This window comes from Caulobacter sp. S45, from assembly GCF_009765965.1.
Classification (GTDB): Bacteria; Pseudomonadota; Alphaproteobacteria; order Caulobacterales; family Caulobacteraceae; genus CAHJWH01.
Genome location: NZ_LMUL01000014.1, coordinates 1,785,599 through 1,843,269, shown reverse-complemented (window position 1 = coordinate 1,843,269; position 57,671 = coordinate 1,785,599). Strand labels below are relative to the sequence as shown.

The 57,671-nt window shown below is 69.1% G+C and carries 46 protein-coding genes and 2 tRNA genes (2 of these 48 running past the window's edge); 29 read left to right on the top strand and 19 right to left on the bottom strand.

Annotated elements, in window-relative coordinates:
* Both GSQ87_RS15620 and cysS read left to right on the top strand, forming a co-directional pair.
* Positions 1-93 carry the final stretch of an HPr family phosphocarrier protein gene (locus tag GSQ87_RS15620; RefSeq protein ID WP_158916271.1) on the top strand. Its footprint begins 186 nt before the window's first position, so 93 of the gene's 279 nt are visible here — the last part of the coding sequence; the start codon falls outside the window, past its left edge; the stop codon is at positions 91-93.
* Between the two features lie 34 nt (positions 94-127).
* On the top strand, positions 128-1,555 hold the full coding sequence (gene cysS, locus GSQ87_RS15615) for a cysteine--tRNA ligase (RefSeq protein WP_158916270.1): 1,428 nt from the start codon (positions 128-130) through the stop codon (positions 1,553-1,555).
* Between the two features lie 138 nt (positions 1,556-1,693).
* On the opposite strand, the gene GSQ87_RS15610 is transcribed toward cysS, so the two are convergent.
* Positions 1,694-4,042 (bottom strand): tetratricopeptide repeat protein, encoded by a 2,349-nt coding sequence (locus GSQ87_RS15610; protein ID WP_158916269.1) that lies wholly within the window; start codon positions 4,040-4,042, stop codon positions 1,694-1,696.
* Positions 4,043-4,100: 58 nt separating this feature from the next.
* Entirely contained in the window at positions 4,101-4,976 is an 876-nt protein-coding gene (locus GSQ87_RS15605; protein WP_158916268.1) for an aldo/keto reductase, read from the bottom strand.
* A gap of 204 nt (positions 4,977-5,180) precedes the next feature.
* Between GSQ87_RS15605 and bioB the strand changes: the two genes are divergently transcribed.
* The 9 genes from bioB to ettA all read left to right on the top strand — a co-directional run bounded on the left by bioB (position 5,181) and on the right by ettA (position 13,722).
* Positions 5,181-6,209 (top strand): biotin synthase BioB, encoded by a 1,029-nt coding sequence (gene bioB, locus GSQ87_RS15600; RefSeq protein ID WP_158916267.1) that lies wholly within the window; start codon positions 5,181-5,183, stop codon positions 6,207-6,209.
* Positions 6,206-6,598, top strand: coding sequence for a phosphoribosyl-AMP cyclohydrolase (gene hisI / locus GSQ87_RS15595; RefSeq protein WP_158916266.1), 393 nt, complete (start codon positions 6,206-6,208; stop codon positions 6,596-6,598). Before bioB ends, hisI begins: the two co-directional genes overlap by 4 nt.
* The gene (locus tag GSQ87_RS15590; protein ID WP_371416678.1) at positions 6,595-7,635 is read left to right on the top strand and encodes an RluA family pseudouridine synthase; all 1,041 of its coding nucleotides are present in this window, start codon (positions 6,595-6,597) and stop codon (positions 7,633-7,635) included. Before hisI ends, GSQ87_RS15590 begins: the two co-directional genes overlap by 4 nt.
* A gap of 141 nt (positions 7,636-7,776) precedes the next feature.
* Positions 7,777-8,664 (top strand): RNA polymerase sigma factor RpoH, encoded by an 888-nt coding sequence (rpoH, locus tag GSQ87_RS15585; protein WP_158916265.1) that lies wholly within the window; start codon positions 7,777-7,779, stop codon positions 8,662-8,664.
* Between the two features lie 96 nt (positions 8,665-8,760).
* Positions 8,761-9,417, top strand: coding sequence for a fructose-6-phosphate aldolase (gene fsa / locus GSQ87_RS15580; protein ID WP_158916264.1), 657 nt, complete (start codon positions 8,761-8,763; stop codon positions 9,415-9,417).
* Between the two features lie 70 nt (positions 9,418-9,487).
* A tRNA-Val gene (locus GSQ87_RS15575) sits at positions 9,488-9,562 on the top strand.
* A 69-nt stretch (positions 9,563-9,631) separates the two neighbouring features.
* Positions 9,632-9,994 (top strand): group III truncated hemoglobin, encoded by a 363-nt coding sequence (locus GSQ87_RS15570; protein ID WP_158916263.1) that lies wholly within the window; start codon positions 9,632-9,634, stop codon positions 9,992-9,994.
* Between the two features lie 98 nt (positions 9,995-10,092).
* Positions 10,093-11,931, top strand: a complete 1,839-nt coding sequence (gene recQ / locus GSQ87_RS15565; RefSeq protein WP_158916262.1) for a DNA helicase RecQ — start codon at positions 10,093-10,095, stop codon at positions 11,929-11,931.
* A 123-nt stretch (positions 11,932-12,054) separates the two neighbouring features.
* Entirely contained in the window at positions 12,055-13,722 is a 1,668-nt protein-coding gene (ettA, locus tag GSQ87_RS15560; protein ID WP_158916261.1) for an energy-dependent translational throttle protein EttA, read from the top strand.
* Positions 13,723-13,770: 48 nt separating this feature from the next.
* Here ettA and GSQ87_RS15555 read toward each other — a convergent pair whose 3' ends face one another.
* The gene (locus GSQ87_RS15555) at positions 13,771-15,672 is read right to left on the bottom strand and encodes an ATP-binding protein (RefSeq protein ID WP_254063017.1); all 1,902 of its coding nucleotides are present in this window, start codon (positions 15,670-15,672) and stop codon (positions 13,771-13,773) included.
* Positions 15,673-15,936: 264 nt separating this feature from the next.
* Between GSQ87_RS15555 and GSQ87_RS15550 the strand changes: the two genes are divergently transcribed.
* Entirely contained in the window at positions 15,937-16,269 is a 333-nt protein-coding gene (locus tag GSQ87_RS15550; protein WP_158916260.1) for a hypothetical protein, read from the top strand.
* A 64-nt stretch (positions 16,270-16,333) separates the two neighbouring features.
* Positions 16,334-16,804 (top strand): hypothetical protein, encoded by a 471-nt coding sequence (locus tag GSQ87_RS15545; RefSeq protein ID WP_158916259.1) that lies wholly within the window; start codon positions 16,334-16,336, stop codon positions 16,802-16,804.
* Between the two features lie 187 nt (positions 16,805-16,991).
* Here GSQ87_RS15545 and ahcY read toward each other — a convergent pair whose 3' ends face one another.
* Positions 16,992-18,383 (bottom strand): adenosylhomocysteinase, encoded by a 1,392-nt coding sequence (gene ahcY, locus GSQ87_RS15540; protein ID WP_158916258.1) that lies wholly within the window; start codon positions 18,381-18,383, stop codon positions 16,992-16,994.
* 245 nt (positions 18,384-18,628) lie between these two features.
* On the opposite strand from ahcY, the gene GSQ87_RS15535 reads away from it, so the two are divergent.
* The 5 genes from GSQ87_RS15535 (at position 18,629) to lptB (ending at position 21,691) form a co-directional block, all read left to right on the top strand.
* A tRNA-Leu gene (locus tag GSQ87_RS15535) sits at positions 18,629-18,715 on the top strand.
* A gap of 119 nt (positions 18,716-18,834) precedes the next feature.
* Positions 18,835-19,449, top strand: a complete 615-nt coding sequence (locus tag GSQ87_RS15530) for a ribonuclease D (protein ID WP_158916257.1) — start codon at positions 18,835-18,837, stop codon at positions 19,447-19,449.
* Positions 19,442-20,209 carry an LPS export ABC transporter periplasmic protein LptC gene (gene lptC, locus GSQ87_RS15525; RefSeq protein ID WP_158916256.1) on the top strand — a complete coding sequence of 256 codons (768 nt, stop codon included), beginning with the start codon at positions 19,442-19,444 and terminating at the stop codon, positions 20,207-20,209. The genes GSQ87_RS15530 and lptC overlap by 8 nt, the downstream gene beginning before the upstream one ends.
* A 16-nt stretch (positions 20,210-20,225) precedes the next feature.
* Positions 20,226-20,930, top strand: a complete 705-nt coding sequence (locus GSQ87_RS15520) for an LptA/OstA family protein (RefSeq protein WP_158916255.1) — start codon at positions 20,226-20,228, stop codon at positions 20,928-20,930.
* A complete protein-coding gene (gene lptB / locus GSQ87_RS15515) occupies positions 20,930-21,691 on the top strand; it encodes an LPS export ABC transporter ATP-binding protein (RefSeq protein ID WP_158916254.1) in 762 nt (253 codons plus the stop codon). Before GSQ87_RS15520 ends, lptB begins: the two co-directional genes overlap by 1 nt.
* Positions 21,692-21,820: 129 nt before the next feature.
* On the opposite strand, the gene GSQ87_RS15510 is transcribed toward lptB, so the two are convergent.
* The 6 genes from GSQ87_RS15510 to GSQ87_RS15485 all read right to left on the bottom strand — a co-directional run bounded on the left by GSQ87_RS15510 (position 21,821) and on the right by GSQ87_RS15485 (position 30,546).
* Positions 21,821-23,083, bottom strand: a complete 1,263-nt coding sequence (locus GSQ87_RS15510) for a 3-phosphoshikimate 1-carboxyvinyltransferase (RefSeq protein WP_254063015.1) — start codon at positions 23,081-23,083, stop codon at positions 21,821-21,823.
* Positions 23,080-24,051, bottom strand: coding sequence for an alpha/beta fold hydrolase (locus GSQ87_RS15505; protein ID WP_158916252.1), 972 nt, complete (start codon positions 24,049-24,051; stop codon positions 23,080-23,082). The genes GSQ87_RS15510 and GSQ87_RS15505 overlap by 4 nt, the downstream gene beginning before the upstream one ends.
* A 53-nt stretch (positions 24,052-24,104) precedes the next feature.
* Positions 24,105-27,209 (bottom strand): efflux RND transporter permease subunit, encoded by a 3,105-nt coding sequence (locus GSQ87_RS15500; protein ID WP_158916251.1) that lies wholly within the window; start codon positions 27,207-27,209, stop codon positions 24,105-24,107.
* 43 nt (positions 27,210-27,252) lie between these two features.
* Positions 27,253-28,299, bottom strand: coding sequence for an efflux RND transporter periplasmic adaptor subunit (locus GSQ87_RS15495; protein WP_254063013.1), 1,047 nt, complete (start codon positions 28,297-28,299; stop codon positions 27,253-27,255).
* A 182-nt stretch (positions 28,300-28,481) separates the two neighbouring features.
* Positions 28,482-29,975 (bottom strand): TolC family protein, encoded by a 1,494-nt coding sequence (locus tag GSQ87_RS15490; RefSeq protein WP_158916250.1) that lies wholly within the window; start codon positions 29,973-29,975, stop codon positions 28,482-28,484.
* 172 nt (positions 29,976-30,147) lie between these two features.
* On the bottom strand, positions 30,148-30,546 hold the full coding sequence (locus GSQ87_RS15485) for a hypothetical protein (protein ID WP_158916249.1): 399 nt from the start codon (positions 30,544-30,546) through the stop codon (positions 30,148-30,150).
* 88 nt (positions 30,547-30,634) lie between these two features.
* On the opposite strand from GSQ87_RS15485, the gene GSQ87_RS15480 reads away from it, so the two are divergent.
* Together GSQ87_RS15480 and GSQ87_RS15475 are read left to right on the top strand one after the other, a co-directional pair.
* The gene (locus GSQ87_RS15480) at positions 30,635-31,627 is read left to right on the top strand and encodes a YafY family protein (RefSeq protein ID WP_158916248.1); all 993 of its coding nucleotides are present in this window, start codon (positions 30,635-30,637) and stop codon (positions 31,625-31,627) included.
* 99 nt (positions 31,628-31,726) lie between these two features.
* The gene (locus GSQ87_RS15475; protein WP_216839347.1) at positions 31,727-33,388 is read left to right on the top strand and encodes a M28 family metallopeptidase; all 1,662 of its coding nucleotides are present in this window, start codon (positions 31,727-31,729) and stop codon (positions 33,386-33,388) included.
* Positions 33,389-33,529: 141 nt separating this feature from the next.
* Here GSQ87_RS15475 and infB read toward each other — a convergent pair whose 3' ends face one another.
* The 4 genes from infB to rimP all read right to left on the bottom strand — a co-directional run bounded on the left by infB (position 33,530) and on the right by rimP (position 40,051).
* Positions 33,530-36,856 carry a translation initiation factor IF-2 gene (gene infB, locus GSQ87_RS15470; protein ID WP_158916246.1) on the bottom strand — a complete coding sequence of 1,109 codons (3,327 nt, stop codon included), beginning with the start codon at positions 36,854-36,856 and terminating at the stop codon, positions 33,530-33,532.
* A gap of 73 nt (positions 36,857-36,929) precedes the next feature.
* Positions 36,930-37,601: an RNA-binding protein gene (locus tag GSQ87_RS15465; RefSeq protein ID WP_158916245.1), complete on the bottom strand. Its 672-nt coding sequence runs from the start codon at positions 37,599-37,601 to the stop codon at positions 36,930-36,932.
* A gap of 216 nt (positions 37,602-37,817) precedes the next feature.
* Complete coding sequence (gene nusA / locus GSQ87_RS15460; RefSeq protein ID WP_158916244.1) at positions 37,818-39,461, bottom strand: transcription termination factor NusA; 1,644 nt, start codon at positions 39,459-39,461, stop codon at positions 37,818-37,820.
* Positions 39,461-40,051 carry a ribosome maturation factor RimP gene (gene rimP / locus GSQ87_RS15455; RefSeq protein ID WP_158916243.1) on the bottom strand — a complete coding sequence of 197 codons (591 nt, stop codon included), beginning with the start codon at positions 40,049-40,051 and terminating at the stop codon, positions 39,461-39,463. Before rimP ends, nusA begins: the two co-directional genes overlap by 1 nt.
* A 191-nt stretch (positions 40,052-40,242) precedes the next feature.
* On the opposite strand from rimP, the gene GSQ87_RS15450 reads away from it, so the two are divergent.
* The 8 genes from GSQ87_RS15450 to ispG all read left to right on the top strand — a co-directional run bounded on the left by GSQ87_RS15450 (position 40,243) and on the right by ispG (position 51,586).
* On the top strand, positions 40,243-41,208 hold the full coding sequence (locus GSQ87_RS15450) for a complex I NDUFA9 subunit family protein (RefSeq protein WP_158916242.1): 966 nt from the start codon (positions 40,243-40,245) through the stop codon (positions 41,206-41,208).
* 237 nt (positions 41,209-41,445) lie between these two features.
* Positions 41,446-42,582 (top strand): HlyD family secretion protein, encoded by a 1,137-nt coding sequence (locus GSQ87_RS15445; RefSeq protein ID WP_158916241.1) that lies wholly within the window; start codon positions 41,446-41,448, stop codon positions 42,580-42,582.
* A gap of 19 nt (positions 42,583-42,601) precedes the next feature.
* Positions 42,602-44,143 carry an MDR family MFS transporter gene (locus GSQ87_RS15440; RefSeq protein WP_254063012.1) on the top strand — a complete coding sequence of 514 codons (1,542 nt, stop codon included), beginning with the start codon at positions 42,602-42,604 and terminating at the stop codon, positions 44,141-44,143.
* A 34-nt stretch (positions 44,144-44,177) separates the two neighbouring features.
* Positions 44,178-45,614 (top strand): efflux transporter outer membrane subunit, encoded by a 1,437-nt coding sequence (locus GSQ87_RS15435; RefSeq protein WP_254063010.1) that lies wholly within the window; start codon positions 44,178-44,180, stop codon positions 45,612-45,614.
* Positions 45,615-45,679: 65 nt separating this feature from the next.
* A complete protein-coding gene (gene ccmI, locus GSQ87_RS15430) occupies positions 45,680-46,801 on the top strand; it encodes a c-type cytochrome biogenesis protein CcmI (RefSeq protein WP_158916239.1) in 1,122 nt (373 codons plus the stop codon).
* 134 nt (positions 46,802-46,935) lie between these two features.
* On the top strand, positions 46,936-49,200 hold the full coding sequence (ptsP, locus tag GSQ87_RS15425) for a phosphoenolpyruvate--protein phosphotransferase (protein WP_158916238.1): 2,265 nt from the start codon (positions 46,936-46,938) through the stop codon (positions 49,198-49,200).
* Positions 49,201-49,339: 139 nt separating this feature from the next.
* The gene (locus tag GSQ87_RS15420; RefSeq protein ID WP_158916237.1) at positions 49,340-50,326 is read left to right on the top strand and encodes a RodZ family helix-turn-helix domain-containing protein; all 987 of its coding nucleotides are present in this window, start codon (positions 49,340-49,342) and stop codon (positions 50,324-50,326) included.
* A gap of 99 nt (positions 50,327-50,425) precedes the next feature.
* On the top strand, positions 50,426-51,586 hold the full coding sequence (gene ispG / locus GSQ87_RS15415) for a flavodoxin-dependent (E)-4-hydroxy-3-methylbut-2-enyl-diphosphate synthase (protein ID WP_158916236.1): 1,161 nt from the start codon (positions 50,426-50,428) through the stop codon (positions 51,584-51,586).
* 169 nt (positions 51,587-51,755) lie between these two features.
* Here the strand turns inward: ispG and GSQ87_RS15410 are convergent, their stop codons facing one another.
* From GSQ87_RS15410 to hslV, 4 genes are all read right to left on the bottom strand, one after another.
* Positions 51,756-53,687 carry an autotransporter domain-containing protein gene (locus tag GSQ87_RS15410; RefSeq protein WP_158916235.1) on the bottom strand — a complete coding sequence of 644 codons (1,932 nt, stop codon included), beginning with the start codon at positions 53,685-53,687 and terminating at the stop codon, positions 51,756-51,758.
* 189 nt (positions 53,688-53,876) lie between these two features.
* A complete protein-coding gene (locus GSQ87_RS22955) occupies positions 53,877-54,005 on the bottom strand; it encodes a hypothetical protein (RefSeq protein WP_256375890.1) in 129 nt (42 codons plus the stop codon).
* A 149-nt stretch (positions 54,006-54,154) separates the two neighbouring features.
* Positions 54,155-55,468, bottom strand: coding sequence for an ATP-dependent protease ATPase subunit HslU (gene hslU / locus GSQ87_RS15405; RefSeq protein WP_158916234.1), 1,314 nt, complete (start codon positions 55,466-55,468; stop codon positions 54,155-54,157).
* Positions 55,469-55,632: 164 nt separating this feature from the next.
* The gene (gene hslV, locus GSQ87_RS15400; protein ID WP_158916233.1) at positions 55,633-56,184 is read right to left on the bottom strand and encodes an ATP-dependent protease subunit HslV; all 552 of its coding nucleotides are present in this window, start codon (positions 56,182-56,184) and stop codon (positions 55,633-55,635) included.
* A gap of 60 nt (positions 56,185-56,244) precedes the next feature.
* Here hslV and GSQ87_RS15395 point away from each other — a divergent pair, with 60 nt between their 5' ends.
* Entirely contained in the window at positions 56,245-57,018 is a 774-nt protein-coding gene (locus GSQ87_RS15395) for a molybdopterin-synthase adenylyltransferase MoeB (protein WP_158916232.1), read from the top strand.
* Between the two features lie 13 nt (positions 57,019-57,031).
* On the opposite strand, the gene GSQ87_RS15390 is transcribed toward GSQ87_RS15395, so the two are convergent.
* Positions 57,032-57,671, bottom strand: partial view of an SGNH/GDSL hydrolase family protein gene (locus tag GSQ87_RS15390; RefSeq protein ID WP_158916231.1) — the 3' portion only. The gene runs 92 nt beyond the window's last position; only the last 640 of its 732 coding nucleotides appear in the window; the start codon falls outside the window, past its right edge; its stop codon occupies positions 57,032-57,034.

The following is a 57,671-nucleotide window of genomic DNA, read 5'->3' as shown; positions in this document are numbered from 1 at the left end:
CAGATCGAGATCGCCGCCGAGGGTCCCGACGCCGAAGCCGCGGTGGACGGGCTGGTCCAGCTCGTCGCCGACCGTTTCGACGAGGAGCGCTAGAGCAAAATCCCGCTCGAGGCGCTATAGGCGGCGCATGACCTTGAAGATCCACGACACCCTGCGCCGCGAGAAGCTGGCGTTCGAGCCCCTCGATCCCGCGCGGGTGACGCTCTACGTCTGCGGCCCCACCGTCTACAACTACGCCCACATCGGCAATGCGCGGCCGGTGGTGGCGTTCGACGTGCTGTTCCGCCTGCTGCGCCGCCTCTATGGCGATGACGCGGTGATCTATGCCCGCAACGTCACCGACGTGGACGACAAGATAAACCAGGCCGCCATCGACCAGGGCGTGGCCATCTCGGTGATCACCGACCGGTTCACCGCGATCTACGAGGCCGACATGGCCGCTCTGGGCGCGCTGGCGCCGACGATGCAGCCCCGCGCCACCGCCCACGTGCCCCAGATGCTGGCCATGATCGCCCGGCTGGTCGAGGCCGGCCACGCCTATGCGGCGGAAGGCCACGTGCTGTTCGACGTGTCCTCGTTCCCGGCTTATGGCGCGCTGTCGGGCCGGTCGCTGGACGAGATGGTCGCCGGCGCGCGGGTCGAGGTCGCCGCCTACAAGCGCAATCCGGCCGACTTCGTGCTATGGAAGCCCTCCAAGCCCGGCGAGCCGGTGTGGGAGAGCGCCTTCGGCCCCGGCCGTCCCGGCTGGCATATCGAGTGCTCGGCCATGATCGAGGCCGAGCTCGGCTTTCCGGTGGATATCCACGGCGGCGGCCACGACCTGATCTTCCCCCACCACGAGAACGAGCTGGCCCAGGGCGTCTGCGCCCAGCACGGCGGCGCGCAGGGCGACGGCGAGTATTCCCGCTACTGGATGCACAACGGCTTCCTGACGCTGGACGCCGAGAAGATGTCCAAGAGCGTGGGCAACGTGCTGCTGGTGCACGAGCTGGTGAAGTCGGTTCCGGGCGAGGTCGTCCGCTGGGCCCTGCTGTCGGCCCACTACCGCGCGCCGCTGGACTGGACCGCCGACCTGCTGGATCAGTCCCGGCGCTCGCTGGACCGGCTCTACCGGGTGATCCACGATGCGCGCCGCCAGGAGGTCGAGGGCCTGACCCCCGATCCGGTGCGGGTGCTCGAACTGGCCGCCCCGGTGGTGGAGGCGGTGGAAGACGACCTCAACACGCCCCAGGCGATGAGCGAGCTGTTCAAGCTGGCCGACCAGGTTCGCGCCGCCCTGTCCGGTTCGGTCCTGGAGGCGACCACCAGCCTGCACGCCCTGCTCGACGCCGGAGCGCTGCTGGGCTTCCTACAGGCCGACCCGGACGCCTGGTTCCAGGGCGGCGCCGACGCAGGGCTTAAGACGCGAGTGGAGGACCTGATCGCGCGCCGCGCCCAGGCCCGCCTGGCCAAGGACTGGCCCGCCGCCGACCTGATCCGCGCCGAGCTGACCGAGCTGAAGGTCGAGGTGCTGGACGGCCCCGGCGGCACGGCCACCTGGCGGCTGAAGGATTGAATCGCCCTAAATCCACCCCCCTCCCCCTCGAAGGGGGAGGGCCAGGGCGGGGGTGTGGCCGCAAGGTTGACGGACTGGCCTAAGAGGTGGCGACGCCTCTATCGCCCCACGTCACACAGCCTGCACTCACCCCCAACCCTACCCTTCCCCCTTCGAGGGGGAAGGGCGCCATTCCCGCAACGCCGCCGCCATCCGCTCGAACACCGGACCCCAGTCGCCGAGCGTCTGCTGGCGGAAGATGCGCATGGTCGGATACCAGGGGGTGTCCTCGCGATCCTCCATCCAGCGCCAGTCCGACACCCGGTTGACTGCGATCCACACCGGCTTGCCGATGGCCCCGGCGAGGTGGCCCGAGGCGGTGTCGCAGCTGATCAGCAGGTCGAGGTTGGCCATCACCGCCGCCGTCTCCGCGAAGTCGCCGGCGTCGTAGACCTCGTCCAGGCGCGCGACCTCGAAACCCAGGGTCGGGTCGTCGAGCATGTCCATGCCGTCGGCCTTCTGCAGGCTGATCAGGCGCGCTCCGGGAACGGCGGCCAGGGGCGCCAGGGCCTTGAGCGGGATCGAGCGGCCGATCTCCACCTCCGAGGTCAGGTTGCCGCTCCACACGATGCCGACCTTCAGCCCGTCCGGCGCAATGGTGGCCAGCTTCGCGGCCCAGGCGGCGGATAGTTCCGGGTCGACGGGCAGGTAGGGGATGGCGCCCGGCAGGTCGTCCAGGCTGCGCACGAAGTGATGCGGCAGGCTGAACATCGGCGCGCGGCAGGCGATGTCCACGGCCGGGTCCCCGTCGATGACGAATTCCGCCACGCCCGGCAGGTGCTCCATCAGCCGCTTCAGCGGCTTGCGGGCCTGAAGCACCACCCGGCCGCCGCGCGCCGCCACCTGGGGGATCAGGCGCGCGCACTGGATGGCGTCGCCGAAGCCCTGTTCGGCATGGATCAGGATAGACGCTCCGTTCAGCTCGCGCCCGTCCCACAGCGGCTGGGTGAAGCCGGCGTCCTGGCGCAGCCGGCCGGGACGTTTCAGCCGCCACTCGTACTCGGCGAACCCCTCGTCGAACACGCCGCGCTGGAGCAGGGCCAGGGCGTAGTTCCAGTGGGCGTCGGGCAGGTTGGGATCGTACTTCAGCGCCGTCTCGTAGACGGTCTCGGCCTCGGCGGCGCGCCCCTGGCGGAACAGGGAGACGCCGAGATTGCACCAGGCGCCCGGCATTTCGGGCTTGATCGCCAGGGCGTCACGGTAGTGCGGCTCGGCCTCCACCACCTTGTTCTGCGCGATCAGGGTGTTGCCGAGGGTGGAGTGCGCCTCCGCCAGCTTCGGGTTCAGCTCGATGGCGCGGCGGCAGGCTGCGGCCGCCTCCTCGAACTGACCGATGTCGGACAGGCATTGGCCGAGGTTGCTGTGGGATTCCGCCACGTCGGGCTGCAGCGCGATGGCGGTCTTGAAGGCTTCCACCGCATCGGCCTGCCGTCCGCGCGCCAGCAGGGCCAGCCCCAGGTTCATCTGGGCGGCCACCAGTTCGGGATTGATCGACAACGCCTGTAGGTGGGCCAGGATGGCGCGGTCCAGCAGCGCCAGCACGCCGACGTCGTGGCGGTCGCGGACGTACTCCTGGATGGCGCTGCCGAGGTTGGTGTAGATCGGCGCCTGGGGCGGGTTCAGGGCCACGGCCTGCTCGTAGACCGGGATCGCCTCGCCGTAGCGGCGCAGCTCGGCCAGCATCAGGGCGTAGTTCTGCAGCAGGACGATGTCGCGCGGGGCCAGGCGCGCGGCCTCGGCGTAGTGGACGACCGACAGGTCGAGCTGGGCCAGGGCCTTGTAGGCGGCGGCCAGGTTGCCGTGCGCCTCCGCATAGGCCGGACGCAGGCGGATCGCCTCCAGATAGGCGTCGCGGGCCTCCTCGAAGCGGAGCTGGCGCAGCAGCGAATTGCCCAGGTTGAACTGCGGCTCGGCCGCCTGGGGCAGGAGGCCGACGGCGGTGCGTAGCGGCGCCTCGGCCTGGTCCGGCTTGCCGAGCTCGGTCAGCGTCACCCCGAGATTGAGATGGGCGTCGGCATAGGCGGGTTGCAGGCCGGCGGCGGCGCGGAAGTTCTGGGCGGCGGCCTCGCGATGACCCAGGGCGCGGTTGGCGACGCCCAGGTTCAGGTGGGCGGCGGGCATGCGCGGGTCGAAGCTGAGCGCCTCGGCGGCGGCGGCGGCGGCCTGCTCAGAGCGAGCCAACTGATTCAAGGCGTTGGCGAGGTTGGACAGGTCCACCGCGTTGCGGCCCAGCGCCAGCGCCCGCTCGACGACCTCCACGCTGGCCGCCGTAGCGCCCTTCTGCTGCAACAGCACGCCCAGCAGCCGCCAGCCCTCCTGGACCTTGGCGTCGAGCGCCAAGCCCTCGCGGTACAGCGGTTCGGCGGCGTCGAGGTGGCCGGCCTTGTGCTCGGCCAGGCCGCGCCCGATCAGGCCGCGCGCGATCTGGGCTGGGGCGGGGGAAGCCATGGCCGTGCGGTGGCCCAGGCGGGCGACGGCGTCAATAGGGCGTTCAAGAGTAACGGGCTCAGGCGGCCCGGCAGCGCTGGGCGGTCATCCGGCAGGGATGGGCGTCCAGGTGCAGCGCCTCCCAGTCCAGCGCGGGCGTGGGCGCCTTGGCCGCCGCCAGCACGGCGCGCAGCTCCAGTGGCGAGCCCATGCCGATGATCACCTTGGAGGCTTCCGGCCGTCCCAGCGCGAAGGCCAGCGCCGCCTGCATGGGGTCGGCGCCCGCCTCGGCCAGCAGTCGGCGCAGGCGCGAGATCTGCGGCGCCTCCACCGGGGCCGGTTCGAACAGCAGGCCGCGCAGGAAGGTCGAGCGCAGGTGCAGCTCCACGTCCATGGCGGCCAGTTCGGTCAGGACGCCGTTGTCGATCATGCGCCGGTCGAGCAGGCTGACGGGCAACTGCATAACGTCCGGCTTGAACCGCCGGGCGAGGCCGATGGGGTCGTCGCAGGCGCAGGCGCAGATGCCCACCGTCTCGAACAGTCCCTGGTCCTGCAGCTTGCGAAGGCCTGTCCACAGGCGCGCGCCCTCCGCGTCGAGCAGGATCGAGGCGGGACGCACCAGAATGGCGCGGGCGCGCTCCAGCTTCAGCCGGCGCAACGAGGTCCTGGCCCGGCGCAGCATGGCGTCCACGCCGCCCTCGTCGGGGATGGCGGTCTTGATCACGAAGTCGAAGGCCGGTTCGCGCGGCGCCACCTGGCCCAGCACGCGCTCGGCCTCGGCGTTGTCGGGCGAGGTGTCGATCAGCCGGACGCCGGCCTCGGCCGCCAGCGCCGCCATGGCGAAGGCTTCGGCGGGATTGGGGCCGGCGCGCGAATCGGCGGTGGCGGGGGCGCCGAAGCGGCCCGCGCCCATGCCCAGCTTGTCGGTGACGGCGCTCACGCGAAGGCCGCGCACGGCGGTTTCGGGTCGGGCCGGACAGACGCCGGAGATCGTCCGGCTCTGCAAATGGCGGCCGGCATGGCCCTCTCCGCATCAGGATTAACTACGCCCGATCCTGCCCGAGATTGCTTAACGAAGCGCCAAGCCGGCGTTGATCGGCGTGCAAACGCGCGCCGCGCTGCTATGACAGCACCAAGACGTTTGTTTCGGACCCTGCAGATGACCCCGCTCGATCCCGCCACCCCGCGCCACGACTGGACCCGCGCCGAGGTGGCCGCCCTGTTCGACCTGCCGTTCACCGATCTGGTGTTCCGGGCCGCCGCCGTCCATCGCCGCTGGTTCGACCCAGCCGAGATCCAGCTGTCTCAGCTGCTGTCGATCAAGACCGGCGGCTGCGCGGAGAACTGCGGCTATTGCAGCCAGTCGGCCCACTTCGACACCGGGCTGAAGGCCTCCAAGCTGATGGACCCGCAGGCGGTGATCGCCGACGCCCAGCGCGCCAAGGCCGCCGGCGCCGGACGCTTCTGCATGGGCGCCGCCTGGCGCGACCTGAAGGACCGCGACCTGCCCAAGCTGGCGGAGATGATCTCCGGGGTGAAGGCGCTGGGCCTGGAAACCTGCGCCACGCTGGGCATGCTGCGCGAGGACCAGGCCGTGGCGCTGCGCGAGGCGGGGCTGGATTACTACAACCACAACCTCGACACCTCGCCGGAATATTACGCCAGCGTGGTCACCACCCGCACCTATGACGACCGGCTGCAGACCCTGTCCCATGTGCGCGCGGCCGGGATGAAGACCTGCTGCGGCGGCATCGTCGGCATGGGCGAGACCCGCGCCGACCGGGTCGGCCTGCTGCATGCGCTGGCCACCCTGCCCGAGCACCCCGACAGCCTGCCGGTCAACGGGCTGGTGCCGATCGCCGGCACGCCTTTGCAGGACAGCGCGCCGGTCGACGGGATCGAGTTCGTGCGCACCATCGCCGTCGCCCGGCTGGTCTGTCCCCAGGCCATGGTGCGCATCGCCGCCGGGCGCGAGGGCATGAGCCGCGAGCTGCAGGCTTTGTGCTTCACCGCCGGGGCCAATTCGATCTTCGTCGGCGCCCAGCTCCTGACCACGCCCCTGCCGGGCGAGGACGAGGACAGCCGCCTGCTGCGCGACCTGGGCCTGCGTCCCATGCCGGTCGACGCTGAGCCTGCCGCCCGTGCGCCGGCGAGCGAGCCCGAGCGCGCGCCGATCTACGCCTCATGAGCGGCTTCCCGCCGCCGGGCGACAAGCAGGCGCTGGAGCGCGGCGAAACGCTGACGCCTCGCTTCGACGCCAACGGCCTGATCGCCGCCATCGCCACGGATGCCGACAGCGGCGAGGTGCTGATGCTGGCCTGGATGACCGCCGAGGCGCTGGAGCGCACGCTGGCCACCGGCGAAGCGCACTACTGGAGTCGTTCCCGCTCCGAGATTTGGCGTAAGGGCGCGACCAGCGGCCAGGTGCAGACGGTGGTCGAGCTGCGGGTGGACTGCGACCAGGACGCGGTGTTGCTCAAGGTCCGGCCGCAAGGCGACGGCGGCGCCTGCCACGTCGGTTTCCGCTCCTGCTTCTATCGGGTGGCGGAGGACGGGCGACTGGTGGAGCGGCCTTGAGCGTGTCCGATCCTGAAGCCGCGGACGATGACATCGCGCACGACATCGACGCTTCCGATGGCGCCGCCCACGACATCTCCGTCGAACTGACGGAGGCGACCGCCGGCGAGCGGTTGGACAAGGCCCTGTCCCACGCCGTGCCGGAGCTGTCGCGCGGGCGGGTGCAGGCCTTGATCGCCGACGGCGCGGTGCGGTTCGGCGAGACGCCCGTCACCGACATCTCCTCCAAGGCCCGGCCCGGCCTCTACAGCATCCTGGTGCCGGCCCTGGCCTCGGCCATCCCCCAGCCGCAGGACCTGGGGCTGGTGGTCCTGTTCGAGGACGCCGACCTGATCGTGCTGGACAAGCCCGCCGGCATGGCCGCCCACCCTGCGCCGGGGACGCCCGATGGCACCTTGGTCAACGCCCTGCTGTATCATTGCGCGGGCGGCCTGTCGGGCATCGGCGGGGTGATGCGGCCCGGCATCGTCCACCGGTTGGACAAGGACACCTCCGGGGTCATGGTCGCCGCCAAGTCCGACGCTGCGCACCAGGGGCTGTCGGCCCTGTTCGCCGCCCACGATATCGAGCGCGCCTACACCGCCTTCGTCCGCAGCGCGCTGGAGCCCTCGCGCGGGACCATCACCTCCCGCCTCGGCCGCTCGCAGCACGACCGCAAGAAGATGGCGGTGCTCAGGACTGGCGGGCGCGAGGCGATCACCCACTACCGCACCCAGGCCACCTTCGGGCCCCAGGCGAAGCCCCTGGCGGCCAAGATGCTCTGTCGCCTGGAGACCGGCCGCACCCACCAGATCCGGGTGCACCTGGCGTCCAAGGGCGTGCCCGTCCTGGGCGACCCGATCTACGGTTCGGGCTCGCCCACCACCGCAGTGCGGGAGGCGATGGCGGACGCCGGCTTGAAGCGCCAGGCCCTGCATGCGGCGGTGCTGGGCTTCGTCCACCCCATTACCGGCCAACAGCTACGCTTCGAGATCCCTTTGCCGGACGACATGTCGCAGCTAGAGACCAACCTCAGCGCTAGGTTTTTTCGCGCCTAGGCGAAATGAGCCTTAAACAGGACGCAACTGTCCACTATATCTCGCAAGTGCTAACGGACGGGACGCCGCGCTCCCACCGACCCCTGAACAAGGCCGGGCGACGACCCCCATCTGGCTTCGTGCTGAAGGGGATAACTACCTATGGCGACAAATGCGCTGGCGATGATCTCGCCGGAGGGCGGCCTCTCACGGTATCTGACCGAGATCCGCAAATTTCCCATGCTGACCAAGGACGAGGAATTCATGCTCGCCAAGCGTTGGCGTGAACATGAAGACCCCCAGGCGGCGCACAAGCTCGTCACCTCCCACCTGCGCCTCGTCGCCAAGATCGCCATGGGCTACCGCGGCTACGGCCTGCCGATCGGCGAGGTGATCAGCGAGGGCAATGTCGGCCTGATGCAGGCGGTCAAGAAGTTCGAGCCCGACAAGGGTTTCCGCCTGGCCACTTACGCCATGTGGTGGATTCGCGCCTCGATCCAGGAATACATCCTGCGCTCCTGGTCGCTGGTGAAGATGGGCACGACCGCGGCGCAGAAGAAGCTGTTCTTCAACCTGCGCAAGGCCAAGTCCGAGATCAGCGCGCTGGAGGAGGGCGACCTCCATCCCGACCAGGTGGCCATCATCGCCACCCGGCTAGGCGTGACCAACGACGACGTCATCTCGATGAACCGACGCCTGTCCGGCCCCGACAGCTCGCTGAACTCGCCCTTGCGCGCCGACAGTGAGAGCGAGTGGCAGGACTGGCTGGTCGACGACACCGCCGAGAGCGCCGAGCACGTCCTGGCCGAGAGCGAGGAGAAGAACATCCGGATGAGCCTGCTCGACGAGGCTATGCAGGAGCTCACCGACCGTGAGCGGCATATCCTCACCGAGCGCCGGCTGAAGGACAACCCGACCACGCTCGAAGAGCTGGCCGGCCAGTACGGCGTCAGCCGCGAGCGCGTGCGCCAGATCGAGGTGCGCGGGTTCGAGAAGCTGCAGAAGGCCATGCAGGCGGCCGCCCAGGCGCGTCACCTGATCGACGCCTGAGCCTGATACCTGTGGACAGGACGCTGGCGTAGCCATTCGCCGGCGTCCGTCCTATATCGCCGCTCACCGCCTGGGGGCGGCGATCAGGAGCCTGCGATGAAGCTTTTCGTGGACAGCGCCGACGTGGGCGAACTCAAGGCCCTGGCCGCCAGCGGCCTGGTCGACGGCGTCACCACCAATCCCTCCCTGATCGCCAAGCAGGGCGGCGTGTTCCTCGAGACCATCGCGCAGATTTGCGCCCTGGTCGACGGTCCGGTCTCCGCCGAAGTGGCCTCCACCGATTACGCCACCATGGTCAAGGAGGGCGAGCGGCTGGCCGCGATCGCCGCCAATGTGGTGGTCAAGCTGCCGCTGACCTGGGACGGGCTGAAGGCCGCGCAGGCCTTCTCCCGAAGCGGGATCAAGACCAACGTCACCCTGTGCTTCTCCGCCGTCCAGGCGATGATGGCGGCCAAGGCGGGGGCGACCTACATCTCGCCCTTCGTCGGCCGGCTCGACGACCATGGCGCGGAGGGCATGGGCCTGATCGCCGACATCCGCGCGATCTACGACCAGTACGGCTTCAGCACCGAGATTCTGGCCGCCTCGATCCGCTCCACGGCCCATGTGCGCGAGGCGGCCCTGTCGGGTGCGGACTGCGCCACCATTCCGCCGTCGGTGTTCAAGGGGCTGCTCGCCCACCCCCTGACCGAGCGCGGTCTGCAGCAGTTCACCGCCGACTGGACGGCCAGCGGCCAGACCATCCTGGGCTAACTGCCGCGCCTGTGTCCGCCAGCCCTTGCAGCGGCGACGATCCGCAAGCTATAAGCCCCGCTTCCCGGGCGGACGCGTAGCTCAGCGGGAGAGCACTACGTTGACATCGTAGGGGTCGCTGGTTCGATCCCAGCCGCGTCCACCATCCCCTTACCCATCCCAAGCCGTGAGAATGGTCCCCCATCCGGGCGTCCAGCCTCGGCCGGGAGGCGTCATGTTCACCGAACTGTCCGAGTCCAGCATCGAAGATCAGGTGCGGCGCTTCTACATCAGGGCGCGCGGGGACGATCTGCTGGGGCCGGTGTTCGCCGCCGCGATCAGCGATTGGGAGCCACACCTGCGCGACATCTCGGATTTCTGGATCGGCGCCCTGCTGGGCGTGCGCCGCTACAAGGGCGACCCCATGGGCGCGCATCTGCGCCATGCGCTGACGCCGGAGATGTTCGACCGCTGGCTTGGCCTATGGGCCGAAACCGCGGACGAGGGGTTTGCGGGCGCCGCCGCCCAAACCCTCAAATCGCGCGCCGAGATGATCGGCCGGAGCCTGCGCGCCGGCTTGCCGCTTCGTCCCGCCTGATCGGCGTGGGCCTGGCGGAGCCAGGTTCGACCGCTGCGTTCGACGCGTGACGTCGACCCGCCTTGCCCCTTCCGCCGCGGCGAGGGCATAAGGCCCCGATGGGTGCTGAGTCCGACATGCAGGCGGCGCGCGAGATCCTGCACCGCGTGTTCGGCCACCCCGATTTTCGGGGCTTACAGGCCGGCGTGATCGGCGAGGTGCTGGCCGGGCGCAGCGCCATGGCCGTGCTGCCGACCGGTGGCGGCAAGAGCCTCTGCTACCAGGTGCCGAGCCTGGTGAGGCCGGGGCTCGGGCTGGTGGTCTCGCCGCTGATCGCCCTGATGGCCGACCAGGTGCAGGGCCTGCAGCAAGCGGGCGTGGCCGCCGCCCGGCTGGACTCCAACGCGACCCTGGACGAACGCAGCACAACCTGGCGGCGGATCGGGGAGGGCGAACTCGACCTGCTCTACATGTCGCCCGAAGGGCTGATGCAGTCCGCCGTGCTGGAGCGGCTGTCCAACCGCAACATCGCGCTGGTCGCCATCGACGAGGCGCACTGCGTCAGCCAGTGGGGTCACGACTTCCGTCCCGAATACCGCAGCCTGGGCAGGTTGGCCGAGGTGTTTCCGGACGCGCCGCGCCTGGCGGTCACAGCCACCGCCGACGCCCGCACCCGCGAGGATATCCGCAACGAACTGCGGCTGGCCGATGCGCGCGAGTTCGTCGACAGCTTCGCGCGGCCCGAGCTGCAATTGTCGGCCGAGCGCAAGTCCGGGCCGGCCCATGCGCGGGTCGAGGCCCTGGTGCGCGCGCGGCCGAGGCGGGCGGGGGTGATCTACGCCGGCTCGCGCGCGGGCACCGAACAGCTGGCCGAGCGGCTGGCGGCGGCGGGTTCGCCGGCCCTGGCCTATCACGCGGGCCTGGACAAGCAGGTGCGCCACGACCGGCTGTCGCGGTTCCTGGACGAGGACGGGGCGGTGATGGTGGCCACCATCGCCTTCGGCATGGGCATCGACAAACCGGACGTGCGCTACGTCATCCACGCCGACCCGCCGGGCTCGGTGGAGGCCTACTGGCAGGAGGTCGGGCGCGCGGGGCGCGACGGCCAGCCGGCGGAGGGGATCACGCTCTACGGCTCGGCCGACATGGCCTGGGCGCTGCGGCGCATCGACGAGCGCGAGGTCGCCCCAGAGGTCAAGCAGGTGCAGGTGCGCAAGGTGCGCCAGCTCTACACCATGCTCGACGGCATGGGCTGCCGGGCGGTGGCGGTGCGGCGCTACTTCGGCGAGGTCGGGGCCGAACCCTGCGGCCATTGCGATCTCTGCCTCAGCCCGCCCGAGGCGCGCGACGCCACCAAGGCCGCGCAGATGGCGCTGTCGGCGGTGCACCGGCTCGGTGGCCGCTACGGGCGCGGGCGGGTGGTGGACCACCTGCTGGGCAAGACCAAGGACGTGCACCCCAGTGAAGCGGCGCTGTCCACCTTCGGCGTCGGCTCCGACCTGAGCGCGGTGGAATGGCGGACCCTGCTGGACCAGCTGCTGTTCGACGGTCTGCTGCACGAGGAGCCCAACGACGGACGCCCGCTGATCGGACTCGGCGAGGGCGAGGCGGTGCGCGAGATCTATCGCGGCGCCCGCAAGGTGGAGATGCGGGCGATCGCGCCGCCCAAGGAGCGCGCCAGCCGTCGCGAACGCCCCGCGCCGCTGGCCGACGCGCCGCCGGAACTGCAGGCCCTGTTCGAGGCGCTGCGGGCGTGGCGCAAGGGGCAGGCGTCGCAGCAGGCGGTGCCGCCCTATGTGATCTTCCACGACAAGACCCTGCTCGACATCGCCAACGCCCGGCCACGCACGCTGGCGGCGCTGGGCGAGGTCAGCGGGGTCGGCCAGGGCAAGCTCGACCGCTACGGCGCGGCGGTGCTGGAGGTGGTGAAGCGCGGTGGGGAGGCGGAGGCGGCCTGAGACTGGCGCTCCTTTTTCCTCCGCTCATCTCCGCCATGGCGCGCCGGGTTGCGCGGGACCCGCCGCCCCGCTACATCCCGCGCACCCCCAGACGTCCGACCTGTCCCAAGGAGCGCCACCCGCATGGCCGCCCAGTATATTTTCCAGATGCAGGGCCTGACCAAGGCCTTCCCCGGCGGCAAGAAGGTGTTCGAGAACATCTGGCTGTCCTTCTATCCCGACGCCAAGATCGGCGTGGTCGGGGTCAACGGCTCGGGTAAGTCGACCCTGCTCAAGATCATCGCCGGCTGGGACACCGAGTTCTCCGGCGAGGCGCGCGCGGCCGACGGCATCAAGCGCGGCTACCTGCAGCAGGAGCCGAACCTGGACGAGGCGCTGGACGTCTACGCCAATGTGATCTCGGACTGCGAAGAGAAGAAGATCTTCGACCGCTACAACGCCATCGCCCTGGAAATGGCGGAGGACTATTCCGACGCGCTGATGGAGGAGATGAACACCCTCCAGGAGAAGATCGACGCGGCCGACCTGTGGGACATCGATAGCCGCATCGAGCAGGCCATGGACGCGCTGCGCTGCCCGCCCGCCGACTGGCCGGTGGACAAGCTGTCCGGCGGCGAGAAGCGCCGCATCGCCCTGGCGCGGCTGCTGCTGGCCAAGCCCGACATGCTGCTGCTCGACGAACCCACCAACCACCTGGACGCGGAGTCGGTGGCCTGGCTGCAGCACCACCTGGAAGCCTTCCCGGGCTGCGTGATCCTGGTCACCCACGACCGCTACTTCCTCGATCAGGTCACCAAGTGGACGCTGGAGCTCGATCGCGGCAAGGGCGTGCCCTACGAGGGCAACTACTCCGGCTGGCTGGAGCAGAAGCAGAAGCGCGTCGTGCAGGAGCAGAGCGAGAGCGAGGCCCGCCAGCGCGCGCTCACCAAGGAATTGGAGTGGGTGCGCTCTAGCCCCAAGGCCCGCCAGGCCAAATCCAAGGCCCGCCTGGCCTCCTACGAGGAGATGGTCAGCGCCCAGGAGAACGCGCGCAACGCCCAGACCTTCGCCCAGATCCAGATCCCGCCCGGCCCGCGCCTGGGCAACTTGGTGCTGGAAGTCGAGGGTCTCGAAAAGTCGTTCGGCGACAAGGTGTTGTTCGACAAGCTAACCTTCCGCCTGCCGCCCAACGGCATCGTCGGCGTGATCGGCCCGAACGGCGCCGGCAAGTCGACCATGTTCAAGCTGATCACCGGCCAGGAGCTGCCCGACGCGGGCACGGTCAAGGTCGGCGAGACGGTGAAGCTGGCCTATGTCGACCAGAGCCGCGACGCGCTCGATCCCAACAAGACCGTCTGGCAGGAGATCGCCGACGGGCTGGACATCATCGTGGTCGGCAAGCGCGAGATCAATTCACGCGCTTATGTCGGCGCCTTCAACTTCAAGGGCGGCGACCAGCAGAAGAAGGTCGGGCTGCTGTCGGGCGGTGAGCGCAACCGCGTCCACCTGGCCAAAACGCTGCGCACCGGCGGCAACGTCCTGCTGCTCGACGAACCGACCAACGACCTGGACATCGAGACCTTGCAGGCCCTGGAAGAAGCGCTGGAGGAGTTCGCGGGCTGCGCCGTGGTCATCAGCCACGACCGCTGGTTCCTGGACCGGCTGGCCACCCACATCCTGGCCTTCGAGGGTGACAGCCACGTGGAATGGTTCGAGGGCAACTTCGAGGCCTACGAAGAAGACAAGAAGCGCCGCCTGGGCGCTGACAGTCTCATCCCCAAGCGCCTGAAGTTCCAGAAGTTCATGCGGTAGGGTTCTGGGACGGGAGGGCCTAGCCCCTCTCGTCCGCCCACCCGCCGCCTAGGCCGCGGCGTTCTCGGCCTCGGCGCCGGCGAGCACCCGTTCCAGCACCGACTGGAGCTTCTCGATCTCGATCGGCTTGGCCACGTGGGCGTCCATGCCCGCGGCCAGGTATTCCTGCACCTGATGGGTCAGCGCATTGGCCGACAGGGCCACGATCGGGGTCCGCGCCCGGCCCTCCGCCGCTTCGGCGGCGCGGATGGCGCGGGTGGCGGCGACGCCGTCCATGTTCGGCATCTGGATGTCCATCAGGATCAGGTCGAACACGTCGCCCCGCCAGGCCTCCACCGCTTCGCGCCCATCGCCCACGATCGTCAGGTCGACGCCGAAGATCTGCATGATGGTGGACAGCACCAGCTGGTTGGTCGCGTTGTCCTCCGCCGCCAGGATGCGCAGCGCGCCTTCCGCCGGCGTATCCATCGGCGTGGGGTCAGAAGCGGCGGCCGCAGGCTCGGGGGCCGTGGTCGGCGCGGCCTTTTGCGGCGCATCCGCCACGCGCGGGAAGGGCAGGTAGGCGAAGAAGGTCGAACCTTGGCCCTCCTCGCTCTCGACCCACACCCGCCCGCCCATCAGCTCGCAAAGCTCGTGGCAGATCGCCAAGCCAAGGCCCGTGCCGCCATATCGGCGCGTGGTCGAGGCATCGACCTGGGAGAACTTCTTGAACAGCAGCGAGCGCTTGTCGGCCGGAATGCCGATGCCGGTGTCGCGCACCCCGATCCGCACCCCTTCGGCCCCGTCGTCGCCCTCGCCCAGGACCGACAGGGTCACGTCGCCGACGGCGGTGAACTTCACCGCGTTGGACAGGAAATTGTTCAGGATCTGCTGCAGCCGGGCGGAGTCGCCGCGCCGGACGCCCTGGGCGCCCTCGGCCACCTGCACGTTGAAGGTCAGCCCCTTGCGTTCCGCCATGGGGCGGAAGCTGGTGTGGGCGGTCTCGATCACGTCCTGTAGGTCGAACTCGGCCACCTCGAGCTCCAGCTTGCCAGCCTCGATCTTGGAGACGTCCAGGATATCGTTGAGCAGGGCGAGCAGGGTCTCGCCCGACTGACGGATCACCTCGACCCGGTCGCGCTGTACCGGGGCGAGTTCGCTTCGGGTCAGGATCTGCGCCATGGCCAGCACCCCGTTGAGCGGGGTCCTGATCTCGTGGCTCATATTGGCCAGGAACTGGGACTTGGCGATATTGGCGGCCTGGGCGGAATCACGCGCCTTGGTCAGCTCGACCAGGGTCTGGCGCAGCGCCAGGTCGTTGCGGTGCAACCGCGCCATCAGGTCGTTGAAGCTTTCGGTCAGACGGCCGATCTCGTCGGGGGCGTGCGGCTCCACCCGCACCGAGAACACGCCGCTCTCGCCCACCGTGGCCATGGTCTCGGAAAGCCGAGCGACCGGCCCGGTGATCCGCTCGGCCAGCCAGCGGCCCAGGAACAAGGCCAACGCCGTGGCGGCGAAGAACAGGGCGCCGCCCATGGCCAGCAACTGCGACAGGACCAGAGTGGAGGCGTGTGGCTGGATGCCGAGGCGCAGCTCTCCCCAGACCTTGCCGTCGGCGATCAGGGGCGCGCGATAGACCCGAGCCGCCGGCCCTGTGACGTGGGCGTTGTCGAAGCTGGCGAACGTCTGGGCGCCGCCGCTCACCCGGCCGGAAACCACGCGCTCCATGTAGCGGATCGCGTTGATATTCTGCGTCACCGTCGTCAGGTCCCCGCGTGCGAGCGCCTTGGCTTCGGCGTCGGCGAGGGCGTGCACGAGGTTGGTGTTGGATCGGGTGCTGGCGGCGCTCTCGGCGTAGTGCTGCTCGATCATGAACAGCGTGCAGCCCACAAACAGAACCGTCACGGCGGTCAATAAGATCGCCGCGGTGACGCGTCCCTGGAAAGATTGGGTCTGGCTGGATCCCTTCAAGCTTTTCCCGTTCCCGCGGATCAAGAGCGCTCGGGGAGCATCTCGGCCGCTTCGCGCCTTTCATGGCAGGCCACGTTCAACTGCTAGGCTAGGCGAGATGTCCTAACGTTCGCTTAGCCCGCGCCAAGCTTCGCCGAAGAGTTGTTCTATTTTTACTCTCGCTATGGGCGACCAAAATCGTCACACCCGTCGATTCTCCATGGCGTCATGGTTAATGCCTGTTTACCATGATGGTCACCCTTAGCTGGGTTTGTGGAGGTTCAGGTGGAACGAGCTCTAGTTGCACAGAAGGTCGCGAACGAACTGTTTTCGACCGAAGAAGCTATCGATAATGCGATCGCTCAAACGTCTAAGCTGGTCGGCGAACTGATGATCGCGCGCCGCGAAATGGGCCTGTCGGCCGTTGTCGGCGGCGAAGCCGTCACCAAGGCGACCGAAGCGATGATCGCCCTCGCCAGCGCCCGCGCCGCGGTCGTGACGGCTCATAACGAATTGGCCAGCACCAAGCTGCGCATCGGCATTCGCACGAAGCTGGGTGGGAATGGCGACAAGGGAGCCGAGGCCTCGGCGCCAGTCGAATTCCGTCAGGTGGGCTGAGTAGGGTTTTCTAAGCCTTAAGGAACTTGGGGCAAGCTAGGCCCTATCACATCAGGGGCCTAGCTTGCACAATACCTGGCTGATTGCGTCTCTCGAATTTTTTTTCGAGATGCTTTGCTGCCTGTTTGCAATTCTAAAGGGCGGGTCTGCCGAAAGAGCGGGCGCGCTTGTTGTTGTTGCTTGTTATGTTGTTACGGAAATTGTTATCGCTCTTTCGTGGCCACATTTTCCGATAACCGTGGTATTTATTTTAGATTTCGTTCTCGCAATCGGACTTCTCGTCGTCGCGTTTCGTTTCGGCAGCCTCTGGCTGGGCTTCGCGATGCTGCTCCAAAGCGCGAATCTATGCTCTCAAGCCTTCGCGTTTACGGGCGATGGTTTGAGCCATTCAAGCGAAGTCATACTCAATAACGTGCTTAGCCTTCTGATGGGCGGCTCCATCGCAATGGGGGCCTTTTTTTCGTGGCGAAAGCGGGAAAGAGCCAGGCTCGCATCGCAGGCGGTCGGCACGATGGCGAGTTCGCCCCCGACGTAACCTTGTGACGTCGCCCCCCGCGCGGGCATCGGCCCCGACCTCCCGGGGCGCATTCCCACTCAGCGAAATCACCTCATCATCGCCCCCTGAGGCGAGTGGCGTCGCGGAGGGCGGGCCGTGGGATCGCGTCGTCCCGGCTTTGGAAGCCAGGACGACGGATGATTGGGCTATTCGCCGCGGTTATCGATCAATACCGATAGTGTTCCGGCTTGAACGGCCCGGTCTGCGGCACGTCGATATAGTCGGCCTGGGCCTTGGACAGCTGGGTCAGCTTGGCGCCCAGCTTGGCCAGGTGGAGCATGGCCACCTTCTCGTCGAGGTGCTTGGGCAGGGTGTAGACCTGCTTGTCGTAGGACTTGCCGTTGGTCCACAGCTCGATCTGGGCCAGGGTCTGGTTGGTGAACGAGGCGCTCATCACGAAGCTGGGGTGGCCCGTGGCGTTGCCCAGGTTCACCAGGCGGCCTTCCGACAGCAGGATGATCTTCTTCCCGTCCGGGAACTCGATGTGGTGGACCTGCGGCTTGATTTCGTCCCACTTGAAGTTCTTCAGGCCGGCGACCTGGATCTCGCTGTCGAAGTGGCCGATGTTGCAGACGATGGAGTTGTTCTTCATCGCCCGCATGTGCTCGACGGTGATCACGTCCTTGTTGCCGGTGGCGGTGACGAAGATGTCGGCCATGCCGGCCACGTCCTCGAGCACCTGGACCTGATAGCCTTCCATGGCGGCTTGCAGGGCGCAGATCGGGTCGACCTCGGTGACGATCACCCGCGCGCCGCCGTTGCGCAACGAGGCGGCCGAGCCCTTGCCCACGTCGCCGTAGCCGCAGACCACCGCCACCTTGCCGGCCAGCATCACGTCGGTGCCGCGGCGGATGGCGTCGACCAGGCTTTCACGGCAGCCGTACAGGTTGTCGAACTTGGACTTGGTGACGCTGTCGTTGACGTTGATGGCGGCGAAGGGCAGCTCGCCCTTCTGGGCCATCTGGTAGAGGCGGTGCACGCCCGTGGTGGTCTCTTCCGACACGCCCTTGATGGCGTCGCGGATGGCCGAGTAGAAGCCGGGCTTCTCGGCCAGGTAACGCTTCATCACCGCGAACAGGGCTTCTTCTTCCTCGTTCTGCGGGTTGGAGATGACGCTGGGGTCCTTCTCCGCCTTGGGGCCGAGCACGCAGAGCAGGGTGGCGTCGCCGCCGTCGTCCAGGATCAGGTTCGGGTAGCCGCCGTCGGACCACTCGAAAATCTTGTGGGCGTATTCCCAATACTCGATCAGGTTCTCGCCCTTCACGGCGAACACCGGGGTGCCCTGCGCGGCGATGGCGGCGGCGGCGTGGTCCTGGGTGGAGAAGATGTTGCACGAGGCCCAGCGCACGTCGGCGCCCAGCGCCTGCAGCGTCTCGATCAGCACCGCGGTCTGGATGGTCATGTGCAGGGAGCCGGCGATGCGGGCGCCCTTCAGCGGCTGATCCTTGCCGAACTCGGCGCGCACGGCCATCAGGCCCGGCATCTCGGTTTCGGCGATATCGATTTCCTTGCGGCCCCAGGGCGCCAGCGAGATGTCCGTGATGATGTAGTCGGCCATGTCCGGCTCCTTTGACACTTTGCGCGTCCCTATATCGGCGCCGGCCCCGAGTGGCAATGTTATATAAGGATATCCTTATATGGGCGACGCCTGACGATGCGGCTCGGTGGGGATGGGAGACTGCATTGAGGGGCCCTGTGCGCCAGCGCCGCGCCCCGTCGGCGTTACACACCGTTGACCCGCGAAGGCCGGCGCCCTAGATGTCGCGCCTCCTCGAAACCGGCGTGGCGACGCGACGGTATCGAGCCCAGGTGGCGGAATTGGTAGACGCGCTGGCTTCAGGTGCCAGTGGTATAAAAGCCGTGGAGGTTCGAGTCCTCTCCTGGGCACCATCATTCATCGGCCGACGGCCTCGCGGCCAAGCGTCGGGCGTTATGTTAAAGACGACTCCCCGTCCAGACGCCCAATACCAAGACGCCCAACCCCAGACGCTCGATCCCAGATCTCGGCCATGACCAATTACCTGCACCAAGGCGATCTTCCCGACGGCCTCTCCTTCGGTTCCTCCGTGGCGGTGGATTCCGAGGCCATGGGCCTGCGCTTCCATCGCGACGCGCTGACGGTGGTCCAGCTCTCGGCCGGCGACGGCGACGCCCATGTGGTCCAGCTCTCCCGCCCAGGCTACGACGCCCCGAACCTGAAGCGGCTGCTGGTCGATCCGACGGTGGAGAAGATCTTCCACTACGGCCGATTCGACATCGGCATGTTCGCCATTCATCTGGGCGTCACCACCACTCCGGTCTATTGCACCAAGATCGCGTCCAAGCTGGCGCGCACCTACACCGACCGGCATGGGCTGAAGGACGTGACCAAGGAACTGCTGAGCGTGGACATCTCCAAGGCGCAGCAGAGCTCCGACTGGGGCTCGCCGACGCTATCGCCGGAGCAGCTCGCCTACGCCGCCTCCGACGTGCTCAACCTGCACGCCTTGAAGGCCAAGCTCGACGTGATGCTGGAGCGCGAGGGCCGGATGGCGCTGGCCAAGGCGTGCTTCCAATTCCTGCCGACCCGCGCCCTGCTGGATGTCGCGGGGTGGGACGAGGTCGATATCTTCGCCCATGGCTGAAGCAGTCATGGGCGTTCCCGATCCGCCTTTCATGGCGCCAGCCCTGACCGATCTCGAACGGCGAGCGCTCGCGCTGGCGCGCTGGCGCAAGCGTTCGCGGCAGGTGCAGTTCTTCCGCAAGGCGCTGCCGGCGGCGATCGCCGCGATCCTGATCTTCGGTGTCGGCTGGGTGGCGGTGCGAGCCCTGATCGCGGTGTTCGGCGCCGCCGACCATGACGTGGCGACCATCCACCTGCTCAACCCGACCTTCTACGGCCGCAACGCCAAGGGCGAGCCCTACATCATGACCGCCAGCGAGGCGGTGCGCGACGGGGCCGAGCCCGACCGGATCTTCCTGACCAATCCCGGCCTCAAGCAGTTCGGCGGCACGCCCCAGCCCTCGACCACTCGCGCCCTGCACGGCGTCTATCACGAGCAGGAGAAGCTGATGGACCTGTCGGGCAAGGTGGTGTCCACCGACGGGCGCGGCTACACCTTCCGCAGCGAGTTCGCCCACGTCGACATGCCGCACAACTCGGTGGTGGGTCATGTCCATTGCTTTGGGGACGGACCATCCGGCTCGATTTCCGCCGACGCCTATCAGGTGTATGACAAGGGCGCGCACGTGATCTTCACCGGCCATATCCACAACCGGGTGATCACGACGTCCAACAAAGGCCCGGCCGGACCGGCCGGACCGGCCGCCGCTCCGAAAGCCCAGTTGACGCCGATCCCGGTTCCGCCGATGCAGCCCTCCGTCATCACCCCCGCGCCCCGCTGAGAGAAGTCCTGAAGGCATGAAAGCTTACCTGCTCTCGGGAGCGGTCCTGGCGCTCACAGCCGCCTCGATGGCGCTCGCCCTGCCGCCGCCCCCCGCGTCCGCGCCGAAAGGCTCCCATCTCGCCCCCGCGCCTGCCGGCGGCGGGGCGTCCTCGGCCGCGCCAGCCGCGCCGGCCAGCGCCTCGTCGGCGAACTGCAACGCGGGCCTGAGCACCAACTGCACATCCAACTCCCCCGTCGACATCACCGCCGACGGGACCGAGGTGTTCCAGCCCCAGCGGCTGGTGATCTATCATGGCAACGTGGAAGCGATCCACGACGACGCCCGGCTGCGCACGCCCGAGATGCGCGTCTTCTACAAGGCCAAGAAGACCGAGCCCGGCCAGCCCGTCCAGGCGGCGGCGACGCCGGGAACGCTGGGTGAGAACACCGGCGGGATCGACCACATCGAGGCGGCCGGCCCGGTCTACTACATCACCCCGACCGAGAACGCCCGCGCCGACCACATGCTCTATGTCGCCGACACCCAGCTGATCACCATGACCGGCAACGTGGTGCTGGTGAACGGCAAGAGCGTCGGCACCGGCGACAAGTTCGTGATGGATCGCAAGACCGGCCACGACCAGCTGTACGCCAACGCCACGACTGGCCGTGTGCGCACCATCATCTACACCCAGCAGCAACCGGCGGCCCAGCCGGCCGCCAAGCCCGCGGCCCATTGATGAGCGATCTGCGTGCGCTCGCGCCGGTGGAAGCTCCGGTGCGGGAGGGTCTGTTCGTCGACCGGATCGGCAAGTCCTTCCGTGGTCGCGCGGTGGTCAAGAGCGTGACCCTGCGCCTTGGCCGGGGCGAGGTCGCGGGTCTGCTCGGGCCTAACGGGGCGGGTAAGACCACCTGTTTCTACATGGTCACCGGCCTGGTGGCGGCGGACTACGGCGCGATCTACCTGGACGGCGAGGACATCACCGCCCAGCCCATGTACCAGCGCGCGCGTCTGGGCGTCGGCTACCTGCCGCAGGAGACCTCGATCTTCCGCGGCATGACGGTGGAGCAGAATGTCGCCGCCGTGGTCGAGATGCGTGAACCCGACGATCGCAAGGCCGCCGAGACGGTCAATCGCCTGCTGGACGAGCTTCGCATCTCGCATCTGCGCAAGTCGCCGGCCACTTCGCTGTCCGGGGGCGAGCGGCGCCGCTGCGAGATCGCCCGCGCCCTGGCGTCCGAACCCGCCTTCATGTTGCTCGATGAGCCCTTCGCCGGCATCGACCCCCTGGCCATCACCGATATCCGCGAAGTGATCGGCTATCTGAAGGACCAGGGCATCGGGGTGCTGATCACCGACCACAACGTGCGCGAGACGCTGGGCATCATCGAGCGGGCCTCGATCATCCACGATGGCGAGGTGCTGTTCGAGGGCGCGCCCGACGAGGTGCTTGCCAACCCGGACGTGCGCCGGGTGTATCTGGGCGACCAGTTCGACTGATCGCAGCAAAGCCGCGCGTGCTTCGAGACGCGGCTGTCGCCGCTCCTCGGCATGACTAAGCTTGGTAGATCGCAAAAACCCTCGTCATCCTGAGGAGCCCGCAGGGCGTCTCGAAGGACGCAGGAGGCGTTAGGCCAACTCCACCCCCAACCCCCGCAAGGCATCCCAATATCCGGGGAAGGTCTTGGCCACGCAGGCGGGGTCGTCGATGACGATGTTGTCGAGCTTCAGTCCGAGCAGGGCCAGGCTCATGGCCATGCGGTGGTCGGCGTAGGTCGCCAGCCGCACCGGCGCCTCGGGCGAGGGAAGGGCGGGATCGCTGGCGATCACCAGGTCGTCGCCGTCCTCGATCGCCAAGCCCGGGCGCACCCTGGACAGCTCTGTCGCCAGCGCCGCCAACCGGTCGCACTCCTTCACCCTCAGGTTCGCCACCCCGATGAAGCGCACCGGCGTGGCGTTGAACGCCGCCAACACCGCCAGGGTCGGCACGGCGTCCTGCATCTGGGAGCCTTCGATCTCGGCGGGCATGTGGGGGAAGGCGGCGATCAGGGCGTGGGCCTTGGCGTCGGGCTGGCTGAAGGCGTCGGGCGACAGGCCGACGTCCACCTCGCCGCCGGTCAACGCGCCCGCCGCCCAGAAATAGGTCGCGGCCGAGGCGTCGGGCTCGATCTCCAGGTCGACGGCGCGGTAGCCGGTGGGCGACACCCGCCAGGCGGAGGGCGACAGGGCGTCCACCTCGGCCCCGAAATGGCGCATGGCGGCCAGGGTTAGTTCCACATAGCCGCGGGCGCCGATGTCGGAGCCCCGCAGAGTCAGCTCGACCGGGCCCTCGGCGCGGCCGGCGAGCATCAGCACGGCGGAGACGTACTGGCTGGACAGGCCGGCGTCGATCTGGACCCGTCCGCCCTCCAGCCCGCCACGTCCCTGGATCGTCACCGGCGGGCAGCCGGTGGGCGCCTCCGCCTGGACCCCGAGCGCGGCCAGGGCGGTCAGGAGCGGCGCGATGGGGCGGCGGCGCATGTGCGCGTCGCCATCGATCACCACCTCGCCGTCGGCGAGCGCGCAAGCGGCGGTCAGAAAGCGGGTGGCCGTACCGGCGTTGCCGAGGAACAGCGGTGCGGCGGCCGCGCGCAGGCGGCCGTCGCTGCGCACGGTGAAGCGCTCGGCGTCCGGCTCCTCCACCGTCACGCCCATGGCCTGCAGCGCCTGGGCCATATAGCGGGTGTCGTCGCTCTTCAGCGCGCCCGATAGGCGGCTGACGCCGGGCGCCAGCGCCGCCAGCAGCAGGGCGCGGTTGGTGATCGACTTGGACCCCGGCAGGGTCGTACGTCCGCCCAAGGGCCGGCCGGGCGGGATCACCCGCACCGCGTCGCCACGCGATGGCGCACTCACCGGCCCCATCCGGCGAACAGGCTCTTCAGCGTCTCCACCACCGCCAACGGCTGGTCCAGGAACAGGTGGTGGGCGGCGTCCGCCACGGTCAGGAACGGCGTGCCTTCCGGCGCGATCGAGCGGGTGTAGGCGAGGTTGGCGCTGCGCACGATGGTCGAGCGGTCGCCCTTGACGAAGGCCAGCCGGCACCGCGTCGCCCGCAGCGCCGCGTCCGCCTCGGCCCGTGCGCTCATGCCCGGCGTTTCGCTGACGATCTTGTCGAAGCCGTAGGGGTCGAAACGCCAGGTCCAGCCTTCGCCGCCCTCGGGCGTCGGGGCGGGCGTCAGCGAATGGCGCGCGATGTGGTCGAGGATGAAGAGGTTGTCGCAGGGCTGGGCCGGCATCAGGTGGAAGTGGCCGAGCGCCTCTTCCAGGCTGGCGTAGACCCGGTTCGGCCGCCCCAGGCGCAGCTGGAAATCCGGGGCGTCGGGCGCGGAGATGGCGGCGTCGAGCACCACCGCGCCGGCCAGTTCGACCTCGGCGGAGGCGGCGGTGAAGAACAACGGCCGGCTACCGAAGGAATGTGCCACCAGCAGCGGCGCGACCGGCGCCTCGAACAGGCCGGCGGCGCGCATCCCCTGGCTGATCTCGCGGGCGAACTGGCCCATGGAGTAGCGCTCGCGCCAGTCCGAACGGCCCATCCCCGACAGCGAGATCGCCGCCACCCGCCGTTCCTTGGCGAAGAAGGGGGCGATGAAGCTGAACCAGTCCGCGTGCGCCCGCCCGCCGTGGACGAACATCAGTCCGGGCTGGCCACGCTCGCCCCAGGTCAGCAGCTCTATGTCCGCACCGTCCACCGTCACGATGCTCCGCTCGGGTGCGAGAGCGATGGCGTCTTCGAACCAGGGTGGCGCGGGCGGCCGAGCGCCCTCGAGCGCCGCCAGGGGCGCACGGAGCTGCTGGTCGAGCTGCAGGGCAGGGTCGATCATCGTGCGTCAGTATCCGCGCCGGCGGCGGTTGGGAACCCGCCGCTTGCGCGGGCTCACGCCCCTTCGGTGACCAGGGTCTCTTCGTCCTCGCGGATCGGGGCGTCGTCGCCTGGCCGCTTGTGGGTGATCAGGCCGCTGAACTTGGGCGTCAGCCAGGCCTCGAAGCTGTCCACCAGCAGATAGATCACCGGCACCAGCACCAGGGAGAGGATGGTCGAGCTGACCAGTCCGCCGATCACCGCGATCGCCATCGGCTGGCGGAATTCCGACCCCTGGCCCAGCGCCAGGGCGGTCGGCAGCATGCCGGCGATCATGGCCACGGTGGTCATGACGATGGGGCGCGCCCGCTCGCGGCAGGCGTTGTGCAGGGCCTGCCAGCGGTCCTGGCCGGCGCGTTCGTCCTCGATGGCGAACTCCACCAGCAGGATGGAGTTCTTGGCCGCGATCCCGAACAGCATCAGCAGGCCGATGAACACCGGCATGTCGATCTCCATCCCCGCGACGGTCAGCGCCACCGAGACGCCGGCCAGGGTCAGGGGCAGGGTGGCCAGGATGATCAGCGGCTTGAAGAAGCTGCGGAACAGCAGCACCAGCACCGCGTAGATCAGCAGGATTCCCGACAGGATCGCCCCGGTGAAGCCGGTGATCACGTCCTGCAGCGCCTCGGCGTCGCCGACCGGGGGTTGGCGGACGTCGGCCGGCAGGTGCTGCATCACCGGCAGCTTCTTGATCGCGTTCAGTGCGGTGCCGAGGCTGGCGCCGCCGCGCAGGTCGGCCTGGACCGAGGCGCGCCGTTCGCGGGCGTAGCGCACGATCTTGCCCGGCCCGGCCTGGAACGACAGGTCGGCCACCGAGGACAGGGGCGTGGACTTGCCGGCCAGGGTCGGCACCTGGAGGTTGGCCAGCACAGACAGGTCGGTGCGGTCGCTCTCGGGCAGGCGCACGCGGATAGGAATACGCCGTTCGCCCTCGGAGAACTTGGCCACGTTGGCGTCGATGTCGCCGATGGTGGCGATCCGCAGCACGCTGGCGAGCGCGTCGGAAGTGACGCCGAGCCGGGCCGCCTCGCTGGGCTTGGGCCGCACCACCAGTTCGGGGCCGGACGGCGGCGGCGCGGGGCGCACGTCGGTCAGCACCGACAGGCCGCGCATCTCCCGCTGGAGTTCGAGCTGCACGCGTTCCAGCGCCGGGCCGTTCTGGCTGGACAGCACGATCTCCACGTCCGCCGCCCCGAACCCGCCGAGCGTGCTGATCCGCACGTCGGGGATCTGGCGCAGGAAGGGTCGGATGAGCGTTTTGACCTCTTCGGTCTTGTGGATGCGGTTCGGCTTCAGCACCACGGTGATGGTGCCGTCGCGCAGGTCGGAGCTGTTGTCGGTGGCGCTGGAGCCGTCCTGGGCGAATACGCGCTCCACGTCGGGCTGGGTCAGCAGCATGCGCGTGGCCTGGCTCAGCGCGGTATCCATCGCCTGGCGGGTGGCGCCCGGCGGACCTTCGACGTTCAGGTAGAAATAGCCGGCGTCGCCGCGCGGCTGGAAGCCGACCGGGCGGCTGGCCAGCAGCATGATCGAGGCCACGAAGATCAGCCCCCCGATCCCCATCGAGATGAAGCGGTGCGCCATGGCCCAGTCGAGCGCCTTGCGATAGGGGCCCTCCAGCGGCTTGCTCGGCTTGGGATGGGCGCTGGGCTTGAGGAAATAGGCGGCGAGCAGGGGCGTCAGCAGGCGCGCTACGATCAGCGAGAAGATCACCGAGATGGCGACGGTGAGCCCGAACTCCTTGAAGAACTGGCCCGCGATCCCTGGCATGAACGACACCGGCATGAACACCACCACGATGGTCGCCGTGGTCGCCACCACCGCCAGCCCGATGGAGTCCGCGCCCAGCAGCGAGGCGCGGTAGGGACTTTCGCCCCGCGAAATGCGCTTCTCGATGTTCTCGATCTCGACGATGGCGTCGTCGACCAGGATGCCGATCACCAGGGTCAGGCTGAGCAGGGTGATGACATTCAGGCTGAAGCCGAACACCTGGATGGCCGAGAAGGTCGGGATCAGCGACAGCGGCATGGCGGTGGCCGCGATCGCGGTGGCGCGCCAGCTCTTGAGGAACAGCCAGACCACCAGAGCGGCCAGGATCATGCCCTCGACCAGCACGTGGATGGTGGCCTCGTAGCTCTTGCGGGTGGAGTCGACGGTGGAGATGACCTGGGTGAAGGTCACGTCCGGATGGGCCTTGGCCAGCTTGGCGATGACCGCCTGCACCCGCTTCTCGGTGGAGACGTCGCTGGCGTCGCGGGTCTTGTTGACCTGGAAGGCCACGGCGGGCCGGCCGTCCAGCCGGGCGAAGCCGCGCTGTTCGGACTGGCCGTCGCCGATCTCGGCCACGTCGGCCAGGCGCACGTAACGGCCGGCGGCGGGGATCGTTACTTTGCGGAGGGCGTCCACGGTCTGGGCCTGGCCCAGCACGCGCACGTTCTGCTCCTGCCCGCCGATATTGGCGCGACCGCCCGTCTCGTCGACGTTGAACTGGTACATCGCCTGGTTCACCTGGGGCGCGGTGACGCCGAAGGCGGCCATGCGGGCCGGGTCGAGGGTGACGTTGATCTCGCGGTCGATGCCGCCGGCGCGCGTCACCTGCGCCACGCCCTTCTCAGCCTGAACGGTGCGCGAGATGGTGTCGTCGACGAACCAGGACAGATCGACTGGCGAGCGGGTGGCGGAGCTGACCGCATAGGTCAGGATCGGGGCGGAATCGATGTCGATGCGCTGGACGGTGGGCGGGTCGATGCCGGGCGGCAGCTGTACGCGGGTTCGGTCGACGGCGGTGCGCACGTCGTCGGTGGCCTTCTGCATGTCGGTGCCCAGCTCGAACTCGATCTGGGTGACGGACGAACCGAGGGTGACGGTGGACGACAGGTGCTTGATGTTGGCGACCCCGGCGATGGCGTCCTCGACCGGCCGGGTGATCTGGTTCTGCATCTCGCTGGGCGCCGCGCCGCTCTGGGTGACGCTGACCACCACCAGGGGGAACGAGATGTTGGGGTACTGCTTGATCGGCAGCGAGGCGTAGGACAGCAGTCCGGCCAGGGTCAGGGCGATGAACAGGATCGCCACCGGGATCGGGTTGCGGATGCTCCAGGCGGAGATGCGCAGCTTCATTGGCCGACCCCCATCGCCGCGATCCAGGTCGTCGCGCTCTCTGTCACTGCGACGCCTCGATCGGCTTGACCACGTCGCCGTCGAGCACGAAGGCCCCGCCGCCGAGCAGGACGCGAGTTCCCGGCGGCGGCCCGTCGACCAGCTCGACCATGCCGTTGGCGCGGGCGCCGGTCTTCACCAGCATGCGCTTGACCGTGTTGTCGGACTGCAGGGCCAGCACCGAGGCGCCGTCGGCGTCGTAGCGCACCGCGCTGTCGGGCACGACGGAGGCGGGGCGGCGGCTCTGGGAGAAGGTGGCGCGGCCATAGCCGCCGGGCCGCAGGTCGGGGCGTACCGGCAGGGTGATGCGGATGTGGCCGAGCTTGGTCTGCTGGTCCACCTCGGGGCTGATCAGGCGGACATGGCCGGTGATCTTGGTCCCGCCGGGCAGTTCGACCTCGGCCGCGTCGCCGGGCTGGATGCCGGCCAGGCCCGATTCCGGGACCTCGGCGTTGAGTTCGACCACGTCGTCGGCGGCGATGCGGAACATGGCGGTGGCGGGGGCTGCGATATCGCCCGGGCGCACGGTACGTTCCAGCACCAGTCCGCTGACCGGCGCGCGCACCATCATCAGGCTTTCGCGGGTCTCCAGGTCGTTGAGCTGGGCCTGGGCGGCGGCGACGGTGGCGTGGCCGCTGCGCGCGGCCAACCTACGCTCGATGATCTGCTCTTGGGACAGCACCCCCTGGTTGTCGAGGCCGGCGACGCGCTGGGCCTCGGCGTCCTGGCGTTCGGCGGCGACCTTCTGCTGGTCGACCACGGCCTTCTGCTGGGCGATCTGGGCGCGCAGCAGGGTGTCGTCCAGCTGGGCCAGGGACTGGCCGGCCTTCACCGAGGCGTTCTGATCGACGAACACCTTGGCCACGCGGTAGCCGTTCAGCTCGGTGGAGACGGCGGCCTCCAGCTTGGGGATCATCAGGCCCGAGGCGGTCAGGCCGCCCTGCAGCGCCTGGGTGCGGACGGATGCGACGGTCACGGCCACGGGTTGGCGCGCCGGCGGCTTGGTGGTGGTTGTGGGTTTGTGGCAGGCGGCGAGAGCGAGGCAGGCCAAGAGAACCCTTCCCCCTCGAAGGGGGAAGGGCAGGGATGGGGGTGAGTGCAGGACGTGCGGGGATGGGACACGAGAGGCGGCGCCTCGAGCGTCAGTCCGGTTAGTGCAAGGGATACACCCCCACCTTTGCCCCTCCCCCATCGAGGGGGAGGGAATCTTGAGTTTCGGCATCCATTTTCCCCTCATCGCGCCGCCGCCGTCTGGACCTGCTCCGGCGGGGTCCACCCCCCGCCGAGCGCCTGGAACAGGGTCGCCGCATCCACCAGGGCCTGGGTCTGCGCGCCCGTGTAGGTGGTGCGGGTGGTGCGCCAGACACCTTCCGCGTTCAGCAGCGTGGTCAGGTCGGTCAGGCCCAGGTCGTAGCCCCTCTTCTTGGCGTCGAAGGCGTATCGCGCCTTGCCGACCGCCTCCTCTAGCCGATCCACCCGGCGCCGGTCGGCGGCCAGGGTGTAGAGGCCGGTTTCCGCGTCGCGATAGGCGTTCTGCACCGCCTGCTCGTAGGCGATCACCTGTTCCTCGCCCTTGGCCTTCTGGCCCCGGATCACCGCCAGCAGGCGCGGCCGGTCCAGCACCGGGGCGGAGGCGCCGAGCCCGATGCTCCAGATGCTGCTCATCGAGGCGAAGCTGCCGGCGGTCTTGTCGACCTGAACCCCCGGCAGGATCTGGAAGGTCGGGAACAGGGCCAGCTTGTCGAGCGCGAGCGTGTTGGCGGCGGAGCGGATGTGGGCCTCGGCCTCGCGCACGTCGGGCCGGCGGCGTAGCAGATCGCCCGGTGCGGAGGTCGGCGGTATGGGCGGGCTGGCGGCCGTCGGCTGGATCTGCAGGCTGTCGAGCGGGTCGGTCCCGCGCCCGATCAGGGCCAGCAGGGCGCGCCGCGCCGCCAGGGACTGGGCTTCCAGCCGGGCGACCTCGGCCGCATCGACCCCGACGTCGGTCTGCAGCCGGGCCGCGTCCGATCCCGAGGTCAAGCCATGGGCGGCGGAGATGTCGCCGGTGCGCGCCAGGTCCTGGGCGATCCGCAGGGTGTCGCGCGCTTCTTCCAGCTGGATGGCCGCGCCTCGGGCCTGGAACAGGTCGACCGCGACATTCTTGGCCAGCATGGCGCGGGCCGCCTCGAAGTCGAAGCGCGCCGCCGCCACGTCCGCATCCGCCGCGCGCCGGGCCGCGCGCTGGCGCCGGAAGATGTCGATCTCGTAGGTGATGTTGAACTGGGCGCCGTAGGTCTGCAGGTCGCCGGACGGCTCGACCAGGCTGCTGCCCAGGCCGCCGGTGGCGGAGCCGGCGCCGCTGAGCGCCCCGCCGCCGATGCCGACGTCGCCGCCGCTGAGCCCGCTGATGGTCTCGTCGGTATGCTGTTCCTGGGCCAGGCCCTGGACATTGCCCTGGGGCAGGTAGGCGGCCAGCGTCTGGGTGCGGGTGGCGCGGGCCTCGCCGATGCGCTGGAGGGCGGTGCGCGCATCCGGGGCCGAGACCAGGGCCTGCTCGATCAATTGGGTGAGCTGGGCGTCGTCGAACAGCCGCCACCAGCGGTCCAGCGCTTCGGCCGGCAGGGCGGGGTTGGAGGCGCCGGCGGCTTCGTAGGCGGTGGGCGTGTGGACGTCGGGCTTGGACAGCCGCGCGGTCGAGCACCCGGCGAGCAGCAGCGTGCTCAAGGCCCAGAGGGCGGCGCGCCGCAAACCAGGCCCCTGGCTTGGGGTGGTCGCCTGTGCGCTGGCGATATGTGTCGCGACGAACATATTACGACTGTAACAGAGCGCCCTCGCCGGTTTTCATGAACTCTTCTCCACCTTGGCAGGGCGCGCGAAAGCGTCGCACCTGTGGGGCGAGCAAGGTTGAGTGCAGCTCGACCTAGGCCGCGACCGCTTGCGGCGGGTGGGCTTCGGTCCGCGTCATGTCCCGTTGGCGAGCCCGCGAATAGGCTTTGCGCTGGCGGGCGGCGGCATGGCCGGCGCGCAGCGGAGCCACGTCCAGCACCCGCACGATCTCCGCTTCGGCTTCGTCCCAGATCACCGTGACATCCAGCGCCCGCTCCCGATCCCGACCCAGCAACAGGGCGATCTCGCTGGTGTCCACCCGCTCGGGCGAGAAGCGGATCGAGGTGTAGCCGTCTTCGCAATCCACGCGCACGCCGCCCAAGGTCAGCACCGCGGCGACCACCTCGGCCGAGGGCGGGGCGACGGGTTCGGGCTGAGCCCACAGGCTGAGGGCGGGATGGGTGTTGCGGAAGGGGTGGATCGCAGCGGCCATGGGTGGGGCTCCTCAATCGGGCGGGGCTTGCCTTGGCCCGCAGGAGACCTTCTGATGGGCTGCTACGACAAATGTGGACGTCATTGCGATGCGGCTCGAAAAAGCCATGGCCCTGCTGGAGTTGGCTCGGGCCCTCGCCGGCTCGGCCGAGGGGATGACGCTCGACGAGATGGCCCAGTTGGCCGGGGTCGACCGCCGCACCGCCGAGCGCATGCGCGACCGGCTGATGGATATGTTCCCACAGATGGAGGCGGTGCCCGATCCGCCGACCAAGCGCTTCCGCATCCCCGCCGGCCTGGACGGCTTCATGCAGGCGCCCAGCACCCATGAGCTGGCGGCGCTGGGCTCGGCTGCCCAGGAGTTGGAGACCCAGGGCTCCGCCGTGCGCGCAGCGGCCCTGCGTGGGCTGGAGGCCAAGGTGCTGTCGGCCCTGCGCGCGCCGGTGCGCCGCCGCATGGCCCCGGACCTGGAAGCCCTGCTCCAGGCCGAAGCCATCGCCGTCCAGGCCGGCCCGCGTCCGTTCGAGGACGAAGCCGTGCTCGGCGCTATCCGCGAGGCGCTGACGGCCGGCCGCGCGCTCGGTTTCCGCTATGCCGGCGGGTCTTCGCCCGGACGCGCGCGGGAGGTGATCCCCTACGGCCTGCTGTTCGGGCGCAGCAACTATCTGGTGGCGGCGGAGGGGGAGGGCGCCCGGCCGCGCAACTGGCGGCTGGACCGGATCGAGGACGTCGAGGTGCTGGCCCGGCCTGCGCTCCGCCCCGTCGAGTTCTCGCTGCAGGCCTATGCCGACCAGAGTTTCGGCATCTACCAGGACGACACCGAGGATGTGATGCTGCGCATTTCGGCGCGGGCCTCGGACTCCGTGAAGCGCTGGCGCTTCCACGTCGGCCAGGTGGTCGAGCCTCAGCCGGACGGGTCGGTTACGGTGGCTTTCCGCGCCAGCGGCATGCGCGAACTGGCCTGGCACCTGTTCACCTGGGGCGCCGACGTCGAGGTGTTGGCCCCGGAACGGTTGCGCCGGTTGCTGGTGGACCAGCTCCGTCAGGCGTTGGCCATGCACGCCGAAACGGCCGCGGAATAGGTTTCGGGGCGTAAGCGGCGAACTGCTTCACAAAAGGGTCGCAGGCGGCCGTCGGGCCTGCTTGTATCGAGCCTCGGCGCCGGTGCGCGGGAGATGCTGATGAGACGTTCGGTCGGGTTGGGCTTGGCGGCGACGGTCGCGTTCGGGTCTGCGGCGCTTGCGGCTTCGGGGCCGATCGATCCGGGTCAGATGTCGGCCACGGTCAAGGTGCTGGCGTCCGACGCGTTCGGAGGCCGTGCGCCCGGCACGCCCGGCGAGGCCAGGACGGTCGACTACTTGATCAAGCGCTTCAAGGCGATGGGCCTGCAGCCCGGCGGCGAGAACGGCGGCTGGACCCAGGCGGTGCCGCTGGTGCGCACCCAGGTCGGCGCGCCGTCCACGCTCAGCTTCCACGACGCCAAGGGCGCCGTGGCCCTGCGTCAGGGCGAGGAGATTTCCATCGCCACCGTGCGTCCCGTCGACCGTGTGCGGATCAAGGACGCTCCCCTGGTGTTCGTCGGCTACGGCGTCCACGCCCCCGAGCGCGGCTGGGACGACTTCAAGGGCGTGGACCTGCACGGCAAGATCGCCGTCTTCCTGGTCAACGACCCCGACTTCGAGGCCCAGCCAGGCGAACCCGTGGCCGGCAAATTCGGCGGCAAGGCCATGACCTATTACGGCCGCTGGACCTACAAGTATGAAGAGGCGGCGCGGCGCGGGGCTGTCGGCGCCCTGATCGTCCACGATGCGCCGGGTGCGGGCTACGGCTGGAGCACCGTGGTGGCCCCGGGCGGGGAGGCTTACGACATCGTCCGTCCGGCCGGCGCTGTGCAGCCCGTGTTGCTGCAGGGCTGGCTCCGGGGCGACGCGGCCCAGGACCTGTTCCGTCGCACGGGGCTCGATCTCGCCGCCCTGCGGGTGAAGGCGCGGCGCGCGGACTTCCATCCGGTGGCGCTGGGCGGCCTGCGCTTCGACGCCGACGTGCCGGTGACCGCAACCCATGTGCAAAGCCACAACGTGCTGGCCAAGCTGGTCGGGACCGCCCACCCGGACGAGACGGTGATGTTCGCCGCCCACTGGGACGCCTTCGGGATCGGCAAGCCGGACGCGACCGGCGACCGTATCCGTCGCGGGGCCAACGACGACGGGCTGGGGATCGCGGGCGTGCTGGAGATCGCGCGCGCCTTCACCCATGCGCCCAAGCCGCAGCGCACCCTGGTGTTCGCCGCCTGGACCGCCGAAGAGCGCGGCCTGCTGGGCTCGGAGACCTATGCGACGCGGCCGATCTATCCCCTGGCCAAGACGGCAGGCAACCTGACCATGGACATCCTGGAGACCGCCGGGCCGTCGCACGACGTGGTGCTGATCGGGGCAGGCCAGGACAGCCTGGAGGGCGATCTGGCCCGCGTCGCCGCCGGCCAGGGACGCAAGGTGACGCCCGATTCCCACCCCGAAAAGGGCCTGTTCTATCGCGCCGACCACTTCTCGGTGGCCAAGCGCGGGGTGCCGACGGTGCTGCTGATGGCGATCGGCGGCGGTCCCGACCTGGTGGCTGGCGGTCGCGCGGCCGGGGACAAGTGGGTCAACGACTACACCGCCAAATGCTACCACCAGCCCTGCGACGCCTGGAGCGCGGCATGGGACCTGCGCGGCGCGGCCCAGGACGTGGAACTGCTCTACGACACCGGCTCGATGCTGGCGAACTCGCGCCGGTGGCCGACCTGGAACGCCGGTTCCGAGTTCAAGGCGCTGCGCGACCAGACGGCGGCCGAGCGGAAGTAGTCAGGCCGTCGAGGCTCTCCCTATTTTCGTGCTCGCGGGGACTGACGGATTGGGGATGCCTGAAGCTCTAGCCAGTCAGGCAAACAAAAAGGGCGCGAACCGTGAGGTCCGCGCCCTTGATGTTCTGCAGCGTACCGGGCGCTAGAGCGTCCGGGCCACCGTCTCGACGTTGAAGCACTCGATCACGTCACCAGGTTTGATGTCCTGGTTGGAGTAGTTCATGCCGCACTCGTAACCGGAGGTGACCTCCGCCACGTCTTCCTTGAACCGGCGCAGCGTCTGCAGCGTGCCCATTTCCTGGACCACCACGTCGGCGCGGATGACCCGGATCTTGGAGCCGCGGCGGACCACGCCCTCGGTGACGCGACAGCCGGCGACGTTGCCGACCTTGGTGATGTTGAACACCTCCAGCACCGTGGCGTTGCCGAGCCAGGTTTCGCGTTGCATCGGCGCCAGCATGCCCGAGAGCACGCCTTTGATGTCGTCGATCAGGTCGTAGATGATCGCGTAGTAGCGGATCTCCACGCCCTCACGCTCGGCCAGGTCGCGCGCCTGCTTGGAGGCGCGGACGTTGAAGCCGATGATCGGCGCGCCCGAACCCTTGGCCAGCTGCACGTCGGACTCGGTGATCGCGCCGACGCCGGAGTGGATGATCCGCGCACGGACCTCCTCGTTGCCGAGCTTCTCCAGCGAGCCGATGATCGCCTCGGTGGAGCCCTGCACGTCGCCCTTGACCACCAGGGCCAGTTCCTTGACCTGCTTGTTCTGCAGCTTGGCCATCATCTCGGCCAGCGAGGTCGAGCCGACGCCCGCCCCCATCTGCTTCTCGCGACGCTGACGCGCGCGATATTCGGTCAGCTCACGGGCGCGAGCCTCGTTCTCGACGATGGCGAAAGGTTCGCCCGGGCTTGGCGCCTGGTCGAGGCCCAGGATTTCCACCGGCTCGGACGGGCCGGCTTCGGCCACCTGTTCGCCACGCTCGTTGACCAGGGCGCGAACGCGACCCCAGGCATGGCCGGCGACGATGATTTCGCCGCGCTTGAGCGTGCCGCGCTGGACCAGCACCGAGGCCACGGGGCCGCGGCCCTTGTCGAGCTTGGCTTCGATCACCACGCCTTCGGCCGAACGGTCGGGCTTGGCGCGCAGGTCCATCATCTCGGCCTGCACCAGGATGGCTTCGACCAGGTGGTCCAGGCCCATCTTCTTGGTGGCGGAGACCTCGATCACCTGGGTTTCGCCGCCCAGGCTTTCGACCACGATCTCGTGCTGGAGCAGTTCGTTGATCACGCGCTGGGAGTTGGCCTCCGGCTTGTCGATCTTGTTGACCGCCACGATGATCGGGGCGCCGGCCGCCTTGGCGTGGTTGATGGCCTCGATGGTCTGAGGCATCACGCCGTCGTCGGCCGCCACCACCAGCACCACGATGTCGGTCACGTTGGCGCCGCGCGCCCGCATGGCCGAGAAGGCGGCGTGGCCCGGGGTGTCCAGGAAGGTGACCCGGTCGCCGGTCTCCAGCCGCACCTGATAGGCGCCGATATGCTGGGTGATGCCGCCATGTTCGCTCCCGGCCACGTCGGCCGAGCGCAGGGCGTCGAGCAGGCTGGTCTTGCCGTGGTCGACGTGGCCCATGATGGTGACCACGGGCGGACGCGGCGCCGTATCGTCGGCGTGGTCCTCGTCGGCCAGGAAGCCGGTTTCCACGTCGCTGTCCGACACGCGCTTGACCGTATGGCCGAACTCGGCGGCGATCAGCTCGGCGGTGTCGGCGTCCAGCACGTCGTTGAGCGTGAGCATGGTGCCCTGACGCATCAGGTACTTGATCACGTCGCCGGCGCGGATGGCCATGCGCTGGGCCAGTTCCGACAGGGTGATGGTGTCGGGGATGATCACCTCGCGAGCCCGCAGGCCCGTCTCGGGACCGCCGGCGCCCTTGGTGCGCTTTTCCCGCTCGCGTTCACGGGCCCGGCGAACCGAGGCCAGCGAGCGCATGCGCTCGGCGGTGTCGCCGTCGCCGGCCACGGCCTGGATGGTCAGGCGACCTTCGCGACGTTGGGGAGCCCCCTTGGCGCGCGAGAGCGCCTTGCCGGGCGCGCCGCCACGACGGTTGGCGCCGCCGCCACGATCTTCCTCGTCGAAGCCGCCGCCGGCGCCCGCGGGCCGGCGTTGGCCGGCGTGCGGAGGCGCGGAGCGCGTGGTCTTAGAGATTTCGGGCGCGGAGGGCGCGGTGCTGGTGCGGGCGCCGCCGGGGCCGGAGCGCGGCGGACCGCCGGGCCGTGGGCCGGCGGGCCGGTCGTTGACGCCATATCGTACAGTGCCGCCGCCAGCGGGCGCGCCGCCTTCGCGGGCCGGACGCGGGGGACGATCGCCGTATGCGCCGCCGCCGGCCGGAGGCCGGGCGCCACGATCGCCGTAGCCGCCGCCTGCACCAGCGCCGCCAGCGCCGCCTTCACGCGGGGGCCGGGGCCGGTCGCCATAGGCGCCGGCGCCAGCGCCGCCGCCAGCGGGACGGGCGCGATCACCATAGCCGGCGCCGCCGGCCGCGGGGCGAGGACGATCGCCGAAGCCACCGCCGCCTGCGGGACGCGGACGATCGCCATAGCTGGCGCCGCCGCCCTGGGGCCGGGGCGCACGATCGCCATAGCCGCCCTCGGAGCGGGCCGGCGCATCGCGAGGCCGGTCGAACCCACCCGCTTGGGGGCGTGGGGTTGCGGCTTCACGGGGAGGACGTTCGCCCGGGGTTTCGATGCGGCGCGTCTGGCCCAGGCCTTCCCAGGCCTTGGGTTTCGCGGGCGCTTCGGGAGCTGCGGGCGCAAGCGGCGAAACGGGAGCGGCTGCGATGGGCGCAGACGCGACGGGCGCGGACGCTGGCGGGGTCGCCACGACCGGCGGCGCGGCCGGAGCTGTCGCAGTCGGCGCGGGGGCCGATACGGGCGCGGCTACGGACGTCGGCGCGGTCGCCGGGGGCGCTGTAGACGCCGCGACTGGGGGAGGGCTCTGGGCTGCGGGCGCCGCGGGAGGCGTCGCTTCGCGCGGAGCAGGCTCGACCGTGCTGGTTTCGGTCTCGCGATGACGCGCTGCGGCTTCATCCGAGCGACGCTCTTCGGTCTGGCGTGCGGCGTCCAGGGCGCGCTGGCGGGCGGCCAGTTCGCTCTGGGACAGGTTCAGATTCGCGCCGCCGGAAGAGGCGGAGCCCGAAGCGGCCGCCGGACGCGGGGCCTGGGCGGCCGGCGCGGCCGGACGCGGCGCCTGGACCGGAGCCAGGTCGGCTCCAGGCCGGCGACGCTTGGTCTCGACCACCACCGTCTTGGAGCGGCCATGGCTGAAGCTCTGCCGCACAGTGCCGGCGGGTACGGCTCCGCTCCCGCCGCCACGCGGCTTGAGCGTCAAAGGTCCACGGCCGCCGGGCGCCCCGCCCTGACCACCGTTATCACCACCACCCCGACCGTTCTCGTTATCGCCGTCGCTCATCCGCTCGCTTTACTCACTTCCGGGTAAAAAGGCCCGGCTGCACATGGTCCAAAAGCAAAAAGGACGGAAGCGATCAACCGCTCCGCCCGTCACCCGGCCCCTCGCGCCAACTCTCAGGAAGGAGCGGGCTGAAGCCGGCCAGCCGTTCGACGTCCAGCGTCCAACGGTTAGCACTTCGCCCCGCAAGGAAAACCAAGTGTATCACAGGTCCCGCGCCCAAGGCCAAACTCAATTCCTGCGATGTGAAGACGCCGAACAGTCTCGGCGGCTTCTCTACGCGGCGCGTCGCCTGGAGAAGCTTGCGCCTGCCGTCGGCGGCGCCGTCGGAGGCCTCCACCATCCAGGAGACCTTCCCGGCCTCGATGGCGGCGAGCGCCTTCTCGAAACCAAAGGTAAGGTCGCCGGATCGCCTTGCAAGGCCGAGCGATGCACGCAAACGGTCGCGGAGCAGTCGCGCGACCTGATCGGAGAGGTCGCCGGCGGGTTTCAGCGGCGCCTTGGCCGACCGGGAGAACGCGTTGCGCTTCACCGCCTGGTCCACCGAGGCGCGGGACGCCTCCACCCACATGCCCCGTCCCGGCAGCTTGGCGGCCAGATCGGGAACCACAGCCCCGTCCGGGCCGATCACGAAGCGGATCAGCCGCGCCTCCGGCATGACCTCGCCCGACACCGCGTCCCGGCGCTCGCGCGAGGCCTGGGCGTGGGTATGGTGGGCGTGGGTCTTGGGGACGTCGTCGTCGGTCAAGGGATTGGATTACAACGCGATTCTTAAGGTTGACCCACTTCCGCTCATCCCCGCGAAGGCGGGGACCCAGATTCACCTGGATGCGTCGGCGGGCTGGAGCTGGACCCCCGCCTTGGCGGGGGTGAGCGGTTCAAAGAGCAGGCTTTCCCATTTACCGGCCGGCGGACCGCCCTGGTTTCAGCCGTGCCGAAACCAGGGGCGGTCGCAAGCTTGGGTTTAGACCTCCTGGGCCGCGACGCTGTCCTCGTCGGCGGCGACCTCCGCTGCCTCTTCGGCAGGTTCCGCTTCCGGTTCGTCGGCTTCGATCCAGCCGGCGGCGACGCGGGCGCGTAGGATCAGCCGTTCGGCGTCCTCCTGGCTCATCGCGAACTCCTCCAGCGCGCCCGGCGTGCGGACCCGCTCGCCGTTCTTGGTCTCGAACGCGCCGCGCAGTTCGTCGGTGGCAAGGTCGGCCAGGTCCTCGACCGTCTTGACCCCGGCGGTCCCGAGCGCGACGGCGATCTGCAGGGTCACGCCCTCGATCTCCATGACGCCGTCCTCGACGCCGAGTTCCTTGCGCTTGGAGTCCAGTTCGGTGGCCTCCCGGTCCAGGAAGTCGCGGGCGCGGGCCTGCAGTTCCTGGGCGGTGTCCTCGTCGAAGCCCTCGATCGTCGCCAGTTCGTCCTCTTCGACGTAGGCGATGTCCTCGACCGCGGCGAAGCCCTCGGTGACCAGCAGCTGAGCGATCACCTCGTCCACGTCCAGGGCTTCCTGGAACAGGGCGGTGCGCTCGGTGAACTCGCGCTGACGACGTTCGCTGTCCTGCGACTCGGTGATGATGTCGATCTGCCACTGGGTCAGTTGCGACGCCAGGCGCACGTTCTGGCCGCGCCGGCCGATGGCCAGCGACAGCTGCTCGTCGGGCACCACCACCTCGACCCGCTCGTCGTCCTCGTCCAGCACCACCTTGCTGACTTCGGCGGGGGCGAGGGCGTTGACGATGAAGGTCGCCTCGTCCGGGTTCCACTGGATGATGTCGATCTTCTCGCCCTGCAGCTCGGCCACCACCGCCTGCACCCGCGAGCCGCGCATGCCGACGCAGGCGCCGACGGGATCGATGGAGCTGTCGTTGGACAGCACCGCCATCTTGGCGCGCGAGCCGGGGTCGCGGGCCACGGCGCGGATTTCGATCACCCCGTCGTAGACCTCGGGCACTTCCTGGGCGAACAGCTTGGCCATGAAGCCCGGATGGGCGCGCGACAGCATGATCTGCGGACCCTTGGTCTCGCGCCGCACGTCGTAGATGTAGCAGCGGATACGGTCACCGATGTTGAACATCTCGCGCGGGATCGACTGGTCGCGGCGCATGATGCCTTCGCCGCGGCCGAGGTCGACCACGGTGTTGCCGTACTCGACCCGCTTGACCACGCCGCTGATGACGTCGCCGACGCGGTCCTTGAACTCTTCGTACTGGTGCTCGCGTTCGGCTTCGCGGACCTTATGGGTGACGACCTGGCGGGCCATCTGGGTCTGGACCCGGCCGAACTCGAACGGCGGCAGGATCTCTTCGGCGACCTGGCCGACATGGGCCTTGGGGTCGCGGCGCAGGGCTTCGGACAGGCGCTGTTTGCCGATCTCGCCTTCTTCGATCTCGTCCTCGTCGCCGATGACGGTGATGATGCGCTTGAGCGTCAGTTCACCGGTCTTCTGGTCGATGTTGGCGCGGATGTCGTGCTCGGCGCCGTAGCGGGTCTTGGCGCCCTTCTGGATGGCCTCTTCGATGGCCTCGATGACGATCTCTCTGTCGATCGACTTCTCGCGCGCGACCGCTTCGGCGATCTGCAGCAGCTCCAGACGGTTGGCGGAAATTCCGGTGGCCATCAGGCCTCCTCCTCTTCGTCGGTGTCGTGTTCGGCCTGTTCGGCCGGGTCTTGTTCGGAAATCCGCGCGGCGCGCTTTTCGGCGCCGAGCTTCATCAGGTCGTCGGTCAGGCTGAGCTTGGCGTCCAGGACCCAGGCGAAGGGGACCAAGGCGGTCTCCTCCTCGCCTTCCAGGTCGATGGCGACATGGGGCTGACCGTCCACGGTCTCCACCCCCGCCAATAGGCCCTTGAACCGCTTGCGCCGGTCGGCGAGGCGGTCCAGCTCCAGGCGGGCCTCGAAGCCTTCGTAGGCTTCGAAGTCCTTCACCCGCGTCAGCGGGCGGTCGATGCCGGGGCTCGAGACCTCGAGCCGGTATTCGCTGGCGATCGGATCGGCAGGCTCAAGCACCTCAGAGAAGGCGCGCGACAGCTTCACGCAGTCATCGATGCCCAGGTCCCCGTCGCTCGGCCGCTCGGCCATGATCTGCAGCGTGCGGCCGGTGGCGACGCCGCCCATCAGGCGCAGTCGGACCACCTCGTAACCCATGGCTTCGGCGACCGGGTCGAGCAGGTCCAGCAACTTACGATCTTCCGCGGTTTTGGCCCGCACGCGTAACCTTCCAAGCAGAAAAAAAGCGGCAGGCCGCGAGGCCGCCGCTCGAGAGCGCCATCCAGCGCAATCGACCGATTTGATGTTCGTGAACGTGCATATAGCGCGCAAACCCGACCGGCTCAAGTTGCGGGCGTCGGCGTCCTCCTTTAATCCGGCCTGGAGTTTTCGGCGAAGGGCGCGATCGTCTCATGCAAGGTCTGGTGACCGTCATCGGCGGTTCGGGGTTTTTAGGCCGCTACGTGGTGCGGGCGCTGGCCAAACAGGGCTGGCGCATCCGGGTTGGCGTGCGTCGTCCGCACCTGGCGCACGAGTTGCGGGTGATGGGCGACGTCGGTCAGATCGAGCTGATCCAGACCAATATGCGCTATCCGGACTCGGTGGCGCGGGTGGTCGAGGGGTCGCAGGCCTGCGTGAACCTGGTGGGCGTGCTCTACCAGGCCGGCAAGCAGGGCTTCCACGCCCTGCACGTCGACGGCGCGCGCGCGCTGGCCGAGCAGGCCAAGGCCGCCGGCGCCCAGCGCTTCGTGCAGATCTCCGCCATCGGCGCGGATACGGCTTCGCCCTCGCAATACGCCAGCACCAAGGGTGGCGGCGAGGCGGCGGTGCGCGAGGCCTTTCCGGGCGCGACCATCCTGCGCCCCTCGATCGTGTTCGGGCCGGAAGACGACTTCTTCAACCGGTTCGCGGCGATGGCGGCGATGTCGCCGGTGCTGCCGCTGATCGGCGGCGGCGGAACGCGGATGCAGCCGGTCTATGTCGGCGACGTGGGCTCGGCCGTCGCGGCGTGCCTGGCCGATCCAGCCACGGCGGGCCACACCTATGAGCTGGGCGGCCCGGGCGTCTACACCTTCAAGCAGCTGATGGAGCTGATGCTGCGCGAGATCCACAGCCGGCGCATGCTGGTTCCGATCCCCACGCCCGCCGCCAAGCTCATGGGCCGGGTTGGCGATCTGCAGACCATGGTGCTGCCGTTCCTGCCGCCGCAGATCACCCTGGACCAGGTGCTGATGCTCGGACGCGACAATGTCGCCGATCCCGCGGCTCCAGGCCTCCAGGCGCTCGGCGTCACGCCCACCCCGCTCGAGGGCGTGCTGCCGGGCTACCTCTGGAAATACCGTCGTGGCGGCCAGTTCGCCCCGCCGGAAGGCGCATAGGCGCAAATCTAAGGTCGTTTTTCGTCTTTTATCGGAGCCGATGCGGAGGTTTGTCGCGCATCGGCTGCGCATATTGTGCTTTGGACCGGAGCGTCCAATTATTATAGACGGGGTGCGAGCGGCCGACTCGGCCCGCTTCACACTCCATCCCAGACGACGACCGCCGCGGCCCTGGGAGCCGGGCGTCCGCAGCCATAAAGCGGGCGGATCGAAGGGCGGCGAGGGGAGCCGGTCGGCTTGAGCGCATACGAGGAAGACGGAGCGGCCGCGACCCAGACCGCGGACGTCCAGGCTAACGGAACGAACGGAGCCGCCGAGCGTGGCGCGCCCTGGCGGCTGCCGCTGATGATCGCGGCGCCGGTCGTGGTGGTGATCGTCGCGCTGTATTTTTATCTGACCGGCGGCCGGTACGCCTCCACCGACGACGCCTATGTCCAGTCGGCGCGCAGCAGCATCTCCAGCAACGTCCCCGGCCAGGTGGTGGAGATCGACGTCCACGAGAACCAGTTCGTCCGCGCGGGCGACGTGCTGTTCCGGCTCGACAGCCGTCCCTACGACGTCGCGGTCGAAGAAGCCGAGGCGCGGCTCAGCACCGCCGGGCAGAACGTCAAGGCGGACCAGGCCTCCTACGGCCAGCAGGGCGCCAACGTGGAGGGCGCTCAGGCCGCGCTCGACTACGCCCAGAAGGAATTCACCCGGCAGAAGGCGATGACGGCCTCGGGCGTCTCGTCCCAGAGCCAGCTCGACGCCGCCGACCACGCGCTGCAGGACGCTCGCGCCCGGCTGACCGCCGCCCAGCAGCAACAGGCCAATGTGCTGGCCACCCTGTCCGGCCAGGCGAGCGGGGCTGTGGAGACAAACCCCTCGGTCAAGGCCGCGAAGGCCGCGCTGGATCGGGCGAAGCTGAACCAGACCTACGCCGTGGTGCGCGCGCTGCAGGACGGGATCGTCACGCGAGTCGAACAGCTCCAGGTCGGCGACTACGTCAACGCCGCCCAGCCCCTGTTCACCCTGTCGGCGCCGCGTCTGTGGGTGGAGGCGAACTTCAAGGAGAACCAGCTCGCCTACATGCGCCCGGGCCAGCCTGCCACGGTCAAGATCGACGCCTATCCCGACCGCCGCTACAACCTGCACGTCGCCAGCCTCAGTCCTGGCACCGGCAACAGCTTCTCGGTGCTGCCGGCGGAGAACGCCACCGGCAACTGGGTCAAGGTGGTCCAGCGCCTGCCGGTGCGGCTGGTGTTCGACGAGGATATCTCGGCCATCCGCGCGCCCCTGGCCGCCGGCTTGAGCGCCACGGTGACGGTGGACACCGCCCACAGGCGCACCCTGTTCGGCTCTGGCCTCAACCACCGGGCGGCCGAGCGCCGCTGAGCCGGATGAGCTTGCAAGCGTGAGCCAGGGCCCATCCAGAAATCCGGACACGGTGGCCAACCGGCCGCTGATCGTGCTGTCGATCATGACCGCCACGGTGATGAACTCGCTCGACACCACCATCGCCAACGTGGCCCTGCCCCACATCCAGGGCAGCGTCTCGGCCTCGGCGGACCAGATCACCTGGGTGCTGACCTCCTACATCGTCGCCGCCGCGATCATGACGCCGATGACCGGATGGCTGGCGGGACGCTACGGCCGCAAGATCGTGTTCATGATCTCCATCGCCGGGTTCACCTTCGCCTCGGCCCTGTGCGGGATCGCCGGCAGTCTGGCCGAGATCGTCGGCTTCCGCCTGCTGCAGGGGGTCTGCGGGGCGGCGCTGATCCCGTTGTCCCAGGCGGTGCTGCTCGACATCTATCCGCGCGAGAAGCACGGCCAGGCGATGGCGGTCTGGGGCATGGGGGCCATGCTCGGCCCGATCATGGGCCCGGCGCTCGGCGGCTGGCTGACCGAGAACTACAGCTGGCGGTGGGTCTTCTACATCAACCTGCCGTTCGGGGTGTTGTCGTTCCTCGGCTTCTTCCTGTTCCTGCACGAGGGGCGCGCCGCCAACCATCGCAAGCTGGACTTCACCGGCTTCCTTGCGCTCAGCCTGGGCATCGGGGCGCTGCAGCTGTTCCTCGATCGGGGCCAGCAGAAGGACTGGTTCAGCTCGCCGGAAATCTGGGTCGAGGCGATGCTGGCCCTGCTCGGCTTCTATTGGGCGGTGGTGCAGACGCTCGGCGCGGCCCAGCCGTTCATCAATCGCGAGGTGCTGCGGGACAAGAACTTCCTAGTTTGCACGGCGGTGGGCTTCTTCATCAACATCCTGCTGTTCGCCACTCTGGCCCTGCTGCCGCCCATGCTGGAGAACCTGATGGGCTATCCGGTGGTGACCACGGGCCTGGTCACCGCCCCGCGCGGCTTCGGCACCCTGTTGTCCATGTTCGTGGTCGGGCGGATGGTGGGGCGGATCGACACCCGGCTGATCATCCTCTCGGGCCTGATCCTCACCGCCATTTCCCTATGGCAGATGACCCACGTCAATCTGCAGATGAGCGCCAACCTGGTGGTGTTCGCCGGCCTGTCCCAGGGCTTCGGGGTGGGGCTGGTGTTCGTGCCGCTGTCGACGGTGGTGTTCTCCACCCTGGACCCCAGGCTGCGCACCGAGGCGGCGGGGCTCTACACCCTGGTGCGCAACATCGGCAGCAGCGTCGGTATCTCGGTGCTGCAGTCGATCCTGACCCAGAAGACCCAGACCGTGCACGCGGACCTGATCCGTCACGTGCGCCCGGACAACCCGACGTTCCGCGCCTTCGCGCCGCCCGGCTGGACCCTGTCGACGCCCCACGGCCTCGCCTTCATCGACGCCGAGGTCACGCGCCAGGCGGCGATGATCAGCTATGCCGACTGTTTCAAGTTCATGCTCACCATCGCCTTCGTCGCCATGCCGATGGTGCTGCTCATGCGCCCGCCCCGGCAGGCGCCGGCCAAGGGAGAAGTCCATGCGGTCGAGTAGGGCGATGTCCCTGATCCGATCTTCGGGAGTCGGGTTGGCCCTAGCCGTCGGCCTTGGCGGCTGCGCGGCCGTGGGTCCCAACTTTCAGCGTCCGGCCGCGCCTACGACCACCGGCTACGCCATGGCCGGCGAGCACGGGCCGTTGCTGCAGCACACGACGATCGGCGCCGAGGTGGCGCAGGACTGGTGGAGCGCCTTCCATTCGCCGGACCTGGACCGCACGATGCGCCAAGCCCTGGCCGACAACCCCGACATCCAGGCCGCCGACGCCACGCTGAAGGCCGCCCGCTCCGAGTTGGCCGCCGCCCACGGCGAGCGCCTGCCCCAGGCCGACCTCAACGCCGGGCTGGAGCGCGAGCGGTTGAACTTCGCCGCCCTGGGCTTCGATGCGTCCCAGCTTCCGGGCATCCAGAACAATCCCGAACTCAGCCTCTATTCCATCGGTCCCTCGGTCAGCTACGCGCTGGACGTGTTCGGGGAGCTGCGCCGTAACGAGGAGACCGCCGCCGCCCGCGCGGAGGCCCAGCGTCACCGCCTCGACGCCGCCTATCTGACCCTGACCGGCCAGGTGGCGACCCAGGCCGCCGTCATCGCCGCCACCCGCGCCGAGATCGAGACGGTGGAGCAGGTGATCGCCTCGGATCGCCGCAACATCGCCCTGGTGGAGAGCGCCCAGCGCGCCGGCGGCGTGGCCAAGGAGGCGCGGGTCAACGCCCAGGCCCAGGTCGACGCCGACGCCGCCCTCATGCCGCCGCTGCAGCAGCAGCTTTCCACCGCCCGCCATGCCCTGGCGTTGCTGGTCGGCAAGGCGCCGGCGGACTACACGCCGCCCGACTTCGACCTCGCCGCCCTGCCGCTGCCGAGCGACATCCCGGTCAGCCTGCCGTCCGAACTGGTGCGCCAGCGGCCCGACATCCTACAGGCCGAGGCCGACCTGCACTCAGCCACCGCCCTCATCGGGGTGCAGACCGCGAAGCTCTATCCCAGCATCAACCTCAGCGCGGCTCTGACCCAGACCGCACTGCAACCCGAACATATCTTCGAGTGGCAGAGCACGGCCTATTCCCTGGGCGCAGGGTTGAGCGCGCCGCTGTTCCATGGCGGCCAGCTCAAGGCCCAGCGCCGTGCGGCGCTGCGCCAGGCGGATGCGGCGGCGGCGACCTACCGCTCCACGGTGCTGCACGCCTTCGGCCAGGTCGCCGACCTGATGCAAGCACTGGCCAACGACGAGGCCGCGCTCGCCGCCGAGCAGCGTTCCGAACAGTCCGCCGCCGAGACCTTGCGCCTGAACACCCTGGCTTATCGGGAGGGTGGGCGGGGATTGCTGCCGGTGGTGGATTCCCAGCGCCAGCTGGATTCCGCGCGGATGCGGGTGGTGCAGGTCCAGGCGCGACGCTACCTCGACACCATCCAGCTGTTCGTCGCCACCGGGCGCGGCTGGCGGGGCGGCGAGCGGCTGGCGACCCGGTAGCGCTCCACACCTTTCCATCGAGCAATTCATTTCAACTCGACCCAGCTCTGCTTTAGGGGAGCGGCATGTGGATGTTCTGGATCGTCGCCGGGCTGCTGGCCGCCGGCGCCTGTGTGCTGGTGATCGCGGGGGCTGGACGTGCGGCGACGCGCGCGGCCGGCGACGGGGGTGAAGACCCCGCCCTGCCGGTCTACCGCCGCCATCTCGCCGATCTCGAGGTCCAGGCCGGCCAGGGGTTGCTCGGGCCTGAAGAACACGCGTCCGCCCGCGCCGAGGCCGGACGGCGGCTGCTGAAGTCGGCCGACGCGGCGCGTTTGGCGGAACGTCCCGGCGGTCGGCGTAGCCGTCTGGCCGTCGCCGCCTCCGCCGCCGCCGCCGCGCTGGTGGCGCTGGCGATCTACATCGTGCTGGGTTCCCCGGGTCAGCCCGACATGCCCTATCGCCAGCGGGTCAAGGCCTGGCGCTTCGGCGATCCGACCCTGCTCGACCCGCCGCGCATGGCCGCGGTGCTGCGCGACATCGTCGCCGCACGACCGGCCGATCCCCAGGCCCGTGAATTCCTCGGCCGCGCCGAGCTGGCGGCGGGAGACGGCTTCGCCGCCGCCCGCGCTTTCGCCGCCGCCGCCACCCTCGCGCCCGGACGCGCCGACCTGTTCGCCGAAGAGGGCCAGGCCCTGGTCGCGGACGGGGACGGCAAGGTCTCGCCCGAGGCCCGCGCCGCCTTCCGCAGGGCGCGCGAACTCGACCCGAAGAACGCCGCCGCCCGCTACTACCTTGGCCGGGCGAGCATAGCCGATGGGGACGTCAAGGGCGGCCTCGACCAATGGCGCGCCCTGGCCGCCGACATCCCGCCGGACGATCCCCGGCGTCAGGCCCTGCTGGCGGAGATCGCCACGGGCGGCGCCCCGGTCACGGCCGCGCCGCCGCCAGCCGAAGCGACGGGGCCCGCGATGGCCGGCGGCGGCGATCCGGGTCAGATGGCCTTCATCCAGGCCATGGTGGCCCGTCAGGCGGCGCAGCTAAGGTCGCACCCGGACGATCCCGAGGGTTGGGCGCGGCTGGTGCGCTCCTACGGCGTGCTCGGCGACCACGGGGCCCAGGCCGCCGCCTTGGCGCAGGCGCGCCGCCAGTTCGCCGCCAGACCGGACGCGCTGAAGGTGGTGGAGGCGCAGGCGCCCGGACGCTGAAGTCCAAGGCGGTTTGGGTCTCAGCAGCGCAAACGGCGGGTCCTGGGTTTCTAAACGCCGTCTGGAGAGCGACGCAGGTTCATCTCGCGGCCAATCCGCTCTAAGAACCCTTCTGGCGTGTGGCGGAGGTCGAGATGATCGAAAGGGGGTTGGCGGTTCGTGGTCCGCGCAGTCTCCTGCGCCAGATCCGCGAAGCGCTGGCCGGCGGCGGTCCTGCACAGGGGCGGCTGGACAAGGTGGTCCAGATCATCGCCGTCTCCATGGTCGCCGAGGTCTGCTCGCTCTATCTGCGCCGCGCGTCCAGCGACATGGAGCTGTTCGCCACCGAAGGGCTGAAGCCCGAGGCCGTCCACGTCACCCGGTTGAAGCCCGGCGAGGGGCTGGTCGGCGAGATCATGCGCCTGGGCCGCCCGATCAATCTGTCCGAGGCGCCCGCGCACCCGAGCTTCTCCTACCATCCGGAAACGGGCGAAGACCCCTATCACGCCTTCCTCGGCGTCCCGCTGCTGCGGGGCGGCCGGAGCATCGGGGTGCTGGTGGTGCAGAACCGCACCGCGCGCATCTACGAGGAGGACGAGGTCGAGGACGTCCAGACCATCGCCATGGTGCTGGCCGAGATGGTGGCGTCCGGCGAGATCCTGGCCGCCGCCGAGCTCAAGGACGTCGAACTCGCCCCCCACCGGCCCGAGCGGCTGAAGGGGATGAAGTTCGCCGAGGGCCTGGCCATTGGCGTGGCGGTGCTGCACGAGACCCCGGTCGCGCCCGAGAAGCTGCTGGCCGACGACGCCAGCGAGGAGGCGCTGCGGCTGGCGCGGGCGCTGCAGCTGCTGCGCCAGCAGATCGACGAAATGCTGGCCGGCTCGCATGGGCTGGTGGGACAGACCTTCGAGGTGCTGGAAGCCTACCGCATGTTCGCCCACGACCGGGGCTGGAACCGCAGCCTGGAGGAGGCGGTGCGCTCCGGCCTGACCGCCGAGGCGGCGGTGGAGCGGGTGCGCTCCGAACAGCGCGCACGGATGTCCCAGGCCCGCGACCCCTATCTGCGCGAGCGCCTGCACGACCTTGAAGACCTGGCCGACCGGCTGTTGCGTATCCTGGCCGGCGAGACCCCTGGCGCCCGCGAACTGCCGGAAGGCGCGGTGCTGATCGCCCGCAACCTGGGGCCGGCCGACCTGCTCGAATACGACCGCACCAAGCTCAGGGGTCTGTTGCTGGAGGAGGGGTCGTCCGCCAGCCACGCCTCCATCGTCGCCCGGGCGCTGGGCATCCCCTGCGTCGGCCGCCTGATGGGCCTGCGCGACCGGGTGAACAGCGGCGACCCGGTGATCGTCGACGGCGAGATCGGCGAGGCCCTGTTGCGGCCGCGCACCGACATGATCGAGGCTGTGCAGGCCCGCGCCGCCGTGCGCGACCAGCGCCGCGCCGAGTTCGACCGCCTGCGCGACACCCCCGCCTTCACCCGCGACGGGACCAAGATCACCCTGCTGATGAACGCCGGCCTGGCGGTGGACATGGAGAACCTGGAGGTCACCGGCGCCGAGGGCATCGGCCTGTTCCGCACCGAGTTCCAGTTCATGGTGGCCGAGGAACTGCCGCGTCTGGACGCCCAGACCGCGCTGTACGAGCGGGTGATGGAGGCGGCCGGCGATCGTCCGGTGACGTTCCGCACGCTCGATCTCGGCGGCGACAAGGTGCTGCCCTATCTGCAGGCCGAGCGGGAAGACAACCCGGCGCTCGGCTGGCGCGCGGTGCGCATGGGGCTGGACCGGCCGGCCCTGCTGCGGATGCAGCTGCGGGCGCTGATCGCCGCCGCCAAGGGACGCGAGCTGCGGGTGATGTTCCCCCTGGTGGCCACGGTGGAGGAGTTCCGCGCGGCGCGGGCCCTGGTCGACAAGGAAATCGCCTGGGCCCAGCGGCGCGGCCGTCCCATCCCCGCCAAGGTGCGGGTGGGGGTGATGATCGAGACGCCGGCCCTGATCTGGCACCTCGACGCCCTGCTGCCGATGACCGACTTCATCTCGGTCGGCACCAACGACCTGATGCAGTACCTGTTCGCCGCCGACCGAGGGAATCCCCGGGTGTCGGATCGCTACGACCTGCTGTCGCCCCCGGCGCTGCGGGCGCTGAAGACCATCGGCGACGCCTGCGCGGACACCGGAACGCCGGTTTCCGTGTGCGGAGAGATGGCCGGCCGGCCGCTGGAGGCCTTCGCCCTGGTCTCGCTCGGCTTCACCCGCCTGTCCATGCCGCCGGCTGGGGTGGGACCTGTTAAGGCGATGGTGTTATCACTGGATGGCGGGGCGGCCCGACGCGGATTCACTTCGGTGCTGAAATCCGCGGCAGGGTCGGTTCGAAACGAAATCGAAACTCTTGCGCGTAAATTAAATGTCGCAGTCTGAACGCGTTGGCGCCTTGCGCAATTATTGTTAGGTGACAAGTCGTAAGCAGACATTTCGGCACGGTGCGAGGCGGGCGGCGCCTCGGTCGACCGGACATGTGGGGACGTCGGAAGCCATGGCTCCGTTGGACACGGGCTCCATGACGAACATCCTCCGCTTTGCGGAGCCACCCGGCCGTGGGCCGGGGCCGGAATCGACCAATTTTTCCAATCTCGGCGAGTATCTACGCGCGGTTCGCGAGCACAAGGACCTGAGCCTGGTCCAGGTGGCCGAGGTGACGCGGGTGCGCCGCCTGTATCTGGGCGCCATCGAGACGGGCGATCTCACGCCGTTGCCCTCGCGTCCGTTCGCGGTGGGTTATGTGCGCGCCTACGCCAAGGCGTTAGGCCTGGACGGCGATGCGGCCGTGGCCCGCTTCAAGAGCGAACATCCGGAGGCGGATCAGCAGCTTCGTGCTCCCGTCGGCGTCGAGGCCGAACGGGGCCAGCGCCGTCTGGTGATCTATGCGGGCGCCGCCGTACTGGTGATGGCGATCGGCCTGTGGAACGTGGCGCAGCGCTCGCTGATCAGCAATGCGCCCGCCGGCCCCGCCATGCCGGCCCTGGCCCAGGCCCTTCCGACCCCGCCTGCCAAGGAGACCATCGCGCTCGGGCCCGCGACGCCTCCGCCGGCCGACCAGACCACGCCCCAGTCCTACATCACGCCGGGCCTGGGCGTGCCGGGCATCGACAACAACGTCGATCCGAAAGCGCCGCAACCCGTCGCGCCGGCTGCGCCCCAAGCCTACTCGCCCGCAACATTCGTTTCCCGGGGCCCGATCTACGGCGCGGACGCCAAGGCGGGCGGCGTGGTGGTCCAGGCGCACAAGTCGGCCTCGCTGATCGTGCGCGGCCCCGGCGGCGCAATCTATTTCGCCCGCGAGCTAAAGGTGGGCGAGGCCTATCGGGCGCCGCAAGGCCGCAGCCTGACCGCCGACGTCTCCGATCCCGCGGCCTTCGACCTGTATGTTGGCGGCCATCGCCAGGGCCTGCTGAGCGAGCCGCAAACTTCGTTGGACAAGATCGCCGCGACACCGGTCGCGTCACCCAAGCCACCTGCGGCCCAAACGGCGCACCCGGCCCGCTAGCCGCAAACGTCATATCCTCGCGATGGCGCGCAGGACGTCCGTATCCTATCTAGCTCTTGCGGTGGCCACTCGCGCCGCCGCGCTGTATCCTGGCGAGCCATGAACACCGAAGACCACCGCCACGTCCGCCCCTGGCGCATGATCGACCGCCGCAAGTCCCGCAAGATCAACGTGGGCAAGGTCGAGGTCGGCGGCGACGCCCCGATCAGCGTCCAGTCGATGACCAATACGGTCACTTCCGACGCCAACGCCACCATCAACCAGATCCGCGAACTGGAGGAGGCTGGCGCTGATATCGTGCGCGTCTCCTGCCCCGACGTGGAATCCACCCAGGCGTTCAAGATCATCGCCAAGGCGGCCAAGGTGCCGCTCGTGGCCGACATCCACTTCCACTACAAGCGTGGCATCGAGGCGGCCCAGGCGGGCGCAGCCTGCCTGCGGATCAACCCCGGCAACATCGGCTCCAAGGACCGGGTCCGCGACGTGGTCCAGGCCGCCCGCGACCACGGCTGTTCGATGCGGATCGGCGTCAACGCCGGTTCGCTGGAGCCGCACCTGCTGGAGAAGTACGGCGAGCCGTGCCCCGAGGCGATGGTGGAATCGGCCCTGTTCCACGCCAACATCCTGCGCGACCTGGACTTCCACGAGTTCAAGATCAGCGTGAAGGCGTCCGACGTCTTCCTGACCGTCGCCGCCTACCAGCAGCTGTCGGAGGCCATCGACTGCCCGCTCCACCTGGGCGTGACCGAGGCCGGCCCGCTGCGCACCGGCACCATCAAGTCGTCGGTGGGCCTGGGCAATCTGCTGTGGGCCGGCATCGGCGACACCATCCGCATCTCGCTCGCCGCCGATCCGGTCGAGGAGATCAAGGTCGGCTTCGACATCCTGAAGTCGCTGGGCCTGCGCCACCGTGGCGTCAACATCATCGCCTGTCCGTCCTGCGCGCGTCAGGGCTTCAACGTCATCGACACCGTGACCCAGCTGGAAGCGCGGCTGGCGCACATATCGACGCCGCTGTCGCTGTCGATCATCGGCTGTGTCGTGAACGGTCCGGGTGAGGCGCTGATGACCGATGTCGGCTTCACCGGCGGCGGCTCGGGCAAGGGCGTGGGCATGGTCTACATGGCCGGCAAGATCGACCACAAGATCGACAACGACCACATGGTCGACCACATCACCGACCTGGTGGAGAAGAAGGCCGCCGAGATCGAGGCCAAGATGGCCGCCGAGGAAGCCGCCGCCCTGGTCGCGGCGCAGTAGGGTCCAAAGTCCTTCTCCCCTTGGGGGAGAAGGAAGGGGCCCACGTCGCATAGCGGCGTGGGAAGGTTGAGGGGGCTCGCTGCGCCCTCAATGGCCACCCGAACGTCGACCCCTCACCCTCCCAGCGAAGCTGGGTCCCTCCCTCTCCCGCAAGGGGAGAGGGATTTCCCTAGAACGCGTACTTCAGCCCCACATTGCCGCTGTCGTAGTCGGTGGTCTTGCCGGCGAAACGGCCCTGGTAGGCGATGTAGGCGCTCCAGTGCGGGCCGATGCGTCCGTTCAGCCCCACCTGCACTTCGCCCCAGTTCCGATCCGGGGTGAAGCCGGGGATGGCGAAGGTCCCGTTCATGCTGTTCAGGCCGCCGACGACGTCGCGCTGGCGCGCATCCTCGTCATAGGCGTAGGCGATCTCGGCATAGGGGCTGAGCACGCCCCAGCTCATCGGCAGGGCGCCCTGGATGCGCCATCCGGCCTGGCCCACCAGCGACTCCCGCGACTGCGCGCCAAAGCTCATGGCCGAACTGTCGTCCCCGTCTTCATTGTATTGATCGACCTTCACGTGCTCGTAGATCGCGCCGACGAAGGGGCCGGTGTGCAGGGCGGGGCCGCCGAACCAGTAGCCGGCGTCGATATCGGCCAGCACCGTGGAGCCGCCGACGTCGCCGTTCTCCACCCGTGTGGCCTGGCCCAGCTTGAACACCCGCTGGATGTCGTGGAAATCCAGGCTGCCGAAGCCGAGCGAGCCGTCGACATAGGCGTGCTGGCGCCAGATGTATTGTCCGAAGATCGAACCCATCACCGAGGTGGTGCGGAAACGGGTCAGCTCGCCGTTCAGCCGATCGGTGGCCTCGCCGCCGGTCAGTTCGGCGCCCAGCGACACCTCGGTGTTCGGGCGCCAGTCGACGCCGGCGGTGATCAGGCCGTCGTTGTCGCGGGAGTCCGGGGTGAAGCTTTCGCTTTTGATGTGTTGATGAGCGTAGCCGCCGGTGGCGAACAGGCGCACGCCCGTCTGCCCCGAAGTCTGGTCGTACATCAGCTCGTTCCCGACCGCGTTCCGCTCGCCTTCCAGCGTCGCCAGCGGCGCCTCGGCCAGCAGGGACATCTGCTGCGGCGCGGCGATCTCGGCTTCAAGGTACTGGGCGAACAGGGCGTGGGCGGCGGTGGTGGGATGCACCCCGTCGGCGAACACGAAGTTGGTTGGCGCGGTCGGATTGACCAGGGTCTTGGGCGTGCAGTTGATAGAGCTGGCGACGGTGCAGGCCGGCACGGTGGTGTTGACGAAACCGTAGGCGGCGGGACTGGCCAGGACCTCGTTGAGCAATGCGAAGGTGTTGACCGGGATGATGCCGACCTTCGTCTGCGTCAGCCCGCTGTTCAGTACGTTGTTGAAGCCTTGCGACAAGGTGGTCAGGGCCGCCGACGATCCCGCCGCGACGGCGTTGTCCGCAGCCGCTTCCGGCGTTTTGCCGATGTCGGGCAGGTTGAACACGACGATGTAGTGGGCGCCGGCCTTCTGCAGCCCGTTGATCAGCGTCAGCTCCTGCGCCGCGGCGGCGGTGACGTTGTTGAAGGCGTCGGTCTGGCTTTCCAAGGTGCTGACGCCGGCTATGCCCTCGACGAGTGCGTTGATCTGCTGCGTCTGGGTCGCTCGCGCCGAGGCGGAGGTCGAGGCGGGAATCTGTGCGACAAGGTTCGCGGCTATGGTCGAGGCGGCGGCCGAGGTCGCGTGGTAGAAGATATCGTTGGCACCCGCGAACACGCTGTAGAGTTCGTTGGGGTTCAGCTTGGTGTTGGCGGTCAGATAGGCGTTGATCTGCTGGGTTTCGGTTGGGATGCCGGCCGGTGTGCCCGGCGCATTGGTGGTCACGCCCGCGCCGCCGAACGCGAAATCGGTCCCGCCCGCCACCGATGGGCCGAGCGGCAGGCCGTAGAAGGCCGCCACGTTCTCGATCGTCGTCAGCCCGGGATTGGTGGTGAACCGCATGATCGTGGGCGAGCCCGAGACCAGCGAGAGATTGCCGCCGTCGCTGAGGCTGTCGCCGAAAGCGGTCACGCCTGCAAATGGGCTGGGCGAGGCGGCCTGGGCCGTTCCCGTAGCCATCGCCAAAGAACCGGCAAGCGCTGTCGTCGCTACTAGAGCGCGAATCATCCCCATTCCTCCCGTACTTTTTATCGTTGCCGCCTTATGTCGCTCGATTGACGTATAGGTCAAGCCAGGCGTCGGGTCTCCCGTCAAATTCGGCGGAAATGCGACAGTTCGGTATCGGGCACCGTGCAAAACAGAAGATTTTCAGCCGCGCAGGACCCGAAACAAGCTCAATCCGCCGACGATCAAAGCCGCCCATAGCATCGTCCAGCCCAGGGCTGTGACCGGCCGCCAGCCAAGCCTGCGGGGACCGAAGAGTTCATGGTGGGTCATGGATAGTCTCCCTACCTTTTTATTTGGAGAGAGGGTCCCACGATTTCGCTCTGTTGACGAGAGCGCACTTCTAACCGCCGTGGGGGCGTCAATCAGCGGCGCCGGCTCCGGGGGTGGGGCGACCCACCCTGGGTGGGTCGAGGTGTCCGCTACAGGATGAAGCGCGACAGATCGGCGTTCTGGGCCAGGTCGCCGACGCGGGAGAGCACGTAGTCGCTATCCACCCGCACAGTGTCGCCCGCCTTGTCGGCGGCGGCGAAGCTCAGGTCCTCGACCACCTTCTCCAGCACGGTCTGCAGGCGGCGCGCGCCGATGTTCTCCACGCTGGCGTTCACCGCCACCGCGCAGTCGGCCAGCGCGTCGATGGCGTCCTCGGTGAACTCCACCGTCACGCCCTCGGTGGCGAGCAGGGCCTGGTGCTGGCGGATCAGGTTGGCTTCCGGCTCGGTCAGGATGCGGCGCAGGTCCTCGCGGGTCAGCGCCTTCAGCTCCACCCGGATCGGCAGGCGGCCCTGCAGTTCGGGCAGCAGGTCCGAGGGCTTGGAGACGTGGAAGGCGCCTGAGGCGATGAACAGCACATGGTCGCTCTTCACCGGCCCGTGCTTGGTGGAGACGGTGGAGCCCTCGATCAATGGCAGCAGGTCGCGCTGGACGCCCTCGCGGCTGATGTCGGAGCCGCCGCCGCGGCGGTCGTTGCTCACCGCCACCTTGTCGATCTCATCGATGAAGACGATGCCGGCGTTTTCGGCCAGGTCGATGGCCTCGCGTACGACAGCTTCCTGGTCGAGCAGCTTCTCGCTCTCCTCGGCGATCAGCGGGCGCCAGGCTTCCTTGACTGTGGTGCGCTGGGTCTTGGTGCGGCCGCCGAAGGCCTTGGACATCATGTCCGACAGGTTCATCACCCCGATCGAGGAGCCTGGCTGGCCGGGGATCTCGAAGGTGGGCGCGCCGCCGCCGGTCTCGGGCAGGGTCAGCTCGACCTCCTTGTCGTCCAATTCGCCGTCGCGGAGCTTCTTGCGGAAGCTGTCGCGGGTGCCGGCGTGGGCGGTGGCGCCGACCAGGGCGTCGAGCAGGCGTTCCTCGGCGGCGCCCTCGGCGCGGGCGCGCACGCCGGTCTCGCGGCGCTCGCGCACCTGGCCGATGGCCACCTCGACCAGGTCGCGCATGATCTGGTCGACGTCGCGGCCGACATAGCCGACCTCGGTGAACTTGGTGGCCTCCACCTTGAGGAACGGCGCCTGGGCCAGGCGGGCGAGCCGCCGGGCGATCTCGGTCTTGCCGACGCCGGTGGGGCCGATCATCAGGATGTTCTTGGGCGTGACCTCGTCGATCAGGTCCGCCGGTAGCCGCCGGCGGCGCCAGCGGTTGCGCAGCGCGATGGCCACCGCGCGCTTGGCCTCGGTATGGCCGACGATGAAGCGGTCGAGTTCGGAGACGATCTCGCGAGGGGAGAATTCGGTCATTCGTTAAGTCCTGACGCGCACCGAAAGGTGGGTGCGTGCTTCGAGACGCGGGTCTTCGCCCCGCTCCTCAGCATGACGAAAGATAGGGGTGATCGTAAAACGCCCGTCATCCTGAGGAGCGCCCATAGGGCGCGTCTCGAAGGACGCAGATCGCACGGCCAAGCTCAGATGACCTCCACCACCACGTTGGTGTTGGAATAGACGCAGATGTCGGCGGCGATCGCCATCGCGCGACGAGCGATCTGTTCGGCGTCGAGGTCGAAGTCCACCAGGGCGCGGGCGGCGGCGAGCGCGTAGGGACCGCCGGAGCCGATGGCGGCGATGCCGGCCTCGGGCTCCAGCACGTCGCCGGCCCCGGTGATGGTGTAGACGGCGGTGGCGTCCGCCGCGATCATCATGGCGTCCAGCTTGCGCAGGTAGCGGTCGGTGCGCCAGTCCTTGGCCAGCTCGACGCAGGCGCGGGCGAACTGATCGGGGTGGGCCTCCAGCTTCTGCTCCAGCCGCTCGATCAGGGTGAAGGCGTCGGCGGTGGCGCCGGCGAAACCGGCGATCACCCGCCCGCCCGCCAGGCGGCGGACCTTGCGGGCGTTGGCCTTGACGATGGTGGCGCCCATCGACACCTGACCATCGCCGGCGACGACGGTCTTGCCGCCCTTGCTGACCGCCAGGATGGTGGTGCCGCGCCAGCCGGGTGTATGGCTTTCAGGAGCATTCATCCCGCGGATGTGGCGGGGCGGACGGCCCGGGTCAAGTTCGAGCCAAGCCAGAGGACTGCAGTGGCGTTTTCCGACGAAGAGGTTGAGCGGTACGCCCGCCATCTGGTGCTGCGCGAGATCGGCGGTCCCGGGCAGCAGAAACTGAAGGCCGTCCGTGTGCTGATGGTGGGCGCTGGCGGGCTAGGCAGCGCCGCTGCGCCCATGCTGGCGGCGGCGGGCGTGGGTGTGCTGGGGCTGGCCGATCCGGACGTGGTCAGCCTGTCCAACCTCCAGCGCCAGACCCTCTACGCCACCGCCGACGTGGGCCGGCTCAAGGTTGAAGCCGCCACCGAACATTTGAACGCGATCAACCCGCAGGTGCGGGTCGAAACCCATCCCGTCGCTGTGACGGCCCGGAACGCGGCCGCCCTGGTCGAGGGCTACGACCTGGTGCTGGACGGGACCGACGATTTCGCTACGCGCTTTGCAGTCAACGCCGCCTGCGTGGAGGTGGGCCGGGCGCTGATCTCAGGCGCCATCGAGCGCTGGACCGGCCAGGTGGGCGTCTTCGCCGCCGGCCTCACGCGTGGCCGGGCCCTGGCCGAACGCCAGCCCTGCTACCGCTGCCTGACGCCGGAGATCCCGCCAGGCGCCGAGACCTGCGCACGGGTCGGCGTGGTTGGGGCGCTGGCGGGGGTGATCGGCGCGATGATGGCGCTGGAGGCGGTGAAGTGGATCGCGGGCGCGGGCCAGCCTCTGGCCGGGCGGCTGCTGATCTACGACGCCTTGGCGGGTGAAACGCGCACGGTCCGCCTTGGCGCCGACCCCCAATGCCCCGAATGCGGGTCGGTGTAGCTGGACGGAAGCCTCAGGTCTGGGGACCGACCAGCTTGATATAGGGGATCATCGCGGCGGCGATCGCCTCATAGGTCCGGGCGATCTGAGGCGCGCCCTTGGTCGGGGTTTCCTTCGCGGTGGTCATGGCGGCGGCGGCGGAGAAGACCTCGACGCCTTCCTGTTCTCCAATAGAGGCGGCGTAAATTCGATAGGTCGCCAGGTTGGCGTCCATCAGCTTGTCGGTCACGTTGGGGGGCGTGACGATGAACACCGTCGCGCCCTGGGCGTGGGCCTTGCGAATCATGGCGCGGAGCTTCTCGGCGAAGTCGCCGGCCTGGGTATGGGCCTTCAGGTCGCCAAAGCCGTAGGCTAGGATCAGCAGGTTGCCGGCGGGCATGCCCGCCCAGCGCTGTTCGCTGTCGGCGATGGAATCGCCGGGGAAGCCGCGGTTCTCGACCTGCACGCGCTTAGCGCCCAGCACCTTGCGCAGGTCCTGGCTGATGGTCAGCGAGGCCTGCCCGACGTCGGCGTCGTTGATGCGGTTGCGTGTGGGATGGGGTGCGACACCATAGGCGAGATCGTCGCCCTGGACGACGATCAAGCCGTGCTCGGGCACCACCGCCTCGCCATAGCTATTGGGCTGCGGGCCGATCTGGTCGGCGGTCGGTTGG

Excerpts from the sequence above, each read along its gene's own strand:
- GSQ87_RS22955 (WP_256375890.1), bottom strand. The coding sequence starts at position 54,005 with ATGACCCACCATGAACTCTTCGGTCCCCGCAGGCTTGGCTGGCGGCCG.
- lptB (WP_158916254.1), top strand. The coding sequence starts at position 20,930 with ATGAGCGATCTGCGTGCGCTCGCGCCGGTGGAAGCTCCGGTGCGGGAG.
- GSQ87_RS15500 (WP_158916251.1), bottom strand. The coding sequence starts at position 27,209 with ATGAAGCTGCGCATCTCCGCCTGGAGCATCCGCAACCCGATCCCGGTG.
- lptC (WP_158916256.1), top strand. The coding sequence starts at position 19,442 with ATGGCTGAAGCAGTCATGGGCGTTCCCGATCCGCCTTTCATGGCGCCA.
- cysS (WP_158916270.1), top strand. The coding sequence starts at position 128 with ATGACCTTGAAGATCCACGACACCCTGCGCCGCGAGAAGCTGGCGTTC.
- GSQ87_RS15570 (WP_158916263.1), top strand. The coding sequence starts at position 9,632 with ATGTTCACCGAACTGTCCGAGTCCAGCATCGAAGATCAGGTGCGGCGC.
- hisI (WP_158916266.1), top strand. The coding sequence starts at position 6,206 with ATGAGCGGCTTCCCGCCGCCGGGCGACAAGCAGGCGCTGGAGCGCGGC.
- ptsP (WP_158916238.1), top strand. The coding sequence starts at position 46,936 with ATGATCGAAAGGGGGTTGGCGGTTCGTGGTCCGCGCAGTCTCCTGCGC.
- GSQ87_RS15480 (WP_158916248.1), top strand. The coding sequence starts at position 30,635 with ATGCGGCTCGAAAAAGCCATGGCCCTGCTGGAGTTGGCTCGGGCCCTC.
- ahcY (WP_158916258.1), bottom strand. The coding sequence starts at position 18,383 with ATGGCCGACTACATCATCACGGACATCTCGCTGGCGCCCTGGGGCCGC.
- GSQ87_RS15610 (WP_158916269.1), bottom strand. The coding sequence starts at position 4,042 with ATGGCTTCCCCCGCCCCAGCCCAGATCGCGCGCGGCCTGATCGGGCGC.
- ccmI (WP_158916239.1), top strand. The coding sequence starts at position 45,680 with ATGTGGATGTTCTGGATCGTCGCCGGGCTGCTGGCCGCCGGCGCCTGT.
- nusA (WP_158916244.1), bottom strand. The coding sequence starts at position 39,461 with ATGGCCACCGGAATTTCCGCCAACCGTCTGGAGCTGCTGCAGATCGCC.
- GSQ87_RS15530 (WP_158916257.1), top strand. The coding sequence starts at position 18,835 with ATGACCAATTACCTGCACCAAGGCGATCTTCCCGACGGCCTCTCCTTC.
- ettA (WP_158916261.1), top strand. The coding sequence starts at position 12,055 with ATGGCCGCCCAGTATATTTTCCAGATGCAGGGCCTGACCAAGGCCTTC.
- infB (WP_158916246.1), bottom strand. The coding sequence starts at position 36,856 with ATGAGCGACGGCGATAACGAGAACGGTCGGGGTGGTGGTGATAACGGT.
- ispG (WP_158916236.1), top strand. The coding sequence starts at position 50,426 with ATGAACACCGAAGACCACCGCCACGTCCGCCCCTGGCGCATGATCGAC.
- recQ (WP_158916262.1), top strand. The coding sequence starts at position 10,093 with ATGGGTGCTGAGTCCGACATGCAGGCGGCGCGCGAGATCCTGCACCGC.
- fsa (WP_158916264.1), top strand. The coding sequence starts at position 8,761 with ATGAAGCTTTTCGTGGACAGCGCCGACGTGGGCGAACTCAAGGCCCTG.
- GSQ87_RS15475 (WP_216839347.1), top strand. The coding sequence starts at position 31,727 with ATGAGACGTTCGGTCGGGTTGGGCTTGGCGGCGACGGTCGCGTTCGGG.
- GSQ87_RS15505 (WP_158916252.1), bottom strand. The coding sequence starts at position 24,051 with ATGATCGACCCTGCCCTGCAGCTCGACCAGCAGCTCCGTGCGCCCCTG.
- GSQ87_RS15520 (WP_158916255.1), top strand. The coding sequence starts at position 20,226 with ATGAAAGCTTACCTGCTCTCGGGAGCGGTCCTGGCGCTCACAGCCGCC.
- GSQ87_RS15450 (WP_158916242.1), top strand. The coding sequence starts at position 40,243 with ATGCAAGGTCTGGTGACCGTCATCGGCGGTTCGGGGTTTTTAGGCCGC.
- hslU (WP_158916234.1), bottom strand. The coding sequence starts at position 55,468 with ATGACCGAATTCTCCCCTCGCGAGATCGTCTCCGAACTCGACCGCTTC.
- bioB (WP_158916267.1), top strand. The coding sequence starts at position 5,181 with ATGACCCCGCTCGATCCCGCCACCCCGCGCCACGACTGGACCCGCGCC.
- hslV (WP_158916233.1), bottom strand. The coding sequence starts at position 56,184 with ATGAATGCTCCTGAAAGCCATACACCCGGCTGGCGCGGCACCACCATC.
- GSQ87_RS15420 (WP_158916237.1), top strand. The coding sequence starts at position 49,340 with ATGACGAACATCCTCCGCTTTGCGGAGCCACCCGGCCGTGGGCCGGGG.
- GSQ87_RS15410 (WP_158916235.1), bottom strand. The coding sequence starts at position 53,687 with ATGGCTACGGGAACGGCCCAGGCCGCCTCGCCCAGCCCATTTGCAGGC.
- rpoH (WP_158916265.1), top strand. The coding sequence starts at position 7,777 with ATGGCGACAAATGCGCTGGCGATGATCTCGCCGGAGGGCGGCCTCTCA.
- GSQ87_RS15485 (WP_158916249.1), bottom strand. The coding sequence starts at position 30,546 with ATGGCCGCTGCGATCCACCCCTTCCGCAACACCCATCCCGCCCTCAGC.